Source organism: Psychrobacter sp. SC65A.3 (assembly GCF_025642195.1).
GTDB lineage: Bacteria > Pseudomonadota > Gammaproteobacteria > Pseudomonadales > Moraxellaceae > Psychrobacter > Psychrobacter cryohalolentis.
The window spans coordinates 692,056-749,726 of record NZ_CP106752.1 but is presented as its reverse complement, the minus strand read 5'-3'; the positions used below and the strand labels follow the sequence as shown (position 1 = coordinate 749,726).

The window sequence follows — 57,671 nt, the reverse complement described above, 5'->3', positions numbered from 1 at the left end:
AATTTATCTCAGTACCTATGATATCAAACGTCATATAACTCTTACGCTTTTGTTAGACGATCTGCTTTAGTGTGGGAGTCTGATACGGTATTATTCAGCTCAACCTTTGTCTTAAAACGCGTTAAACGCAGCGCATTCATCAACACTGAAATCGAGCTAAGTGCCATAGCAGCAGCGGCAATCATAGGATTCAAAAAGCCAAAAGCAGCGAGCGGAATACCAAGGCAATTATAGATAAAGGCAAAAAACAAATTTTGTTTGATATTACGCAGCGTGGCATTCGCAATTTTTTGCGCTGCGTCGATATGCATCAGCGACTCACCCATCAAGCGCGCAGAGGCACTATGTTGGGCGACATCCGTGCCTTCAAACATGGCAAAGCTGGCATCGGCAGTTGCCATCGCTGGTGCATCATTGACACCATCTCCTGCCATAGCGACTTTATGACCCGCTGTTTGCAGTAGAGCAATTTGGCTGGCCTTGTCACGTGGACTCATCTTGCCATACGCTTTTTCGATACCAAGCTGTCCGGCAACGTGATCGACGACGGATTGTTTATCACCGCTCATCAAAATAACATTAATACCCGCATCTTGTAGTGCAGTAATCGCCTGCGGCGTATCTGATTTTAAGTCATCCGCTAAAGCAAATGCGCCTAGTGCTTCATCGTTAATACTAATCGCAACAGTACTGGCAATTTGCCATACCTTTGGCATCAATTTAGGCAATACAAGATTGGCAAACTCTGCTGTGCCAACCTTTACCACACCTAAGCTTTCAATATTTGCCTGTATACCTGCGCCTTTGATAACGCTGATATCAGACACATCGAATAAGGATAAACCACGCGCTGTCGCTGCATTAACCAAAGCAGTTGCAAGCGGATGACTGGCATGTACTTCAATACTTGCGGCAATCTGTAGTACATCATCAACCGCTATTGATTTATCGACCATAACTTCATCGACAATGGTCGGCTTACCAATGGTCAAAGTACCTGTTTTATCGAGCACTACTGTATCGATATTGCCTGCCGCTTCCAGGCTTTGCGCATCTTTAAACCAAACACCGTGACGCGCAGCCACGCCCATACCTGCCATGATTGCGGCTGGTGTCGCCAAACCAAGCGCACAGGGACAAGCAATGACCAACACCGATACCGCGTGCATCAAAGCGATATCGAGCATACCGGTCAGCCACCACGTCACACCAAAGGTAACCAGTGCAATCACTACCACAACGGGCACAAAGACCGCAGTGACTCTATCAGCAAGGCGTGCCAGATTGGCTTTTGAGCCTTGGGCATCGCTTAGTGCTTGTACCATATCACCAAGCTTTGTATCACTACCCTTGGCATTGACGCGATATAACAAGCTACCGTTTTCAACCAAGGCACCCGCTAATAATCCATCGCCTACTTCTTTCTTAAGCGGTACTGACTCACCGGTTAAATGACTCTCGACACACCAGCCAGCACCATCGATGACCGTCCCATCGGTTGCAACGCGGCTACCTTGTTTGGCACGCAAGATATCACCCACTTGTACCTCTTTGAGAGCGATATTTTTAAACTCACCATTTGGCTGCTGTTGCTCAACTTCGTCTGGTGTCAGCGATAATAGTAAATCAATACTATTCAGACTGTGCTTTTTAGTGCGCTCTTCAAGGTATTTACCGGTGCGCACAAAAGCAATGACCATCACGCCTGCTTCAAAATATACCGCAGGACTGCCACTCGCACCATGACCACCAGTATGCCCACTTTGCAACAGACTATTTAAGCTACCATCACCATGGGTCAGCCACAGATACGTTGAATACGCCCAAATGGTTACCGTACCGATGACGACCAGTACGTCCATATTGGCAAGACCGCCTCTAATAGACGCCCAAGCACTTTTATAAAACGGCAATGCAAATCCAAACTGTACAATGGTCGCTAATATGAATTGCATCCAAATCGGCGGCATCCATGCCATACCCTGCCCAAAGAGCATGCCAGCCATACCAACTAAAAACGGCACCAAACAGACCCATAGTCCAATCAAACGCCATGGATACTGAGTGCTCGCATCCTCATCTTTTTGAGCAAACAAGCTATCAGCCGCCTGTAAATTGGCGACAAAACCCGTTTTGTTGACCCATTCCGTCACCTGCTCTGCCGTCGTCTGTGTCGGATCATAATCCACATTGGCGGTCTCGCCTGCGAAGTTCACGCTGACCTCATAGACTGATGGCTTTTTATTCAAAACCTTTTCAATCCGTGATGCACAGGCCTGACACGTCATACCCTCTATCGCCAGCTGCAAGTGCGCACGCTGCGGCGTAAGCGGGGTATTAGACTGAATATCAGTCTCAACATCGTAAGAATTATGGGTATTGGTAGAATTATTCATAAATAAAACTCGTTATGGCGTTTATAAATTTGTATGAGCTATAAAAATCTATCAGTGGAGGAATAAAAATCCAAATCAAACAAGCAGTACATTCTAAAGATTAATATCTTATTGTTTTTCAGAGCATTTAAATAGTAGTCATCTTAGTGTATCAACCTATATATTAAATGGTCATGATTAGCGCCAATTCAACTATTTCAGCCGACCAATTATTTCAGATTAAAAGGACATGTTGCAGAAATAAGAGAGCTGAGAACACTACTCTGATAGCCATAGTTTTTCACCATTAAAAAACCAGCCACAATAGCTGGTTTGTTTATAACAAAGCATAAAATTAAGCGTTGGTAACAGTGGCATCAAAGCCTGCGTCATCAATAGCAGCAGCAATCGTCTCTGCACTGGTTTTGCTATCATCAAAGGTGACTGTCGCTTGATTGTCTGCAAGCTCGATACTGATGTCATCTAAACCATCGATATCAGCGGTGGCGTTATGGACGCTTGCCACACAGCCACCACAAGTCATGCCATCAATTTTAATGATACGGGTTTGGTTTGCCATGAGAGGCTCCTTATTTTTATCTGTGAATAAATGGTTTGTATACTTTAATGGTATAAGACTTTATTAAAATAGCCAAGACCAGCATAAGAGCTATTGGCGTTGACCACAAGTCAGTTTGGTTATACTTTTATAAATCTAATCATGATAACGTGGATTTTGCGGGGCATCGATAGGAAATGGCTGAGTGACATAATCGACCATACTAATCGCAGCAGTAAAGGCATGGATACTGGTTTTGGTATCATCATAACGCACCAACGCCATATGACTGTTAGCATCTAACTCAATAGCGGTGACGCCCGTTATATTCTTTAAAGCGGTCATGACGCTATCTAAACCTTCTGAATCATTGATGTTTTCAATGCTTACTTGTGCCACTTTAATCGCCACTGTTTTATCCTCACATTACTTATGATATTAATGAGTATCCAAAGTCTCAAAGCCTTTGACCAAGTCATCAAGCTGTTTAAGTTGGCGTAAGAAAGGCTCTAATTGGCTCATACGTAGCGCACACGGACCATCACATTTTGCCACTTCTGGATTTGGATGCGCCTCTAAAAACAATCCTGCAATCCCTGTTGCCATGCCAGCACGTGCCAGCGTGGTGATCTGCTCACGGCGACCACCTGCACTATCACTACGGCCGCCTGGCTGCTGCAAACTATGCGTCACATCAAAGAACACTGGTATCTCCATCTGCTTCATGGTATCAAAACCCAGCATATCAACCACTAGGTTATTATAACCAAAGGCACTACCGCGCTCACAAAGAATAAGCTTATCGTTACCGCCCTCAAGACATTTATTGACGATATGACGCATCTCATGCGGGGCTAAAAACTGCGCTTTTTTGATATTAATAATCGCATCCGTCTTCGCCATCGCATGCACCAAATCTGTTTGACGGGATAAAAACGCAGGCAACTGGATAATATCAGCTACTTCAGCAACTGGTGCCGCTTGATAAGGTTCGTGGACATCCGTAATAATCGGTACTTGGAATTTTTCTTTGATTTGCCCAAGCCAATCGATACCTTTCTCTAGCCCCGGACCACGATACGAGGTCAGACTTGAGCGATTGGCCTTATCAAAGCTGGCTTTAAACACATAGCCGATACCCAAACGTTGGCAGATTTCGACATACTGTTCAGCAATCTCAAATGCCATCTCTTTAGACTCTAAAACATTCATGCCACCGAATAAGACAAATGGCTGATCATTACCGATACTGATGTTTTTATTATCAGGTGTATTAAGTTGAATATGCGACTGCGCGGTTAGTAGGTTTTCCATTGAGTAGGTATCCTCTTTATTGTTATCTCTTATTGTAACCGATAGGTCAATTAAAAAAAGGCTATAAGCGTAATTAGCGGCAAACCATTAGAAAAATCAGCATGCAAACCACTGCCAAAAAATCAGCCAAAAAAAAAGACCAATCCGAAGATCAGTCTTTTTATATCAAAAGCACTTATAACTTAACCATTATTTCGCTTCACTATAATTCTTCGCCGCTTTTACAAAGCTATTGAACAATGGATGACCACCGCGTGGCGAGCTGGTAAATTCTGGATGGAACTGTACCGCAACAAACCATGGATGATCAGCAAGTTCAACTGACTCAACTAGGTGCTGCTTAGCAGAATAACCTGATACCGTCATTCCTGCCTGCTCTAGTGGCTCGATATAGCGGTTATTCATCTCATAGCGATGACGATGACGCTCAGTTATATTGTTAGCACCGTAGATTTGTGCAAGCTTACTACCAGCGACCAGCTCAGCTTGCTGCGCACCTAAACGCATCGTACCACCAAGGTCTGAATCATCACTACGAATCTGCAATTCGCCGCGCTCATCTAACCACTCTGTAATCAAGCCAATAATAGGCTCAGCTGTTTTACGATCAAATTCAGAAGAGTTGGCATCGATATGTAGCACGTTACGCGCATATTCAATCACTGCAAGCTGCATACCTAAACAGATACCTAAATAAGGTACGTTGTTTTCGCGAGCATAGGTAATGGCTTTGATCTTACCCATCGTACCGCGCTCACCAAAGCCGCCTGGCACCAAGATGGCATCAGCATTATGCAGTTGCGCTAGTAAGCTGTCATCGTCTTCTAAACGTTCAGCATCGATATAATCAATTTTGACGTCGGCTTTGTGAGTAATACCGGCATGTAACAATGCTTCATTGATTGATTTATAGGCATCTGGTAATTCAACATATTTACCAACCATGGCTACTGTTACCGTCGACTCAGGATTCAGCTGCGCTTCGACAACCTTATCCCAATCGCTCAAATCTGCTTCTGGTAAATCAAGACCAAAACGCTCACAGATTAAATCATCAAGATCTTGCTCATGTAAGGTACGTGGAATCTGATAAATACTTTGCGCATCTTCACACATAATGACCGCACGCTCTTCAACGTTGGTAAATAGTGCAATCTTGCGGCGATTGTCTTGTGAGATATGATGATCAGAGCGGCAAATCAAGATATCAGGCTGCAAACCGATAGAACGCAGCTCTTTGACTGAATGCTGAGTTGGTTTAGTCTTAGTTTCACCTGCACTGGCGATATAAGGCACTAGTGTAAGATGCATCAGCATGGCACGATTGCGACCAAGCTCGACTTGCATTTGACGTACTGCTTCCATAAAGGGTAACGACTCGATGTCACCTACGGTACCGCCAATCTCGATGATAGCGATATCATAGCCTTCGCCACTGGCAAGAATTTTGCTCTTAATCTCATCCGTAATATGCGGAATCACCTGCACCGTACCGCCTAAATATTCTCCACGGCGCTCTTTATTTAAGACATTTTGATAGATGCGACCACTGGTGAAGTTGTTACTTTTGCTCATCTTTGAATGGCGTAAAAAACGCTCATAATAGCCCAAGTCCAAATCTGTCTCAGCGCCATCTTCGGTCACGAATACCTCACCATGTTGAAACGGGCTCATCGTGCCTGGATCAACGTTGATATACGGATCCATTTTGGTCATGGTCACGTTTACGCCACGTGCTTCTAAGACGGCAGCAAGGGAAGCTGCGGTAATACCTTTTCCTAGTGAGGACACTACCCCACCGGTCACAAATATAAACTTGGTCATAGTACTCTGTCGGTAATTGGTAAAGAAGGATTTTACTAAAAATACGCCATAAAATATAGGGCAAAAGCACAAACTATTTGAAACTCTTCATTTTTAGCACATGTCTATTATAACTCACTACAGCGTTAAAAAAGCCATAACAAAAAAACTCACCCCGAAGGATGAGTTTTTTATTCAGATTCTAATGGTTAGATTAGAATTTGTATTCTAGACCAGTACCAACTACGAATACTTCAGCATCACCACGTACATTAGTATATGAAGTAGCATTTGGTGTAACTTTATATGCATAGTTAACATTATCAGCTTTGTTCATACCAGCATAGGCATGAGCAATGATGTTGTCTTTATACATGTATTTGCCACCAACAACGATTTGATCTGAATCAGCATTATCAAAACCATTTAAATTGTCAGTTTTGTTATACTGAGTATAGATAGACGCTGGGCGAGCAAAGTTAGCTAAAGGCATCTCAGCACTTACAACCAAACCTTTCTCTTTAGAAGTACCAGCGTCGTAATCAGCTACTTGATATAACGCACCCAAAGTTACTGGAGCTGCCATGTACTTGCCTAGATCTACAGTAGCAGTACCACGGATGATATCACCGACGATGTTTTGATCTTTGTCATAAGCAACACCAGCAGTAAAGCCAGTACCTTGATCAAACAACATTGCTACGCCAAAGCCAGCATTGTCATTACCATTTACGTCATCAGAGCTATACATAGCAGATAATTGTAATGGTAGACCGTTATACTTAGGTGCAGTCCAGATGATTGAACTTGCGATACGGTTACTATCAGCCATGTTTAATGCATCAATAACTTCATTCTCATTTTGAGTAGTACCTAAGTTATCAAAGTAACCTTGGTTAACAACAACGTTATCAATACGAGCAAGCGTTGATTGGTTTTTACCAACACGGAACTCACCGAATTGTTTGTTGTTTACACCAAGGAATGTATCACGGTTAGTGAAACCATTTTTATCACCATCAATCTTTGTGCCATACTCTAACTGATAGATAACATCAGTATTAGCAGTCATAGCTTCAGAACCTTTAAAGCCTAAACGTGAAGCATGAGAGTTGATCTCTACTGTATCTTCATCATACATGTTGCCAGCAGGGCCATCAAATTCAGCATTAACATAGTCCATAGCAACGAAAGCTTTACCATAAACAGTTGGTGCTGCATTGGCTGCAGATACAGATAGGGCAGCGATTGCTGTAGCTAAAAGTAGTTTTTTCATGGGGGTATCTCCACTTTACAATTTTAGTAATGAGCGAGCTATTATTAGCCGTTGCCCAAATGGTATCGTCACAAATCCTCAAAGATATAATGTGTAACTGGCTACCGAGATTAGTCAGAAACAAGTGTGGCGAAGTTCTATTACCGTAAGATGAAAAAAACCATGACTTACATAACTGGGATTAAAAAAGTAACTGCCATGTAAACTTTGGTCTTTATCGCTCTGTTGCGTAACATCCGTTACCAAACTCATACTTCAGCTACAAGCATAACAACTTTGACATAATTTGCAACATTTTTTTGAAGCTTTAGTTGGGAAAAACTTTCAAACCCACCCTCTGTATAAGGTTTTACCTTAAAGAAAATTTTGACAAAAAACACCCCTACTCGTTTAAAACGAATAAGGGTGAGAATTACAAAGGAAATCAGAAACGCTAAAAATTTTGGCAATTAGCAGTGTGAAAACTTGACAGTTACTTACCTCTTTTATTGGCAGTCACTTACCTCGCTTAAAGGGTGCTTATTGCTAAATTCAGTCTTGTTTTAACTTTTAGCAGCCAACACTGGCTTTTAGATCTAGACGTGCTTGATGCAATAATGGCTCAGTATAACCACTTGGCTGCTCGCGACCTTTAAACACCAAATCACAAGCGGCTTTGAAAGCATAGGAGTTGTCCAAGTCAGTTGCCATTGGTTGATAATCAGCATCACCAGCATTTTGCTCATCGACGATTTTAGCCATACGTTTCATAGCGTCCATCACTTGCTGCTCGCTGACCACATCATGGTGTAACCAATTAGCAATATGCTGACTTGAGATACGCAATGTCGCACGATCTTCCATCAAGCCGACATCATTAATATCAGGTACTTTAGAGCAACCAACACCTTGGTTTACCCAACGTACGACATAGCCTAGGATACCTTGAGCATTATTATCAATCTCTTGCTGTTTTTCTTCTTCAGTCCAATTTGTATCTGTTGCCAATGGAATGGTTAAGATATCATCTACGCTAGCGCGCGCACGTGATTTCAGACTGTCTTGAACCTCAGCAACATTGACTTGATGATAGTGCATGCTGTGTAAGGTAGCGCCCGTTGGAGATGGCACCCATGCCGTATTGGCACCTGCTTGCGGATGGGCAATCTTGGTGTCCATCATCTCTTGCATTTCATCAGGTTTTGCCCACATGCCTTTACCAATCTGCGCGTGACCTTGTAAGCCTACTTCAAGACCGATATCGACGTTCCATTGCTCATAAGCAGGCAGCCACGTTTGCGACTTCATATCGCCTTTGCGAACAAATGGACCTGCATTCATACTGGTGTGCATCTCATCACCTGTGCGATCTAAGAAGCCGGTATTGATGAAAATAACACGCTCTTTTGCTTGGCGAATGGCTTCTTTTAAGTTGACCGTCATACGGCGTTCTTCATCCATAATTCCGATCTTTATCGTATAACGCTCTAAGCCCAGTAGGTCTTCTGAGGCGTTAAACAAGTCATTCGCTATCTTCACTTCATCAGGACCATGCATTTTTGGTTTAACAATATACATTGAACCTTTACGTGAGTTTGATAGCTCGGTTTTACCTTTTAAATCATTCAATGATAATAAAGGCGTAATCAAACCATCCATTAAACCTTCGAAAACTTCTTCTTGACCATTGCCTAAATCTACCAAAATCGATGGATTTTGCATGAGATGTCCGACGTTACGTAGCAATAAAAGCGAGCGACCTGGCAAGGTCAGCGTATCACCCTCTGGCGTAGTATATTCGCGATCAGGATTCTGTTTACGCGTACGGGTCTTGCCGCCTTTCTCAAAGGTTTCTTGCAAATCGCCATTCATCAAGCCAAACCAATTGCGATACGCTTCAACCTTCTCTTCTGCATCAACAGCAGCGATGGAGTCTTCACAATCTTGAATCGCAGTCAGCGCCGACTCTAATAACACGTCTTTGATATGTGCAGGATCATCTTTGCCAATGGGATGATTGCCATCAATTTGAATCTCAGCATGCAAGTTATTGTTCTTTAATAACACAGCGCTAGGACTATCAGCGTCGCCTACGAAACCTGCAAACTGTCCGGCATCTTTTAGTTGCGTGCTGCTATCGCCTTGCGCAATTTCAAGCTTACCATCAACGACTCTAAAACCTGTTACATCGCTATAGGAGCCTGATGCTAAGGCAAAGTTTTCATCTAGGAATTTTTTGGCATAAGCGACGACGGCTGCGCCACGTGTTGGATTGTAGCCACCTTTTGCTTCTTGACCATTTTCATCACTGATAACATTGGTGCCATATAAAGCATCATATAAGCTGCCCCAACGCGCATTATTGGCGTTCAACGCATAGCGAGCATTACGTACTGGCACTACCAGCTGCGGTCCTGCAATGCGGGCAATCTCATCATCGACGTTTTCTGTGCTGACACTGAACGCTTCGCCTTCTGGTAATAGGTAGCCAATTTCTTGTAAAAATGCTTTGTACGCTGGATAATCAATATTGCCATTTTTGGTAGGATGTTGCAGGTGCCATTGGTCAATCTGTCCTTGAATCTTAGCACGCGTTGCAAGCAGTGCTTTATTACGTGGCGTAAACTCTTTGATGACCTTTTCGAAACCTGACCAGTAACCGTCTGAATCAATACCGACTTTCGGCAGCACTTCATTTTCGATAAAATCGAACAGCTGCTGATCAATGGCAAGAATGCCTTTTTGAACACGATTGGCATTAGAAGACTGGCTCATACTGTTATCCTTATCTGTTTGTTAGATTTGTTGATACTGGGCTGCTAAAACATACCTCGTCCATGTACACAGCCATGCAAAAGGGCGCATAAAGCAGGGTTGTAAAGTAATAAATAAGCTACAAGCCAAATAAATTTACTGCTGCGTTACCTCGGCTGTCATTATTTGAGCGGTGTTTAACGTTGTATTATCTAGATAGGTTTTACATAAAGATAGGCTATAAACCTTAGATTTTGAGACGCGATTGATAGTTGATATACTATTGGCTACTTGCTATCAGCTGACAAGCAATAGTAAGACAAAATACGTTAAAAGCAAAATATTATCCTACTACCAAATAAGGCAATAAACAAGGAAACCTCATTTAGTAACTAAATGCTTGTGCTGTAGATAAATGATAGCCTATATACCATATGCGCCAGCAACGATTATCTTACTATCCCATCCTACTAAATTACTCACAAGTATAAACTGTAAGTAATCATTACGATATTAATTTATGCGTAATGGTTATCTATCATATCAAAGTATTTTAGAGAATTTAAATACATATCGCGCGTATATATCTACTTTTTTTCATTATTTTATTCATCCACTCATCGATAAAGTCTAAGCAAACCATGACCATAAACCAAGAAAATACATCCATACCTAAAACTACTTCTAATTTGCAGTCTGAGCCTTCAACTACAGTAGGGAGTCAATCTGTAATAGATTCTGAAGATAACGGTAGTAATGATAGCGTTGATATCATTTCTATCACCCAACTCAGCACGCCACTAAAGGTAGATTTATCGCCTATTTTTGATTTCTTGGGCGCACGAACCTCACAAGCTTGGGTCAACGCCGCTGTTAATAACTTATCGCTGATTATTCAAGACCATGCCAATTGTGAAAAAAAGGCCGCCGGTACCGCGATGAATCTCATCTTTCGCTATGAGTTCTCTTATGATTTACAGCGTAAATTGGCACAATTAATACGTGAGGAAATGCTGCACTATGAGCAAGTGCTTGGCATTATGAATGAGCGCGGGCAAGCATGGAAATATCTAAGTGCTGGACGCTATGCCAAAGGGATGCTAAAACACAAGCGTACTTATGAACCCGCTGCAATGGTAGATGTGCTGATTATTGGTGCATTTATCGAGGCACGTTCTTGTGAGCGTTTTGCGGCACTTTCTGAGGTTATCAATGATGAGCGTTTGGTAAAATACTATCGTTATTTATTAAAATCAGAAAGCCGTCATTTTGAGGATTATTTGGCACTGGCGCAGTCATTGTCTGAAGACAATATCGATGAGCGGGTGGCGTTCTTTAAAGAAGTAGAAGCAGATTTGATATCAACTCCAGATACTGAGCTGCGTTTTCATAGCGGCGACCCTATTGCTCTCTAATTTATTAAATCTATAGTGAGTTAAATATAAAAGAGTTACGCTCAGAATAGCATTATGCTGGGATAAATTTCTCTCGCTTGCTGTGCACTTCGCACTCCAGAGGCTTCGTAAAATTTATCCCAGCAGTACGGTGTTCTTTTTAAATTGAATCGACTATGTTATCAATAAAACAAAAAAAGGTGCTGCAAGCGACGTATCGTACGTCATTACTTGCAGCACCTTTTCAAGTTATCGAATTGTCTAAATGTTTTAAAAATCTTTTTCATCCGGATTTAACACACGGGTTTGAGCATTATCAATATTTGCATAGCGATTTAAATCGTTTATGCCTTCGCTTTTAGCCCCTTGATCAATAGTGGTATGTTCATTGATACCATCATCAAAAGCATTGCCCTCTTGATCGCGGCGATCTGGCTGACGGGCAGCATTATCGCCATCATTGACATGTTCTGAGCCTACCACACTCTCTTGGAACGTATCTGTTCCTTTATTGATAGTGGTATGATTTTCAATACTATCATCGGTAGACATCACGTTATGACTATTATGATGAATGTCTTCATGTGTATGGTCACCATGCTGGATATCATCGCTCGCATATCTGGTACCAATGACTGTTTCTTGAAATGTCTCGGTGCTTTTTTCCGTATTATCATGAGCTGCGCTGGTGTCGACCGTGCGCGCAGGCATATTGTCGATATGACCATCATTACTGATGATAGGCGTTTTGGTTAATGCCGGATCTTTCGTTTCCATCGTAATATCCTTATTTTTAATTTATCTTTCTTGTTATTTCTTCATCATCACCCATCTGACAATGATCATTTATATGAGAGTTAAGAGAGTTAAGAGAGTTAAGAGAGTTAAGAGAGTTAAGAGAGTCACGACGATGAAAAACTATTCATTGCCTTTTTGCGATAAATCATAGGCGTTTAGATCGCCAACATTTTTTCCACCTAGAGGCAGATTTTCTTCTTTGCGTGGGTCAGCGTATATCTCATCCGTCTCCTGCGACTCCTGCTGAGGTCCATCAATTTCGGGTTCGTGCTTACGACCTTCATAACTGTCCGATGGATTATCTGGATGCAGCTTCGCTGGATCGTTGACGGATACAGGCTCTTCATGATTTGGGTGCATGTTGTTAGTTTGAATATTGTCTGACTGACTATCATGTGACATGGCATTTCCCTCGCTTTAGTAGTATGGAGTTCAATAATTTTTTGCTAACTATTTGTCTGTACGCAAATCATCGTTGATAAAAGAAGTTTGCTCTTCTTCTGTTAATGATTCTGGTGCATCAACTGGCTTGCCATTTTCTAAATTTTTCTCAATCTGCTGGTGGCTATCTGATTCCTCAGCGGCTTTTTTGATATCTGAGCTATTATTGTTGGTGTGACTCATGGTGAAATCCTGTTTTCTTATTGAGATAATTTATATAAGGGTGAATTTTTATATCTATCTAATTATCTATATCTACCTAATTATAAGAATAAATTTGATACGCTCACCAGTGTACTGCCGTATAAATATGTGAATAAGTGTGAGCTTACCAGACAGTTTGTAACCAGAAAGTAGAATTGGTAGGCAAAAAAAATCAAGCACAGAGTAATCCCTATGCTTGGCTGTTATATTTGTTGAAAAAAGTGGATAACATTAAAAACACTAAATGAGATTAATCGACTTAATAACCGCTAATAAACAAGACAGTTATACCGGCTCGCCAACACGATTAATCACTTTTAATAAATGCTCTTGAGCAATGTGAAGCGCTTCATCCGCCGCTGGCTTGGTTCGTTGCCAGTTACCGTCACCGCTGAGTGTCCACGCTTGCTTATTGTCTTGGAGGTAACTCAACAGTCCATCTTGATAAATTTGCTTAGACAATTTTTTATCTTCAATCGGAAACGCTACCTCTACACGGTGGAACAAATTACGATCCATCCAATCGGCGCTGCCACAGTACAAGCGCTCATTACCATCATTATAGAAGTAATAGATGCGAGTATGCTCCAAAAAACGACCGATAACAGAACGTACGGTGATATTCTCAGACAGACCCTTCACTTGCGGACGCAGACAGCAAATTGAGCGCAAAATCAGTTCAATTTTGACCCCTGCTTGTGACGCATCATATAGTTTATCAATCAAACGACGTTCGGTTAAGGCGTTTACTTTAACAATAATATGAGCGCGCTTGCCCGCCTTGGCATGAGTAATCTCATCATCGATAAAGCTCATCAATTTATCATGCAAGGTAAATGGTGCATGCAATAGCTTTTTGAGATTAGCAGGTTTACCCATGCCGGTCAGCTCTTGGAATATCTTGTGGACGTCTTCTGAGATATCAGGATCCGCACTGAATAATCCATAATCGGTATAGACTTTAGCATTTGCTGCGTGATAATTACCCGTGCCTAAATGCACATAACGGCGCATTTTCCCCTCTTCGCGGCGCACGATGAGCATGAGTTTAGCGTGGGTTTTGTAGCCAACAATACCGTAGACCACTACTGCCCCTGCCTCTTGCAGATAGTTGGCAACAGCAATATTAGACGCCTCATCAAAACGGGCGCGTAACTCAATGACTGCTGTCACTTCTTTACCATTACGTGCGGCTGCGGCTAGCGCTTTGACAATTTCTGAATTGGTGCCTGAACGATAAAGCGTTTGCTTAATCGCTAATACTTTTGGATCACTGGCAGCTTGCCAAAGTAAATTAATAATCGGCGAAAACGCATGGAACGGATGATGCGCCAATACATCGCCTTTACGCATGGCAGCAAACATACTGGTTGCTTTATCAAGCTTGTCGACTTCGCGGCGAAACGGTTTTGGTATCACATGCGTAAAGGGCTGATAACGCAAGGCTGGGATATTAAAATCAAACAGCAAACGCGTTAAGTTGACAGGTCCATTGACGCGGTATAATTGGTTGTCATGCAACTCAAACTCATTAAGCAAATAATCACTAATTGGCGTTGGGCATTCAGTAGTGACTTCAAGGCGCACTTTATCACCAAATCGGCGGTTTTCAAGCTCACCTTCTAAGGCTTTGGCAATGTCATCAACATCATCTGCCAAGTCCAAATCGGCATTACGCGTCAGCCTAAATTGATGACAGCCGGTGACATTCATACCAGGGAATAGCTCACCGATATGCTCATGGATAATCGCTGATAGCATCACATGGTGCTCTTTGCCACCAGTCAATTCATCAGGCAGACGAATCACGCGCGGCAAGCTACGCGGCGCGGGTACGATTGCCAGATTGATATCGCGACCAAAGGCGTCTTTGCCCTCTAACGTCGCAATAAAGTTCAAGCTTTTATTCACCAAGCGCGGGAATGGATGCGCAGTATCAATACTAATAGGTGTCAATACCGGCGAGACTTGCTCAGTAAAATAGCGCTTCATCCATGCGGATTGCTCAGCATTCAACTCATCGCGCTTTAAATAACGAATATCCTCAAGCGCCAGTGCTGGCAAGATATCTTCATTTAAAATACGGTATTGCTCAGCGATGGCATCATGAGTCACTGCTGATATTTCATTAAGAATTTCACTGGGACGCATACCATGTACACTGGTCGACACATCACCCAGATTGAGCTTTTGCATAATACCAGCAACGCGAATTTCAAAAAACTCATCGATATTGGATGAAAAAATCATTAAAAAGAATAAACGCTCAAGCAAAGGATGGTGGGGATCTGCCGCTTGTGCTAAGACCCGCAGATGAAACTGTAGTAAAGACAAGTCACGATTGATATAGCTGCTGGGTGAATAATTACCATCTTCCGAGCGTTGCCAATCAATCTCGGTTAAAACTTGGTTGCCATACGGATTAATAAGGCTTTCATCGGTAAGAGGATTGCTGGTATTAATGGCACCGTCTACTTTATCTGTGTCACTCTCTCTATTGACATCATTATTCGCATCAATATATGTCTCAATAACATCAGCGGTCTTATCACTATTACTGTGCTTATTATCCATCTCTACCACGCTCCACTCCTATGACTGTTATCAAACTGCTATCATTTTTATATCAATCTTATCCTATCAGCATTTTTATACTATACTTTTTAATTATTATTCTATTGTTACCGTTAATTCTAGCTACATTTAGGCAGACTGTGGCAATACAGCATTTTTCATACGCTTTTTTATGATACGTTGTTTATTACGCAGGCGTTTATCGCTTTGATGACTTTCATAGTATTTTGGATTGGTTAGCATGGCAATCAATAAGGCTGACTGATCACGATTGAGATTAGCAGCTGACTTATCAAAATAATACTGCGCTGCCGCTTCAACACCATAAATACCATTGCCAAACTCTGCTACATTCAAATACGCGGTCAAAATTCGCTGCTTATCCCATAATGTCTCAATCATTATGGTGAGAACAGCCTCTTCAGCTTTACGCGTATAAGAGCGATGCGAAGTCAAAAACAGATTTTTAGCCAATTGCTGAGTGATGGTTGAGCCGCCTGCAGACATCTTGCCAGTCGCTTCATTCTTTTTCTGTGCCGCCTTAATGCCTTTCATGTCAAAGCCGTTATGCTGGCTAAACGTCGAATCTTCACTGACAATCGCCGCTTGCTTCGCAGATTTGGCAATCGCGTCATATTCAACCCAAGTTTGGCTAACATCACCGCCCATAATGCGATGGGTGAGCATAAACATGCTGTTATTAATCGGCTGCGTTTTCCAAATTAACAGCAGCCCTGCAACCAACACATGGAATGCGACGACCAACACCATCAATGCCAATAAGAGTCGTTTGATAAATTTGCCAAAACTTGTCATGCGTGTTGTCCAAGTGATTGAAAAGATAGTTAGAGGAAGTAAGGAGCGCTTAGCCTAGCAATATAGGTCAGCAATTATAAATAGCAGCTCATCTTACCTAATCTCACAATCGCTGTCATTATTTACCCCACTTCTTTATCATGTCACATGAGTACACGTAAAAAATCAGCAAAAATGAACGTTGGATTTGTAAGCTTTGCCTTTAGGATTAATATAAGAGAGTAGCTATGTACGAGAATAATAATATAAGCACATTGCGTGCTCATATGATTGAAGAAAAACCTGAGCTTGGTTCTCCTGAAAATATAACCAAATGGTGGCTACTCGGCACCTCAGGTTGTCATTTATGTGATATTGCTGAACAGCTGATAACACAGCTACAAGTGGTGCAACGCGTTACTTACGAGTCTGTCGATATTGCCGATTTCTCTGAACCGCTTATGATGGCCTTTGCGACGACTATTCCCGTCATCTTGACACCGACAAAACGCTTAGATTATCCATTTTCAATACTGGATTTACAGCGTTTATTGTGACCCTGACAGCCCCTGCTCGCTTATTCAATACAGCCGCAAACAAGCTTAATTCTTACTAATTCAAAACATTACATATCATTTTATTCAGTTTTAACTAATATATTGATAGCTAATCTTTCCCTTTTTATTATAAGCTTAAGGTCATCTGTATAATAATGCAGTGAGTGTCGACAATTTAGTGAGCAAAGGAATGCCACCATGAATCAGAGCCAAAGACCTGATAAAGCTGCTTTAGTAGAGCTATTTCGCGATTTTATTGAGCCTCAGTACGTGATCAATGATGAGGAGACTCAAAAGCCTTTTGAGTGTGATGGCTTATCGGTATATTGCGATATGCCCCTCATCACGGTGCTCCCAAAAACCGTTGAGCAAGTTTGTGAGGTAATGCGAATCTGTTATCGCTATCAAATCCCTGTGGTCGCACGCGGTGCCGGTACGGGTTTGTGTGCAGGTGCAATGCCCAACCCTGATGGCGTCTTATTGGTGTTGTCACGATTTAAACATATCCTTGATATTGATCCACTTGCCCGTAGCGCACGTTTGCAGCCAGGTGTCCGTAACCTTGCTATTAGTGAGGCGGCTAGACAATATGGCTTGTATTATGGCCCAGACCCCTCCTCACAGATTGCCTGCTCCATCGGTGGCAACGTCGCCGAAAACTCAGGCGGCGTCCATTGTCTCAAATATGGTCTGACCACTCACAATTTATTAAAAGTTGAGATGGTCACAGTCGAGGGGGATCTCATTACTATTGGTAGTGAAGGTCTTGATAGCAACGGCTTTGATTTGATGGCTTTGATTACTGGCTCTGAGGGTCTACTTGGGGTGATTACTGAAGTGACGGTCAAGCTGCTACCTAGCCCTGAAAAGGCTCAGGTCATTATGGCCGCTTTTGATAATGTTCAGACCGCAGGGGACGCGGTCGGCGGCGTGATTGCCAAAGGTATTATTCCAGCCGGACTTGAGATGATGGATAGCCCTGCCATCATAGCCGCCGAAGCGTTTGCTCATGCAGGCTATCCAATTGACGCCCAAGCTTTGCTGCTGTGTGAGTTAGATGGCAGCGAGGCGGAAGTTCAAGAACAGATTGCAGAGGTTGAGCAGCTGTTTATCGAGCTTGGCGCAACCACAACACGTGTCTCACAAAGTGAGGCGGAGCGCGCCTTATTGTGGAAAGGTCGAAAATCTGCATTCCCCGCTGTCGGACGAATATCCCCTGACTACTACTGCATGGATGGCACGATTCCGCGTAGCCAACTTGCCCATGTCCTAACCGAAATGCAAAAACTCTCAGATGAATACGGTCTGCGCGTCGCCAACGTGTTTCATGCTGGGGACGGCAATTTGCACCCGCTTATCTTATTTGATGCCAATGTCCCAGGAGAGCTTGAGCGCACTGAAGAGTTCGGCAGCCGTATTTTAGAGCTTTGCGTCAAGGTGGGCGGCTGCATAACTGGTGAGCATGGGGTTGGCGTTGAAAAAATCCGCCAAATGACGATTCAGTTTAACGATCAAGAGCTGACACAATTTCATGCAATCAAGCACGCCTTTGACCCAATCGGTACGCTAAATCCAGGTAAGGGCATTCCAGTGCTCAAGCGCTGTCAAGAGTACCGTACCCTTGACAGAACGCAACACAACCATGACTCTCAACCACAGCAAGGAGATCTGGCATGACAGACATGAGTCAAGAGCTGATTGCGCGAGTAATGCAAGCCAGCCATGACGGCACAGCCCTACAAATCATGGGCGGGGGCAGTAAGCAGTTTATGGGACGTGAGCCAATAGGCGACCCCATCAGTCTTAGCGAGCACAAAGGCATCATCAGTTATGAGCCGATCGAATTGGTGCTGACTGCTCGTGCTGGAACCTCAATTACTGAGATTAATAGCGCATTAGCCGAACACAATCAGTGCTTAGCATTTGAGCCACCGACATTTGACGGACAAGCAACCTTGGGCGGTACATTGGCTTGCCACTTATCAGGCCCAGCAAGACCTTGGAGCGGTTCAATAAGAGACCATGTCTTAGGCATTCGCCTGATTAATGGCCATGCAGAAGAACTGCGCTTCGGCGGTCAGGTGATGAAAAACGTCGCCGGTTATGATGTCTCACGGATGCAAGCAGGCGCGATGGGCACTTTGGGTATCATCACTGAAGTCAGTCTAAAAGTCATGCCTAAGCCTGCCGCCACTGTGACTATTAAGCAGGAAATGGACGCTGCAAAGGCTATTGAGACCATGAACCGTCTCTCAGGAAAATCCAAACCCTTGACAGGGGCGTGTTGGTTTGACAATCATTTGTATTTGCGCTTGGCAGGCGCGCGAAGTGCTGTAGATAGTACTGTCAACCAGTGGCAAGGCGCGATATTAGAGGATACAGATACGTTTTGGTCAATGCTTCGTGAGCAGCAATTGGATTATTTCTTAGACGCGTCCTCATTGTGGCGGTTTTCTGTAAAAAGTAGCGCGGTGCATATGCTACCAGAGGAAGATTGGCTGATTGATTGGGGAGGATCACAGCGCTGGCTTCGTGGCGACTTTACCGCGGAAAAATTAGAAGCGCTTGCTGAGGCCGCAGGTGGTCAGGTCAGCCTTTATCGCGGTGGCGACAGGAATCAGGAGGTCTTTCATACTCAGCCTGAGGCGCTCCAAAAGCTCCACCAACGCCTCAAACACGCCTTTGATCCGAATGGTGTTTTCAATCCCAATCGTTTATATAGCTGGATGTAAATTAGCTCGATGACAAGGAAGTCGTAATGCGAACTCAAATCAATATAAAATATCTGGATTACCCAGATATTCAAGAAGCCGATGATATTTTGCGCACTTGCGTTCACTGTGGATTTTGTAATGCTACGTGTCCCACGTATCAAGAGCTTGGCGATGAGCGTGACGGTCCTCGCGGTCGTATTTATTTACTAAAACAAATGCTTGAAACTGGTGATGTTAGCGAAAAATCCCAACTTCATTTAGACCGCTGTTTGACTTGTCGTAGCTGCGAAACCACTTGCCCCTCCGGGGTAAAATATGGCCGCTTGGCTGAGATCGGCCGCGATATTATGGAAGAACAGCTGTCGCGACCTGCTGATCAAAGACTTAAACGCTGGCTTATCAGAAAGGTGTTGCCCTATCCGCACCGATTTGGGTTTCTCTTAAGACTTGGACAACTGTTTCGCTCCTTTTTGCCTCGCGACTTAAAAGCCCAAGTCCCTGTTAAGCAAATCACCCGCCCGCGACCCTCACAGCAACACTCGCGTCAAATGCTGGTGCTAGAGGGCTGCGCCCAACCTTCTGCCACCCCCAATACCAACAATGCCGCCGCCCGAGTACTTGATAGGCTAGGCATCAGCTTGATTGCTGCACCAGATGCCGGATGTTGCGGCGCTGTGAGCTATCACATACCTGCTCATGAAGAAGGGCTTGCGTTCATGCGGCGCAATATCGATGCGTGGTGGCTATATATTGAGGCTGGGGCTGAAGCCATTGTTATCAGCGCTTCAGGCTGCGGCTCGATGGTCAAGGAGTACGGTGAAAAACTCAAACATGACGACGCTTATGCAGCTAAAGCCAAGCGTATCAGTGCACTGACCCGAGACCTGAGTGAGATTTTGATCAAAGAGGACCTAGAGAAGTTGGTAGTAAAACAGACGAATCGCAAGACCGCTGTCCACTGCCCATGCTCGCTACAGCACGCTCAGCAGTTAGGCGGTCATGTTGAGCAGATATTGCAACGCGCTGGGATTGAGCTCTCTAAAACCCAAAACGGACATTTATGCTGCGGCTCTGCTGGTACTTACTCGCTCCTTCAGCCTACGCTTAGCCAGCAACTACTCACCAATAAAATCAACGATCTTACCATCGATAACCCAGATCAGATTGTGACAGCCAATATCGGATGCCAATTGCATTTAGGCAGCCATGCGTCCGTCCCAGTCAAGCATTGGATCGAATTGTTAGACCCACAATAAAACCAACTATAATGAGTTAAGCGGATTGTAAAGGACAATCATAATCAGCTCTTAACTACCTTAATAAAGAATACAAGGTCTCAGCTAATTTTTGAAATAAGTTCTCTACTGCCATTTGAATGACGCCCGCAGCACCAAAAAACTACGGGCTTCTTTTGGCTTAATACTGATAAAGAAAAAAGAAATATCCTTCAATGATATTTCAAAGATGACTTCAACTACATATACCAAGGACGGTTTATTATGTACACTTTTTTGGCCTTAGCGCCTATTCTGGTAGTACTCGTTTTGCTTGTAATGTTGCGGCTCCCTGCCAAGATTTCTATGGGCGTTGCCTATTTAGTAACCGCGCTATTAGCGTTGTTCGTTTGGCAAGCCAGTGGTGCTCAAGTCGCAGCCGCGACTGTAAACGGCATCATCGTCGCACTCACGCTTTTATTTATTGTATTTGCGGCTATTTTATTGCTGAATACTTTGAAGGAAGGGGGCGCTATTGTCGCTATTCGTAAAGGCTTTATGGATATCTCGCCCGATAGACGCGTTCAAGTTATCATTGTGGCGTGGTTATTCGGCTCGCTGATAGAAGGCTCATCAGGATTTGGTACGCCATCTGCTATCGGTGCACCGTTGTTGTTGGCTTTAGGTTTCCCAGCGATGGCATCAGTTATGGCTATGTTAATTATTCAGTCGACGCCCGTATCATTTGGTGCCGTTGGTACGCCAGTATTACTTGGCGTTTGGACTGGTATCAATGATAAGCCAGATATAACGCAAGCGATTGCGCCACTCTCAACTGAAAACTATCTATTACAAATCGCGGGTAACATCGGTCTGATACATGCGCTGGTGGGTTTTCTAATTCCGTTACTTTTGAGTGGATTTTTGACTCGGTTCTTTGGTAAAAATCGCTCCTTCGTTGAAGGGCTCAAAGTATGGCCTTTTGCAATTTTTGCTGGTCTCTGCTTTACCGTTCCTTATTATTTAGTGGCTAGATACCTAGGTCCTGAGTTCCCATCATTGGTCGGCGGTTTTATCGGTCTTATGATTGTGCTTCCTGCAGCAAAGCGCGGCTTCTTGATGCCTAAAGAGATTTTTGATTTTGCGCCACGCGCTAAATGGGATAAAGACTGGCTCGGCTCGTTACCTGAAGAAAAGTTTGATGATTCCATTGCACCAAGATTTTCTTTGGTTCGGGCATTTTCTCCTTATCTCATCGTTATTGGTCTACTAATCATCACTCGAGTCATTGCACCGCTGAAGGCATTTTTGACTGGAGATTTGACCACTATACAATTTACCAATCTTTTTGGTACAACTATTTCTAGTAAAATCCAACTTGCCTATTCTCCAGGTATCATTCTAATTATTGTTGCCTTAATCTCTATCTTGTTGTTCAGAATGAACGGACAAGCCGTCAAACGTAGTTGGAGTAGTTCTGCAAAAACCATGGTAGCCGCCGCACCAGCCTTGCTGTTTTCGGTACCGATGGTACAAGTATTCATCAACTCCGGGTCAGCTGCTGAAGTCGCAAACTCGCTACCCGCTATGCCCATCTTACTGGCTGAGAGTGCTGCTGGTGCATTTCAAAATGCATGGCCACTCGTGTCTCCGTGGATTGGCGCGTTGGGTGCGTTCATTGCAGGCTCAAATACCGTCAGCAATATGATGTTCGCTTACTTTCAGTGGTCAACCGCCAGTCAAATTGGCTTAGATGTCAATCTTGCTGCACAAGTAGTAGCACTGCAAGCGGTCGGCGGCGCTGCTGGTAATATGATTGCGGTACATAACGTCGTTGCTGCTTGCGCGGTGGTTGGTCTAATGGATAAAGAAGGCTATGTTATTCGCAAAACCTTAGTCGCAATGACATACTATGTGATTCAGGCAGGATTGATCGGTATGGGTATTATTTTCGGTCAAATGTGGTGGTGGATATTGGCTGTCATTTGGCCAATCGCATTTTTTGGAATCATGGCAATAACGAGTAAAAAAACCGTTACTTAACATGAGTTAGCTGTACTAGTAAATCTGTGAATCCGCACTCAGTACTTGAACTGACGCTATTATACTAACTATGATAGCGTCAGTTTTATGTCGCGGTTAAGATAATATTATCTAATAATTAACGACAAAAAATGAATGACCACAGCATCATAATGAATAAACGGTTACCAAATAAGCAACAAGGAATACCTTATGAAAAATTTGAGCAAAATTACTGAAATTGAAGACCTACGACGTGTTGCTGAGCGTAAAGTACCTCGCATGTTTTATGATTATGTTGATTCAGGATCATGGACTGAGACCACCTATCGCAATAATGAAACTGACTTTGACCGTATCAAACTGCGTCAGCGGGTATTGGTCAATATGGAAGGACGCTCGCTTGCCACCGAAATGTTGGGCACGTCAGTAAAAATGCCAGTTGCGATTGCGCCAACAGGCTTTACTGGCATGATGTGGGCAGATGGAGAAATCCTCGCGGCACAGGCAGCAGAAAAGTTTGGTGTACCGTTTTCACTATCGACCATGAGTATTTGCTCTATAGAAGATGTAGCAGAAAATACCAGCCAGCCGTTTTGGTTTCAGCTATATATGATGCGTGATATGGACTTTATCGCCAATTTGATTCGCCGCGCTAAAGAAGCCAATTGCTCAGCGCTCATCCTGACCGCCGACTTACAAGTACTCGGTCAACGTCATAAAGACATCAAAAATGGTCTATCTGCGCCGCCAAAGCCGACGCTTGCCAATATCTTAAATCTGATGACCAAGCCAGAATGGTGCATGAATATGCTGGGTACCAAGCGTCGCACCTTTGGTAATATCGTCGGTCACGCTAAAAACGTCGAGGATATCTCATCGCTATCCGCATGGACAGCTGAGCAGTTCGATCCTGCGCTGAGCTGGGATGATGTCGCTCGTATTAAAGACATGTGGGGTGGCAAGCTGATTATCAAAGGTATTATGGAGCCAGAAGATGCTGTAATGGCCGCTCGTAGCGGTGCTGATGCGTTAGTGGTCTCCAACCATGGTGGACGCCAATTGGATGGTGCACCCTCTTCCATTTCATCTCTATCCGATATTGTACAAGCCGTGCGTGCTGAAGACAGTCAGATTGAAGTTTGGCTCGATAGCGGTATTCGTTCTGGGCAAGATGTACTCAAAGCGATGGCATTAGGAGCCAATGGCACGATGATTGGTCGCGCTTTTCTTTATGGTCTTGGGGCGTATGGCGAAGATGGTGTCCGCCGAGCGCTTGAGCTGATTTATAACGAATGTGATATCAGCATGGCGTTTTGCGGTCATACTGATATCAATGAAGTGCGCGATGATATCTTAGTCAAAGGTACCTACGAGCATCTCAAAACTGCCTTGCCATACGTAGCGCCAATGCGCTGGTAAGTGTAGACGAGATAGCTACTTAGACTGGTTGGTCGCTTTCTTTATACTATCTATACCCTTTATACTGTACTGATAATTTTTTATTGATAATTAGATGTTATGACCATTCAACAATTATTAAAGACAGCGCCTGTTACCACCTTGTTATTAGTCAGCTTTATCGGGCTGTTTATCATGCAGGTATTAACGGGTGTCGATGCCAACAATCCCTCAACTGAAGCGCTGATAAAATGGGGTGCCAATGCGTTGCCTTTTACCATGGATAATGAGCCATGGCGCTTGGTGAGCAGTGCGTTTTTGCATATTGGGCTGATGCATTTATTGTTTAATGGTTTTGCCATGTACTTTTTTGGTCAAATCGCCGAGCCGATGTTTGGCTCAGCGAAGTTTTTGGCGCTATTTTTACTGGCAGCAATCGGTGGCAACTTACTGAACAATTACGTCACATGGCAAGGTATTGTGGACGGAACAGGACAAGCTGGATTATCTGCGGGCGCATCGGGCGGTATCATGGGTATTGGCGCAGCGTTATTAATCGCCGCGCTGTTTAAGATATCAGTCAATGGTATGGTGCTGAATCTTAAAAGCCTGATATTTATTATGGGCATCAACCTAGTCTATGGTTTTGCAGTGCCGGGTATCGACAATGCTGGTCATATTGGCGGCGCGATTACGGGTCTTGTCATTGCACTGGCTTTTGCGATTGCTTACCGTCAACGCATGGCAGCGGTCATACAGAATATTGCCACTTATGAGAGTGATTATTTGCCCCATTATCAAAGTGAGCAACAAAACGAATATCACACCACTTATATTAATACGCCAGTGAATAGCGACACTGACTTTGATAATGATGCACACTTAAATAACTCTCATTTAAATCATGACAGTTTGCATAATGAGAGTCATGTAGATAATAATAGTGGTGTAAACTCAAACGTAACTGTTAACCCTACCAATCCTATTCGCCCTACTCTTAACGAAACCTTGAATGAGAAAAGCATAGCCATTAAACCTGCGCTTATTTGGCAACTGCTGCCATGGATTGTAATGTTATTTATTAGCATTGGCTTTATGTGGTGGTGGCAAGATATCCATCAGCAATTAATAGAAGTGCTCAATGCCATTGAACAAAGCACTGTTTAGCCTATATCGCTTTTATTTTTACCTGATTCTATAGTCAGTTCAAAATAAAAGCGATACGATTGTAATAACGTGCTATTGGCTATAATTTTTTCTTGCTTGCTGTTCGCAGGCGTGACAGAGGCTGCAAAAAATTTATAGCCAATAGCACTGTATCGTTTTTAAGATGAATCGACTATAACGTACAAAAATCCTTACGAGTTTTGCTATTTTTATCCTTTTGTTTCAACCACTTATGAGAGCAAATCATGTCTACATCATCATCGCTATCCCCTACTTTTAAGCGTGCTTTGCTTAGCACGTTGACGGCTACTGCCATGCTTGGCGCAGCTAGCCTATCTAATGCAGCACTCTTCAATAAAAACTTACCGAAAGATCCTGATGCTGAGCTAAGCGTTGGCGTCAACGTCATGGCAGTCAAATCTGCTTACGATTTGGAAGAAAGCACCGAGATAAAAGTATTGCCAGGGGTATTCTATGACAATAATAGAATCTACGCACGCGGTGCCCAAGCGGGTGTATACCTTATCAATGACGGCAGCAATCAGCTAGCTGCTTATGCTCAGCTTGCTGGCAATTCATTTGATCCTGATGATGCTACTGGCGCACTAAAAGGACTTGATGAGCGTAAAGCCTCTGCTGCTGCAGGACTAAGCTATACGCGTCTGACACCGGTTGGTGGCTTTCGTGCCCAATACGCTACAGATATCTTAGGCCGTAGTGGCGGTAATACTGCCCGCTTAAGCTATCTTGGTAAAATTAGCAAAAACAAGCTAACGGTCTATCCAAGCGTTGGATTTGAGTACAATGATGCCGACTACAATGAATACTACTACGGCGTGAGCGATACAGAGTCAACTAGAACGGGCGTCGCTGCTTATACTGCCAACTCAAGCTTGAATCCTTATATTAATGTTAGTGCCAACTATGATTTCAGTAAGCGCTGGGCAGGCTTTGCCAATCAAAGCTTAAGTTATCTGCCAAATGAGCAATATGACAGTCCAATGGTTGACTCGCGTACTGATGCTACGACGACGCTTGGTTTGCTTTATAAGTTCTAATTGAGATTAGAAGTTTGGTTTAAAAAAGCCGAGCATTTTGCTTGGCTTTTTTTATCGATGATTTGGCTGAATTAATTTGACTGTAAAAGCTGTCGGGTATAGCTCAAGTATTTATAAAAATATGACCATTATTATAATTTAACTAATGCAGACGTGATTGCATTGAGTTTGAATTCTTTTTTTCTTGTAGAAAAGCTAAGATGCCAATACCTTCATAAAAACAAAGCCTAATAGCAAGAGAAAAACCCAAACCCTTCGGTAGCTTCATTATCTGGTAGTAAAAAATTTCTTGATTTTTTCCTTTTCTTTCGACGTCAGAAAATTTTTTCTTTATCAAAATTCTATTTTTTTCATATTCTTGGTTTTTGTTTATCGAGTCGTCATCAAGTGATATTTGAAACTCATTATAAATTTCAATGTCTCCATTAAAGACCTTATGAAACTGGTGGTAGTATAGACCTTTACAAATAGAAGATACACTATTGTTGAGTTTAAATTCATCGAACTTGAATGCAAAAGTAGGTTTGAGTTGCCCTGTTTTCTCTTCATCAACATAGACTAGGGTTGCGTTGCTAGCTAAGCTCTTAGTTCTCTTTTTATTTCTTAATATACCCTTTACAGCTTTGCTTGTAGCAATATTTTGGCCTTTTTCATTAGCTAGAATTTGAAGAGATATGATTTGTAGAAGGTGCTCATCATCATTAGACTTACCTCCATTGTGCTCAATACATGAAGGCACAGTAATCAAAGAAAAATTATCATTTTTAGGGAAAAAACATTTAGGAGGTACATGCTCTTTTGTTAAGCTTTCTTGATTTAGCAGTATTCCACACTCGTAGCATATATTTGGTAAATGTTGATACATAGCTATCTCACCTAAACAACTGAAGGTATCTATAAATTTGCATTATTACACATCTTACTGGCTTATATAGACAAAGAACAGAGCCAACTTCTAAAACAAAAAAAGACCTTGCCACATTACATGACAAGGTCTTTTTTATTTCTAACTTCTCAATAGAACCTAAGCATTACTTTTTAAATACGCTAACATAGTGTCTGCATCTGATACTTCAAATGGGTCTATTGGACAGTTGTCGCCAAAATCAGCTTCCTTAAACACTTTTTTAACTTCTTTATTGTCGACAACCATCGAATAACGCCATGAGCGCATACCAAAGCCAACATTACTCTTATCAACAAGCATCCCCATTTTACGAGTGAACTCACCATTACCATCAGGAAGTAAGAAAACGTTTTCACGGTTTTGCTTCAGACCCCATTGGTACATGACGAACGCATCATTGACAGAAATGCAAACTATTTCATCTATGCCTAATGCCTTAAACTCATTATAAAGCGCTTCATAACGAGGGAGATGGCTGGTCGAACAAGTTGGCGTAAACGCACCTGGTAGAGAAAACACAACCACTTTTTTATTGGCAAATAACTCATCTGTGGTTAGATCATACCATTTGAACGGGTTGTCTCCTCCAATAGAGTCATCACGAACACGAGTTTTAAAAGTCATATCAGGTACATGGGTAATCATTGTTTACTCCGATTTAGGTTATTGTCTTTTTTTCCAAAATTCTGCATGTATATGATAATAGTTATAGTAGTCCATAAGCAATCTTTGAGATTACATTCACTATATAAGATGTAGATCTAGCTTTAAAAATATAAACCAAAAAAAACCTTGCCACATTCTCGTATAAGAAGTGACAAGGTCTTTTTTTCTAAACTTTCAATGGAACAAATATGATGCTGCTACTAGCAGTACAAATGGTACCTATCGTACATTAAGCAAGTCTGACACCGTAGCAGGTCATTATTTGGTCTATTGCTTACTTAGGATTTACCATATCAGCAGGAATAACCCACTCATCAAACTGCGCTTCAGTTAGCAGTTCTAGCTCAACGGCAACTTGTTTCAAGGTTTTGTTCTCTTTATAAGCAGTCTTAGCGATTTTCGCGGCATTCTCATAACCAACATGACGGTTCAATGCAGTGACTAGCATCAATGAGTTATGCAAGAAGTCATCGATTTTGTCTTTGACTGGCTGGATACCAACAGCACAGTTTTCGTTAAAGCTATTGCACGCATCGCCAAGCAGTTTGATAGATTGCAGTAGGTTAAAGGCAATCACTGGCTTATAAACGTTTAGCTCAAAGTTACCTGACGCGCCTGCCATGCTGATAGTGACATCGTTACCCATGACTTGCGCAACTACCATGGTCATCGCTTCTGACTGGGTTGGGTTCACTTTGCCCGGCATGATAGAAGAGCCTGGCTCATTTTCAGGAATCGTCAACTCGCCTAGACCACAACGAGGACCTGATGCCAACCAACGTACGTCGTTAGCGATTTTATTTAAGCTAGCGGCTAGAGTTTTTAGTGCGCCTGACGCAAATACTTCAGCATCACGAGCAGCTAGTGCTTCAAATTTATTCGGTGACGTCACAAATGGCAGACCAGACAATGTCGCCAATTGCTCAGCTGATTTTACTGCATAATCAGGATGAGCGTTTAGACCAGTACCAACCGCCGTACCACCTAATGGCAATTCATACAAGCCTTGTAGCGCATTATTAATACGTACCAATGAATGATCAAGTTGGCTAACATAACCGCTAAATTCTTGACCTAATGTCAAAGGCGTGGCGTCTTGCAAATGCGTACGACCGATTTTAACAATGCTATCGAATTCTTTTGCTTTAGCATCTAGCGTATCACGTAGCGCTTTTACTGCTGGAATCAATAAACCGTTGATTTCACGAGCAGCGGCAACACGAATCGCCGTTGGGAAGCTATCATTAGTAGATTGAGCATGATTTACATGGTCATTTGGGTGAATCGGCGTATAGCTGCCGCGCGCGTTCCCTGCGATTTCATTGGCACGATTCGCTAATACTTCATTCATATTCATGTTTGATTGAGTACCAGAACCGGTCTGCCAAACGACTAGCGGAAACTGATCGGTTAGACCACCATTGATAACTTCATCAGCAGCTTGGACGATAAGATCGCGCTTGTCTGCATCAATGCGCTCAAGGCTCGCATTGGTAATCGCAGCGGCTTTTTTGACCAGTGCCATCGCTTCAATCATCGGACGCGGCAAGGTCTCGCCACCGATTTTAAAGTTTTCGCGGCTACGCTGAGTTTGTGCACCCCAATAAGCGTCAGCTGGGACTTCTACATTGCCCATGGTATCTTTTTCGGTACGAGTTGCCTGATTCTGTGTCGACATAACTACCCTCTTTGATGGTTTGTTGTATAGCTGCTTTGAAAAAAGTGCAACACACGCTGCACATAAAGGAAAATACGCTGTAAAGTGGCGTTATGATAGCATGACTTATCACAAATTTCTCCAAGTCCGTGAGGCTAACTGATGTCTAAAAACACCAGCCAACAACAATCTGCTACTGTATTATCTGATTCGCTTTCTAAGTTATCGGCTGATGACGCTCGCTCTAAAAATGAGGTTAAAGTCGCTGATAGCTTGGCTAATCCACCCAGACGCCATTTCACTCGCCAGCGTCGTAGGCTCTTGGATAATGAGCGTAAACAATACGCACGCATGGCAAGCTTGCATTTAGTCAAGCTACAGCAACGCTTACCGCCGAATGCACGTATCGGCTTATATTATGATGGCTTTGGTGAGCTACCCACTCAGCCAATTTTGGATTGGTGTCAACGCTTAGGCTATTTGCCGTATTTACCGGTGGTCGGCTCATTTGGTCGTACTAGCAATGGCTCTGAAGATAAACGATTGCGCTTTGTGCCTATTTATCATGCAAAGTTATTAAATGTACCGACACGCATTCATAGCTTAGGCATGAAACAAAACCATCATCGCCGATTGCTATGGGCACGCGAGCTAGACGTCATTATCTGTCCATTGGTGGCGGTCGATTCGAACGGTAATCGTATGGGCATGGGTGGCGGATTTTATGATACGACGCTTAGCAAAAGCTATAAATCAGGAGCGAAAAAACCGCTAAAGATAGGTTGGTGCTATGACTTTCAAGTGGTTGAGCAATTAGAGCGTCAATCATGGGATGTGCCGTTAGATGCCATAATTACGCCAAGTGGCTTGAGGTGGTTTCGATGAAAAATGATAAGAAATCTCTAGATACTAACTCTAGTGTAGAGAATGTCGAACAACATTTGCAAGAGTTAGAAAAAGCGGATTATGAGCGGCTCTATTATAGTCAAGAGCAGACTTTTAGCGCTGACGAGTTAGCAAATACTATCAATGAACGCCGTTTGAATAAATTAATGGCGCAAAGTGATGAGTTCTTGAGTGGGTTAAATAGTGAGATTGAGGATTTTGATGAATAGTATTAAGAAAGGCATAAATCACATCATCATATAGTTAAAATACCTTAAAAACGCTACAGTACTGCTGGTATAAATTTTTTGTAGCCTCTGTCTGCGTAGGCACAGCAAGCAAGAAAAATTAATATCAGCAGTACATGATGTATGGATATTACTTTTCCCTGACTATAAAAAACCAAAAAGGCGAATGATTATGAAATCACTCGCCTTTTTTATATCGACATTAAGAGTTTATATTATTAATTAAAGTACCATCGCCGCAATCCAGCCAAAGATCAATAACGGAATGTTGTAATGGATAAAGGTTGGCACCACGCTGTCTTTGATATGATCATGCTGCCCATCAACGTTTAGACCAGAAGTGGGACCCAATGTTGAATCTGACGCTGGAGAACCGGCATCACCAAGTGCGCCTGCTGTACCGATAATCGCAACCGTAGCAAGGGGCGAGAAGCCTAACGAAATACAGAGTGGTACATAAATCGCTGCCAAAATTGGAATGGTCGAAAAGGATGAGCCAATACCCATGGTCACAATCAAACCAATGAGTAACATAATAAATGCGGCCATCGCTTTGTTACCAGCAAACAACGATGCCGCCCCATCGACCAATGGCTGTATTTGCTCAGTCGCTTTCATGACTTCCGCAAACCCTTGCGCCGTAATCATAATAAAGCCAATCATCGCCATCAGCTTGATACCATCATTAAAGACCGTATCGGCATCACGCCATTTGACGACGCCTGTCGCCATAAAGACGCCAAAACCAAACATAGATCCTAGCAATAACGAATCAGTATATAGCTGCACCACAAAAGCAGTGACAATCGCTGCAATCGCCACTAGCGTCTTCATTTTACTTTGTGTTTGTGCAGTAGCCGCGGTTTTGCTTAACTCGTCACTCTCTAACACTTCATCATGCGCAGCTTTATCAATTGATAGCTGCTGATACTGACGCGGTTTACGATAGCTGATAAATACAGCAATCAGTAAGCCCACGAACATACCCAAAGCGGGAATTGCCATGGCTTTGGTTACCGAGATATTACTGATATCGATACCCGCTTCACCAACATTTTTAAGCATGATTTGATTGAGATAAATATCGCCAAACCCATACGGGATAAACATATAAGTCGTGACAAGTCCAAAAGTGATCAGACAAGCAATCAGGCGTCTATCAATATGCATGCGGTTAAATGCCAATAATAATGGCGGCACAAGCAAGGGAATAAAGGCAATATGAATAGGGATTAAGTTTTGGCTAAAGCAGCTCATAGTGACAAGACCTGCAAACAGCATATATTTAATCATTCCACTGGTGCCGCCTGCATCAATGCGCTTAATCACTGCCCCTGCCAAAGATTGTGGCAAGCCGGAATGTGCAATTGCTACTGCAAACGCACCTAGCAGCGCATAAGACAGCGCAATTTGCGCGCCGTTTTTAATCCCTTCTTGAAAGGCGTTCAAGGTATCAGTCATACCGAGACCAGCAATGAGCCCACCTGCCAGCGCACCGATTAACAAACTGAGTACCACGTGTACCCGCGCCAAAGACAGCCCTAGCATGATGACTACCGCCAGTAGCACCGCATTGATGGTCATATTCTTGCCCCTTACCGTATATTTTTTAGCCTACTATCGACCCATTTTGGTATGCTGCCAATTTACTTATGTCGTCTCAGCCTTTTAATCCACACAGTTGCTATTTGAACGGAGCGATTAAGACGCGCGCTATTTTACCTGATTTTACGACTAAAACCCACGCGCAAAACCAAATAGCCTGAAGAGAAAAAGTAGATAAAGGAACAATATTCTCTCAACTGTTGATAACAGAGCCTTGCAATTTTATATAGCAGCACCATTTATCTAAACATGAACCACTAACTTGACTTTACAAGTCTGGTGAACGAGGAAGAATATATGAGTGAACATAAAATTGATAAAGACAATATCGACATCGATGTCGACGTGTCACCTAACGTTGCTGATGACAACAAGCAGCAAAGTGAGCTAGAAAACGAGCAACAGAACGAGCTAAAAACCTCGTCTGATAATGCAGTAGAAAACAAGTCAGCGTCTGACGCTGCTCAAGAAGATGACACTGCAAAAGACAGTAAAGAAGATGCTGTTGAAGATTATCTGCCATTATTGGCACTGCGCGATGTCGTTGTTTATCCGCATATGCAAATTGCCTTGTTTGTCGGTCGTGAGCCTTCAGTCAAAGCGGTTGAATTGGCGCAAGCTGAGTACGGCAATAAGGTTTTGGTCGTTGCTCAAAAAGACTCGCTCACCGAAGACATTGATCACGATAACTTATATCAATACGGCACAGTATGTCGTATCGTCAGCACCATGCCACATGATAGCGATGAGAATTGCATCAAAGTATTGATCGAAGGTCAATATCGCGCTCGTGTTGATTCGATAGAGAGTCATGATGATTTATTGATGGCAAGCTTTGCGCGTGCAGACCTTGATGTCAGCATGGATGAAAGCCAGCAGAAAAACACGATTCAAGCTTTAACCTCGCTGTTTGAAAGCTATGCCGATGCACGTCTACGTAATGCGCGTGAGCTAACGCGCGTTGCAAAACGTATCGATGATTTGCTTGAGTTGGTCTACTTTATCTCAACTCGTGTGTCGATGGATCTTGATATCAAACAGTCATTTTTAGAGCAAAATGATATCAAAACCCATATCAACACTTTGACTGAGTATTTGGTCAAGCAAAGTGCTGAGCAAAACATTGAACAAGATATCCAAGAAGCTGTCCGTCAGCAAATGGAAGACAATCAGCGCGAATACTTCTTAAACGAGAAGATGAAAGCCATTAAAAACGAGCTGTCAGATATGAATGACGGTGCGTTCGATGGTGAAGATGACGTGGCTGAGCTTGAACAACGTCTTGATGAAGCTGACTTGCCAGAAGATGTACGCAAAAAAGCCGAGCAAGAGATGAAAAAGCTCAAAATGATGCCACCGGCTTCGAGTGAATCTTCAGTAGTGCGCAACTATATTGAATGGATTTTGGACACGCCGTGGAATGCGACGACTAAAGTTTCTATCAATTTAGATAAAGCTAAAACTGTTCTAGACGAAGACCATTATGGCTTACAAGATGTCAAAGATCGCATCTTAGAGTATCTCGCTGTACAGTCTCGAGTGAAAAAACTGCGCGGTCCGATTCTTTGCTTAGTTGGTCCTCCAGGTGTTGGTAAAACTTCATTGGGCGAATCAATTGCACGCGCAACCGGTCGTAAGTTTGTGCGTATGGCGCTTGGCGGCGTACGTGATGAAGCGGAGATTCGTGGTCATCGCCGTACGTATATCGGCGCGATGCCAGGTAAAATCGTGCAGTCATTGGCAAAGGTAGAAGTCAAAAACCCGCTTTTCTTATTGGATGAAATCGATAAGATGGCGCATGACTTCCGCGGTGATCCAGCATCAGCGTTGCTTGAAGTGCTAGACCCATCACAGAATGATACTTTCAATGACCATTATTTAGATATGGACTTAGATTTATCACAAGTGATGTTTATCTGTACCGCTAACAGTATGGATATTCCAGCTGCGCTACTTGACCGTATGGAGGTTATTCGCTTACCGGGTTATACCGAAGCAGAAAAAGTGAATATCGCGCAGAAGTATCTAGTGCCAAAAGCCATTAAAAATAACGGTCTCAAAGAAGGCGAGATTGAGATTGTTGAAGCGGCATTACATAGTATCGTTCGTAGCTATACACGTGAAGCAGGTGTACGTAACCTTGAGCGTGAAGTGAATAAAATCTGCCGTAAAGTGGTTCGCGGTTCGGTTGAAACGCATGGCGCCCGCGCTCCGAAAAAAGCAGAACGTGAGCTGGTCGTGGTCGATGACAAAAACATCGATGACTATCTAGGTGTCCATCAGTATGACTATGGTCTAGCAGAAGAAGAGCCTGAGATTGGTCGTATTACTGGGCTTGCTTGGACACAAGTCGGTGGCGAGCTACTCACTATCGAAGCGGTTGCGATGCAAGGCAAAGGTGAGCTTATCTTTACCGGTTCACTAGGCGATGTGATGAAAGAATCTATCCGTGCAGCGATGAGTGTGGTACGTGCTCGTGGCGATAGCTTAGGGATTGATTACGAGACCTTTAAAACGACTGACGTCCACGTACATATGCCAGAAGGCGCCACTCCAAAAGATGGTCCATCTGCTGGTGGTGCGCTAACGACAGCTTTAGTATCTGCCTTAACTGGTATTGCTATTCGTCCAGATATTGCCATGACAGGTGAGATTACCCTACGCGGTAAAATCCTACGTATCGGTGGTCTTAAAGAGAAGCTGCTCGCAGCGCATCGTGGTGGTATCAAGCATGTGTTGATTCCAGATACTAACGAGCGTGACTTAGCCGATATCCCTGATAACGTCAAAGAAGGCTTAACCATTCAGCCAGTCGCGACGATTGATGAGATATTAAAAGTAGCGTTGGTCAGTATGCCAGTACCAATTAAACCTGCCAAAGTAACGGTTGATAAGACCAAAGGTAAAGCGCTACACAATTAATAAGTTAACGTAAGAAAAAGACCGTAATATTAGTTACGGTCTTTTTTTTGTTCAGGATTTTTAAATTTGCTATTTATTTTCTCTTGGATTAAATCCCTTCAAATATGATAGGAAGATATCTTGCGTAAGTTACCTTCTTTTAAAAATCATATGATACTTACATTTATTAACCGATTGTTGCGCTTTTGGTGAATAACTCCTTCAAGCGCCTAGCTATACTGATACAGTAAATCATTGATGATATCAAAAACAAAAATTTAAAACGGAGATAATAATGAATAAGACAATACTTGCAAGTGCTCTATTATGTGGTTCTGCTTTAGCAATGACGGGTTGCCAAACGGTAGAAGGTCAGATGCAAACAGGCAATCCTCTAAACCAACCTGTTTTAAAATCGACCATTAATGCTGTTAGTGGTGATAAAAATGAAGTCGGGCAAATGTTTTTACGTCCCGTTGATGGCGGTGTACAAGTATATGGTAAGCTGATGAACTTGCAGCCGGGTCAGACCGTGTCGCTACATATTCATGAAACAGGAAGCTGTGGCAATATGGGTAAAGCAGCAGGTGGGCATTTTAATCCAGATAACAAACCACACTCTAACCCAGATGACATGAATGGCCATGCAGGCGACTTACCTAATCTAACGGCTAATGCAGATGGTGTCGCAACTATCAATTATGTGAATAAGAAAATTTCTGCCGCTGATGCTGGTAAATACAGCGTCAATCGCCTAGCCTTTATCGTGCATAGCGGCGTTGATGATTACACCAGTCAGCCAGCTGGTAATGCCGGTGATCGCGTCGCTTGCGGTATCATCGAAAAAAGATAATCCATAGTCCATAATCACAGCTTCGATTTTAAATCATAAAAAAACCTCTTAGATTGTCTAAGAGGTTTTTTTATAGCCTGAAACTACTGACGGATTAAAGGTAAAAGAAATTTACTCCTCTACCCACTCGCCTTTACGCCAGTAAACGCCCCAACGTGTGGCTTTGCCATTTTTCTCAGAGCCGATATACTGCTCTTTTTTCTTGCGCGACCAACGTAAAATCGTCGGATTACCATCTGGATCTTCATCTGGTCCTGCAAACAAATACTGGAACTTGTCTTCCATTTTATCTTTAATCTCTCGCAGCTCAGCAAGCTTTGGCGGACGTGTCTCCCGTACTTTAGGGAACTTAGAGGCTGCTAAGAACATGCCCGCTGCGCCTTCACGTAAGATAAAGTAATCTTCATGCTTAACAGATTTTAACTCTGGTAGATGGATAGGATCCATGCGCGGCGGTGCTGCTTCGCCTGTTTTCAGCACTTTACGCGTGTTATCACATTGCTGGCAAGCAAAGTAAGGACCAAAACGTCCCGTCTTTAGCTCCATTTGTCCATCGCACTTATTACAGTCAATGGTTGGAGAGTCAGAGCCAGGCACTTCGAACTTACCTTCTTCTAAGACATAACCATCACAATCAGGATTGTTACCACACACATGCAGCTTCAGACCGCCATCAACGATATAACCATTCATTGCCGTACCGCATTTCGGGCAGCGTTTCTTCTCCATCAAATCTCTGACTTCGGCCGCTTCGTCATCACCTTCGGCATCATCAAGATTGGCAAAAGCTTCGACTGGCATTAAGTTCTTAGTGCCTTTACAGCGCTCTTTTGGTGGTAAGTTATAACCAGTACAACCTAAGAATACACCCGTCGAACCGGTACGTAGCTGCATTGGACGAGCACAAAGATCGCAATGGACATCTGGTACATCGGTTGGATCATTCGGGCGCATGCCGTCTTTTTCTTTAGCACGATCAAGCGTTGTCTTGAAGTCGCCATAGAAATTATCGAGCACATCTTTCCAATCGGTATCGCCTTCTGCAACATGATCAAGCTTGTCCTCTAGCGCAGCAGTAAAAGTATAATCCATCAAATCAGGAAAACTTGCGGTCAGTCTGTCGGTGACGATATCACCCATTTTTTCAGCAAACAGGCGCTTGTTTTCGAGCTTTACATAACCGCGATCTTGAATAGTAGAGATGATAGAAGCATAGGTCGATGGACGACCGATGCCTTTTTTCTCAAGCTCTTTGACCAAGCTTGCCTCAGTAAAACGCGGTGGCGGCTTGGTAAAATGTTGACTCGGATCAAGCTTATCTACTATTAATTTATCGCCTTTTTTCACATCTGGTAATAAGTTATCGTCGGTCTTGGCAGGTGGCATCACTTTAGTATAGCCATCAAATACCAAGGTACGACCGCGTGCTTTTAACTCAACGTCGTCAGCAGCAACGAATAAATTCACTGATAGATATTTTGCTGGTAGCATCTGACAGGCCACAAACTGACGCCAGATTAGCTCATACAAACGTATTGCATCACGTTCAACGGCCTTAAGCTGCGTTGACTTCATATTGACGTTAGACGGACGTATGGCTTCATGCGCTTCTTGTGCGCCTTGTTTATTACCATAGAAATTCGGCTTTTCTGGCACGTATTTCGCACCATAGCTGTCTTCGATATAGCCACGTACCGCAGCAAGCGCATCACCTGATAAAAAGGTCGAATCGGTACGCATATAAGTAATGTGACCCGCTTCATATAAACGTTGCGCTAAAATCATGGTTTTCTTAACTGAGAATCCCAGACGCGTGCTGGCGGCTTGTTGCAAAGTCGAGGTAATAAAAGGCGCACTTGGTTTCGACTGCGTTGGCTTCTCTTCACGTTCTTTGACGATAAAGTCATTTGCTTTTAGGACATCTAATACTTTATCGGTCTGCTCTTTATTGACGAGCTTTAGCGTTTTGCCGCCTTGCTTAGTGGCTTCTAAACGAATACCAATTTGCTCAGCGTCTGCAGCTTTTTTGGCTTTGCTCTCAGCAATATGGGTATCGGCATGAATCTGCCAATACTCTTCTGGAATAAAGGCGCGGATTTCATGCTCACGCTCAACAACCAAGCGCATGGCAACTGACTGCACGCGACCCGCCGATAGACCACGAGCAACCTTTTGCCACAAAAGTGGCGATACCATAAAACCAACGACACGATCTAAAAAACGCCGCGCTTGCTGTGCATTAACTCGGTCAATATCAAGTTTAGACGGTTGCTTAAAGGCATTTTGAATGGCAGATTTGGTAATCTCGTTAAAAACCACACGCTCATACTTACTGTCAGCGCCGCCGATGACTTCTTTAAGATGCCAAGCAATCGCCTCTCCCTCTCTATCCATATCCGTTGCCAGATAGATTTTGTCAGCATCTTTGGCTAAAGCTTTCAGCTCTTTGATGACCTTGGTCTTATTTGGCAAGACTTCATAGACTGCCGCCCAATCATGCTCAGGGTCGACACCCATACGCCGTACCAATGCTTGCTGGGTTTTTTCTTCTTTGCTTAGACTGTCATCTTTTTTGGTCGTTGCTGGTTTCTTTGCGCTTTTACTTGCACCGACTGGCAAATCTCGGACATGACCGATACTTGAGCGCACGATAAAATCATCACCCAAGTATTTATTGATGGTTTTTGCCTTGGCGGGTGATTCAACAATTACCAAAGATTTGCCCTTTGGACTGGCTTTCGGGCTGCCTTTAGGTTTATCAGCAGCGGGCGCTGCACTTTTTTTAGCTGCGGGTTTTGTCATAGGTGACGACACCATAATAAGTAAATTAAAATAAGAATTGTCTAGCAGCATGCCATTTATAGGTTTGGTTATAAGGGCGTGGCAAATTATTGTAGTAATGGCTGCTAGTAAAATCGGTTATAAAACAAATGATAACCATAACGAAAGGTTTCAGTTATAAAGACGTTACACTGCTAAGGCTTAAACTGTCAACTGAAAATGACTAAGCGTCTGCCAAAAGCACTTGCATATCGTTCTTTTATGGAGACGAAAAAACAATTTGCTACCTTGTGGCGATTTTTATAGGATCTTTTGCATCTGCAGCGCCCACTCTTCAAGCTTTTCTTTGAGCGCTAATAAATCGCTCTCAATCAATTTTTGCTGATAAGTAGGATTGGTCGCAGGGCGTACATAAGCGATATCTTCCCAATAAATTACGATACTATTTGCCTTAGTCAATAGCCCCTTTACATAGGGCTCAATACTGACTGGCAAATCAAGTGGCATCTTGTCCAAACTGACATTGGGCTTCTTAATTGCCGTATGGGTATTGCTTTGATTCGCACGAATAGCCGTTGGCACGATAAGCTTATTATCATCTGTAGTCGTATCGACAAAACTACTATCTGGTCGCCATTGCCCATCAATCACTTGATAGCGGGTAAACGGCAGATTGGTATTTTCTAATATTAAGCAATACTGCCCCATCATCCCGCGACCATACTCATTGTCTTTACCCTTCATCCAGTCAGGACAAGTGACCAGCTTTGGATTGAGCTGCAAGCGGCGCGCGGTCATACGAAGCTTATCTAAACGCTGATCGATACCGCTCGGCTTGAGCGCCATCATACTCCCTAATACGAATAGTACAATGAGAATAGCAATCCACATACCCATGACAATCTGACCTTTTAGCTAATAAGTTCGCTCATAACAGCGATTATTTTATACGTGACTGACCTTGATAACTGTATTTATAATGCGTGTCATCTCTCAAAAATTAAGAAGAATAGAGCGCAAGTATACAAATTACCGCTTGCTAGATTATCTATCGTTATGAGACAAGCAAGCAGCTAATCTACAATATCGCTGATATTTATATTGGCATATCAAATACTTAGTACAGAAAGCTACTCGTTCGATAACAAGATACAAAAAGTCGAGCCTATAAAAAGGTGCTATGATAAACCATAATTTTAAACGCGCGCAGGTTTATTATGAATAATCTTATTAAGCGAAACTCATCGAGTGCCAATTTTACTCAAAAATCGCGCACTCCAATCATGAGTAGGTCCAGCGTTGCCCTAACACTAATCGGTGTTGCCTTATTTACTTTATCAGGCTGTGCCACCACTCAAAAAAGCCTGACGCCGCAGCAATGTCAAAGCAGCAACTGGCAAGAAGTGGGCTATGCCGACGGTATCAATGGGCGCTCAGGGGATTATTTTGGTCATTATGCTAATAGCTGTGCTAGTGCTGGCGCTCCCATGCCAAACCGTATTCAATGGGAGCAGGGTCGCCAGCTGGGGCTAAAAAAATACTGTACTGAGCTAAATGCTTATAAGCGTGGACGTGAAGGTTATGACTGGCAGCCTGTCTGCCCGCTTGAAGGCATTGAAAAGCTCGAAGAAGCTTACGCGCAAGGTCGTTATTACCATATCCGCCAACGTGACCTTGATTACTTGCGTTCGCCTTATCCGTTTGGTTATGGTCCTGGACGCTATGGCGGCTATGGCTATCGCCCGTTTGGCTACGGCTGGTAAGCATTTATCAAGAATAAAAGCTAAATAATACATTAATAAAATAAAGGAAACCTCACAAGATTACCTTGTGAGGCCGGAGAGAAAGTTTATTATTTTAATGGTTCTTATTATTATTCTACTGATTTTTCTGTTAATAAGCTTGCTGATATTTTCAGCAATCTTATGGCTTTAACGTTTATTCATTAACAAAGGCTATTTTGCTTAGTCCCGCTTCACTCGCCGCTGCCAACACTTGAGCGACGGTATCATATTTACTGTCTTTATCAGCACGTAGCTGTACGGAAGGATCTTTGCCAGCGGCACTTTGCTGCTGCAAGCGTACTTCTAGCTCTTCCATACTAATAGGATCGCTGTCCCAAAATATTCCTGCATCTTTATCAATACTGATTTGGATCGCTTCGGGCGGGATTTCATTTAACATCGCACTGGTCTTTGGCAAATCTAATGGCACTGCCGGATTCAATACGCTCGCCGTCAACAAAAAGATAATCATCAATACCAGCATGATATCGATCAGCGGAATGAGGTTCATCTCATTCATGCTTTGACTACTATCATCACCCAATTGAAATGCCATAATATTCTCAATACGTTTTGTATAATCATCAAAGCTACGACTTTCTAGCTTATCTGTCGCTTCGCTTTCTTTTAATGTAAAACCCTATCAATAAATAGAGTTACGGCTGTGATGGCGCTGATTTATGATAATGTTCTGTTTGTTGAGGGGCTTGCGTCTCTGTATGATTGCCTTTTACTAACTGAGCTTGAGTCACGGCATGTTCATTATTTATTGATGATTGTTGTGTGACTGCTAGCTCAGCAGATTGCGCCAGTAAATCATGGGCGCGATCATTTGCATGGTACATGATGCTACGATTAATACGTACAGCAAGGTTATAGAACACTACCGCTGGAATCGCTACGGCTATTCCTAAACCGGTCATGATAAGTGCCTCACCGACCGGTCCCGCTACCTGCCCAAGTCCTGCTTGTCCGCTCATACCAATATTACGTAGGGCATGGAAAATACCCCATACTGTCCCAAACAGACCAATAAACGGTGCAATCGCTGCTGTCGTACCAAGGATAGGCAAACCACGCTCGCTAGCAAAACGGTAGCGACCAATGTGCTTTAGCAAGGTTTGCTCAGTAATCAAACGCCGCGTCGCTGCATCTGCCACGCTTAGATCTGAGCGCTTTGCCTGCATCTGCTGGCTCAAATCATCAGCAACAGTCGTCACCAATTTTCGGCTTTGTAGCACCCGAATGATGCCCGTGACCCAAGAGATGATAGATAAAGCGAGCAGTAAAAAGAACAAGGTTCTAGTCACCATGTCGCTATATTGCCAGTAAGTTGTAAAGTCCATGTCAGACTCCCTAGTAATTTGTGCAATCACATAAACCTGCAGCGACTATCGCATTTATGCTTATCGTGAAAAGAGTAGAATGTATGTTTTTATAGATGGATAATCATTAAGGTACTGCGTAGCTCACAGGCAAGGTCACATTACCAACCACTGGTACGCCAGCATTATTCGTAAAGGGTTTGAACTTGCCTGAGCGCACTTGCCGCGTCGCTTCTTTATCCAATGCCGCATTCCCCGAAGATTGAGCGATACGCACATTATCGATCCCGCCCTGCTTGTTTACCCTCAGTATCAACACAACGTTGAGCGTATCACCCGAATTTGCTCGTCGTGCAACGCGCTCAGGGAAACTGAAGTTTGGCGCTGATACCCAATTTGCCGAGCTGGCGGTAAAATTGACAGGCTCATTACTTTCAGCAGCTGCTTTAGCGGCCTCTTCTGCTTGCTTAGCCGCTCTTGCTGCTTTTTGGGCCGCGTCATTTGCTGCTTCGGCACTCGCTTTAGCATTTGCTACTCTTTGCGCTTCCTGAGCCTGCGCCTGTTGCCTCTGTGCTTCTTGCGCTGCTTTTTCCGCTTGTGCTGCTACAAGTCGACGTTGCTCAGCTTGCTGATTGTTAACCTTTTGGTTATTAGCAAGCTGCTCAGATATGGCTTTATCAATGGCGGGATGCGGCTCTTCTTGCTTAGTCTGTTTTTGTGACGGCTTTTCTTGAGCAATCGACGTTGTCTTTTCTTTTTTGACTAGCGGTGTAATATCAGGTTTGCGTTCTTGTACCACTGGTTGTTTTGGCGTCTCTGTGACCGGCTTTGGTTTTATTATAGTCTGCGGTTTTGGCGCTGGCGTGCTTTTATCTATCACAACCTTAGTCACTTCTTTTTCAACAGATTTCAAAAATTTTTCCGGCTCTTTAGGTAACGCAGCAGGTAATGATACCAGCTCTATTTCAATAGGCGGCGTCTGTTTGGGCAGCGCGACTTTGGGTGCAGACGGTTTCATTGCCACCAATGCCACTGCTGTAAGCACGTGAAGCCCTACTACAACTAGTATAGCTATCAAGATTGATTTAAGTGGGGGCGTCTCTAAATCCGTTGAACTCATAATACTCTAGCATTTAACCGTCATAGAATGGTGGTGATAATAATGCAAACGATAATTATTATCAATAGTAAATTTCTAATATTTCAGGCGTTATTGTGAATTTTTTAAGTTCGATCTAGGTCAGTATGCGAGTTTATTATAACCTGAATACACTCAGGTAATAAAAATCATTATCATCTTTATTGATAATACGTCTCAATTACTTTATGATGGCGGCTGAATTATTTATCCAATTTATAATAAAACACCGAATCATTTAACCTGCCGTTAAATGAAGATTTTTATCGAGCAGGTTGTATAAAACTGCCAAAACCCGTCCTATACCGAGTTATCTATGTCTACTACCTCATTCTCTAGCCACCGTGCTACTTCTGTTTTTAAACGTCCCTTAATAGCTGCTCTCATGACTGCACTGCTTACTAGTATTACCGTAACTGGCTGTAGCGCTCCTGAATCTAATGACTCAGAACCCGCAGATAGCAACACCGAAAATAAAACCGCTGATAAAGCCAAAAATGTCGCCACTAACGAAGCGGTTTCTGTGACCACTATTAGCGTTGATACCATCAAGGGATCTGTTAATTTGGCAATCAACCCATCGCCGCTAGTGGTTTATGACATGACCTTGATGCAGGATTTGGCAGCGCTCGATGTCGCTGTTGATGGCATGCCAAGCGGTCTAAAATTGAATAATCTGCATTCAAAAACTCAACCAGATCCGAAAGAAGTCGGCACGGTATTTGAGCCAGATCTTGAAGCATTGAACGCAATGCAACCACAAGCTATCTTGGTCGGCTCGCGTATGGCAGAGAAATATAATGCGCTCTCAAGCATCGCCCCAACGCTCGATATGAGTATTGATACTGCCAATATCTATGAGTCTAGCAAACAGCGCTTGCATGATTTGGGTGCGTTATTTGGCAAAAGCGATCAAGCCTTGAAGCTGCAACAGGATATCGACGGGCTTATTGATGAGACGAAAACAGCGACCAAAGATAAAGGCAATGGCTTGGTCATCATGGTTAATGGTAATAAGTTGTCTGCTTACGGTGATAAGTCACGTTTTGGCTTTATCCATACCGTACTTGGCGTACCTATGATAGATAATCAGATAAAAGACGCCGATCATGGTCAGCCGGTTTCCTTTGAATACTTGCAAAAAACCAACCCTGACTGGTTGTTTGTGATTGACCGTAGCGCGGCTATCGGTGAAGAAAGCGTTGGTGCAAAAGCTGTCTTGGACAATCCATTAGTCGCGCAAACGACGGCTTGGAAAAAATCTCAAGTGGTCTATCTAAGCCCAGATTCATACCTAGCATTTGGCGGTTATTATCAGTGGATGCAAGATTTGACCGCGATTAAAACGGCATTTAGCCAAGCAAAGTAAACATTTTTATTCGTTGAAAAACAGACGTAAGTGCCCATTCTTGCGTCTACCCTTTACGCCAGCCATAAGTTAGCAGCCGTTATGCCCCTATTTTCTAATCACGCTACTAATATTGATAACGCTAATAGTGATACATCTATATCTTCTGTACCCTCAAGATGGCAGCAGAAGGTAAATGGTCAGTTAAACTCTAAACCACGACACGCAAAAATAGCACCTTGGTTAATAAATACCGCAAGCTTTGTCATCATGGGAATGTTGATATTGCTAAGTTTATCTATTGGGGTTGCTGATTTTTCATGGTCAGGTGTTTTTCATAGCCTCGCCAATCATAGTGCCAACTCAGACAGCTCACTGATGCTGGTCAGCCGCTTACCGCGGACGATTGCTATTATTTTGACCGGTATTGCCATGGCAGTGGCTGGGATGATTATTCAAGTGGTACTCAAGAATCGCTTTGTAGAGCCGTCTATGGTCGGCGCAACTCAAAGCGCTGCCCTTGGCTTATTGGTGGTGAGTCTGTTCTTTCCAGCCAGCGCGCTAATTATAAAGATGAGTGTGGCAACCATTGCGGCGGTATTTGGCATGATGCTCTTTATGCTGCTGATTCATCGTATTCCGCCGACAGATTTCTTGATGATTCCGTTGATTGGTATTGTCTTTGGCGGGATTATTGATGCTATTACTACCTTTATTGCCTATCAAACGGAAACGTTACAGATGCTCAGCGTTTGGCAATTTGGTGACTTCTCAAGCGTGTTGTCAGGACGGTATGAGCTGTTATGGTTGACCGGCGGGCTGTGTATTATTGCTTATATTATCGCCGATAAGCTGACCATTATTGGTTTGGGCGATAATATTGCTTTAAATTTGGGTATCAGTAAGCGTCATGTGACGTGGATTGGCGTTGGTATGGTCGCCATGATGAGTGCCGTGGTCGTGGTGACGGTTGGCATGATTCCTTTTATTGGTTTGGTCGTGCCAAATATCGTCAGTCGCATTATGGGTGATAAGCTCAGGCGCAGCTTGCCAGCGGTCGCGTTATTGGGTGCTTCAGCGATATTACTTTGCGATATTATCGGACGCTCGATTCGCTATCCGTTCGAGATTCCGGTAGCAACTGTCTTTGGCGTGGTCGGAACGGTGGTGTTTTTATGGCTATTATTACGTGCGCCTGCTGAGTCCTAAATGAGTTAGATTATCTAAGTTTTCATTGTTTTACTTGCCATTCTCTTTTATAAGATTAGCGTATGTTTTTACCTTCTGCCTCGTCTGGTCAAACGACTGATGCTACTATTGATAGTGCTAAGAGTGCTACCGCCAACCTGAACCTATTAGCAAAATTCTGGGCAAGGCTATGGTTAGCTATCAGTCAACATCCTAAATCTGTTGCGGCTCTTGTTTTATTAATCTCCGCCATTTTATTTTTAACCGTCAATGTCCATGGGCATTGGGATTTTGCCCTGCCACTACGGGGCAAAAAACTATTGGCGCTGATGGTGGTCGGCTACGCAATTGGCGTCTCTACTCTGCTTTTTCAGACTTTAACCCATAACCCTATCCTCACGCCCTCATTATTGGGCTTTGATTCGCTTTATGTATTATTACAAAGCGTATTGGTATTTTTCTTAGGCGCAATTAGCTTTACTAGTCTTAATCCAGTTGCCAAATTTTCGCTTGAGATTGTATTGATGTTTGGCGCGTCGTTATTGCTGTTTAAATTACTCTTCTCCAAAAGCAGTCAGGACTTAACGCGGCTGATATTGGTAGGGGTTATTTTTGGAGTCTTGTTTCGCAGCTTATCAGCCCTGATTGCGCGACTGATTAATCCAGATGATTTTGTGGTGGTGCAATCGGCAAGTTACGCGCAGTTTAATACGGTCAATCCGCAGCTATTAGTCATCAGTCTATTTATTTGTGTCGTAAGTGCGCTATTTATTTGGCGCTGGCGGTATCAATGTGATGTGCTGATGTTGGGTAAAGCGCAGGCAACTAATCTCGGTATTAACTATCAACGTTTGGCATTTGGGCTATTAACCGTCATCGCGGTATTGGTCGCTACAGCTACGGCGTTGATCGGTCCAGTGACCTTTTTTGGCTTATTGGTCTGCGCTCTAACCAATCGACTGGCGCGCCATATGTATCATAGCGAACGGCTCATTTTAGTGAGTTTAGTAGCGATGATTTGCTTGGTACTCGGTCAAACGCTCTTTGAACAAGTGCTCGGTATGGCAGGCGTATTATCAGTCGTTATTGAGCTGGCAGGCGGCTTGGTATTTCTAGCATTGATATTTATGAGCCAGCGGCGCTCGAACTAAAAACTCTAATCACTTATTAAACATTCAGCTAAAAAAGAAGCATTATGATAAAAATAACGGGTGTATCGCATCATATTGGCAAGCAGCAGATTTTACACGATATCAACTTATTGTTGCCACCGTCACAAGTCATCGCTTTAATTGGTCCCAATGGTGCCGGTAAATCGACGTTATTTTCGGTGATGGCGCGGTTGCAATCATTGCAAAGCGGACAGGTTAGCTTTGCTGTAGATAATGAGGAACGTGATATTGTTCAATGCGATGCGCGTACCCTTGCGACGACGGTAGCCATGCTCAGTCAAGACAATCAAGTGCAAGGGCGGCTGCGGGTGCATGAATTACTGATGTTTGGGCGCTATCCGTATCATCAAGGTCGTCCAACGGCAAGCGATCAGGAAAAAGTGGCTGAGATTATCGAACGCTTTGAGCTAGAGCCATTAGCGGAGCGTTTTTTATCTGCCTTATCGGGTGGACAGCGGCAACGGGTGCTGATTGCGATGATTGTTTGCCAAGATACACCGTATTTATTGCTTGATGAGCCGCTAAATAATCTCGATATGTATCATTCGGGGCGCTTGATGCGTGAATTACGCCAGTTGAGTCATACTCAGCAAAAAACCGTCGTCATTGTCCTCCATGACATCAATCAGGCCGCACAGTTTGCCGATACTGTGGTGACTATGAAGGACGGTCAAGTACAAGCTATTGGACGTCCTGTCGATGTCATTACCCAAGAGACCATGAAAGATCTCTATAACGTTGATGTCACTGTAATCAATCACCAAGGTCGTCCGGTAATCGTGGATGCGGCTTAAAATCGTACTTGTAAGTGGCTTTGTCACTTTTAGCCCGGTTTTATCTCAGCTTTCGCAAAGATTTTAAGCGTTGCTGTCGACCTTTCCACCACAGATATACCCCAGTACCAGACAAGACAGCAACGGCTACTCCAATCAATGCCAAGAAGATTTGATATGCTAAATGACCGACACCATGACTGATATGTCCCATATGTAAAGTAGATAGCCATTGATCAGCTTTATGACCAAATGAGGCGTTTTGATAAGCAAAATTTACTTTCTCAACGCTACCATCTCTTGCATTGACTGTAATTGAAGACGCGCCATTTTTCTTGCCGATGTCTTGATTGGTTTTAAAGCGCATCTGCCACTGCTTATCTTCCTCAACCCAGCGAACGCCTAATAATTGCTGCACGGTTAAGCCGTTTTTTTGCGCGGCAATAGTTGCTTTCTTGCTTAAGTAATCGATACTATTGGCTTTATTAACAATATTAGCGGTGATCATTTCAGTGCTAACTGGCGCGCTAGATTTATCTGCTTTATTCAATTTATCTTCTTTGCCTTTGTTACCTGCTTTACTGTCAAGACCGAGCACCGCTTGCATTACCGGCTTATAAACCTGCTGCAAATTAAACCCCACACTTGACCATGCAATCACAAACAGCATCAGCCACAACCATAAACCAAACGCATGATGCGCATCATAATTAAGCTTAAAGGCATTGGTTTTGGTGCGGATTTTCCACGCAGGCAGCCAGCGTTTTAATAAAGACGCCCGTTTTTTAGCAGAATATTGGGGCGGCACATGATTCTTTTTAACCGCTCTTGGAAAGGTTAAATAAAATCCAATAAAACAATTAATCGTCCAAACAAGCGCAATAATACCCAGTACCAGCTTGCCGATATCACCAAGCAACAACTCACGATGCAGCCAGAACACCTTCCACATGGTATTGCGCCATGCCCACTCGTCTTTATCACGTGCCCCAATGATATCCGCAGTATAGGGATTGATATAAACCTCTTGAAATAAAGGCGCAGGTTCTACCTTTACATCGCCTTTATATTTATCAACCGCAAAAACGACGGCGCGGTTAGGCTCGATTGCTACTGGCATGGTCGAAAAACTGTATTCTGGATAATGGCTAATCACCTTGTCCTGCAAGGTGGCGATAGACAATGGCGGTGTCTGCGCTTTCTCAACAACCGCCAAACGCTGATTAAATACCGCGTCCAGCTCATCGTGAAATGCCAATAGCGCGCCCGTTATACCAGCCATAAGTAAAAAAGCGGCCATCACAAGTCCAGTATAACGGTGAATCCATAGGCAAGTTTGGCGTGGGTTAAATGAAATCATTGATTATTATTCTTTGTTAATTTTAGCGTTAGAATTGCGCTAAATGCTGATGTGTTAAAGACGCATAAAACGGTTTAAAAAAGACATATGGTTTAAAAAAGAGGTTTCAACATAAAAAAGCCAGCTCTTATACAAAGCAGCTGGCTTTTTTAACACTCATTTTTTACGCATGATCAGTATAAATTTAGAACTGATAGGTTAAAGATGCTTTGATATTGCGACCGGGTTCAAAGTCGGTACGCAAACCATCTGCTTGTTCTGCAAGCGAACGTGACGCATGGCTGGCATAGGTTTCATCAAAGATATTATAAACCCCAACAGTCGCTTTTAAACCCTCGACTTGTTTTGGCATATAGCTCATAAAAATATCATGCACATCATAGTTAGACTTTTCAGGCTGGGCAGATTCAGTTTTGGGCGTGATGGCAGCCACATAGGTACTGCGCCAGCCCAGCTCGGTGGTGTCTGTTGGTACGTAGGCCAAGTTCACCATATATTTATCGCCAGAGTCGGCACTGCCACCCGTTACTGATGGGATGCTATAGCCCGTTTTATCACCTTTGCTACGTGCATGGGCATAGCTTAGACCCATGCTAAAATTATCCATTTTATAGTCAGCAGCGAGCTCAACACCCTTAATTTTATAATCTTCATCTTTATTGACCGCGCCTTGGCAAGCGCCACCAAGTTGTCCAGTGGTACAGTCTAAGCCAACGCGAGTACCACCAGAACGGACAAATTCAATAAAGTTTTCGATATCAGTTTCAAAATATTTTCCGCTAAGTTGCAGTGCATCGCCCGCTACCGTTAGGTCACGCAATGTTTTAACGATACCAATCTCAGCATTTGACCCTTCTTCTGCTTTTAAGTCACTATTGACGTAGGTTTTGTCGCCATCTGAGTTAAAGATCGCTTGGCTCAAATCAGGACCGTTAAATAATTGCGTATAACTGGCAAATACTTGCGTTAACGGTGCAATCTCATAGCTTGCTGCAAGCGCACCAACGACATTGTCATAAGTTTTGCCACCAGCAACAAATTCAGGCGACTCATAACGGTCGTAGCGTACGCCCGGCGTTAAGGTTAATTTGCCATTTTTCCACTGATCTTCTAGATAAATAGAGGTATTCTTGGCTTCATCGGTGCCTTTTTTAACAAAGTCACGCTCTAGCTCAGATTCTTTTTTATAGTGCTCAACACCGGCGATTAGTTTATGGCTGCCGACATTGGTATCAATAACACTGGTATTTTGAATTTTTGCGCCGGTGGTTTTTACGCCCGCTTCCCAGTTATAACCTGGCTTTGTCGTATAGTCGGTATCTCGTGAAATCTGCGTTTCGGTTTGATAAACATTGGTATCGACATTGACCAAGTTACTGGCAGGATTGTAGCTATAGTCTAAACCATAGGTATCACGCTTAACCTTTTGCGGCAGAATTTCATTCCAGCTGCCAACGCCTGGGCTTGCTGGGAAATCTGGGCGTAATGGGAACATGCCTTCGTTTTCGGTACGGCTAAAGCTAGCCCCTACGTGATGGTCATTGGCAATATACGCACCTGCCTTTAATAAAATATTCTCGCCTTTGCTATCTTCCGTTTGGATCTTACGACCTTCGCCATCTTCACCCGCATTGGCATTACGCTGACCATAATAAGCCAGTAAGTCTATATTATCCGTTGGCGCAGCAAACACAGTCGCTGAGGTGAGCAATTCATCATTATTACTAGCATAACCTGCATGCAATTTGGCACCGATTTTTTGCCCCGGTTTTAGCAAATCAGCGGCATCAACGGTTTTAAAAGCAACTGCGCCACCTAGCGCATCGTTACCTAGTGTCACTGAGTTATTACCGACCGATACTTCCGCTTGTTTTAGCAAATCAGGGTCAATGGTCACATCGCCCATATGATAAAACAGCGTGCCTTCTTGGCGAGCGCCATCAATAGTGACTTTTAGATTGGTATCATCCAGTCCACGTACGCGAATGCGTTGATTAACTGCTGACGTACCACCTACCGTAACACCGGGTACGACATTTAAAAAATCACTTAAGTGGCTTGCCTGCGCAGCTGGGGTATAGCCTTCAACATCAACATCGCCCTCTTGCACGCTTTCACGTACTGAGCTGTTTGCCGTCACTGTGATGGTCTGTAAGGTAGTGCTCGGCATATCTGCTGAGGTCCCAGCACTCGCCGCTTGTGCCCCTAATACTGCTGCTATGCCCATAGACAATACGGTCAATCGACTAGAAAATCTTGCTAATTTTACTTCGCGCATAACATACTCACTTTATCTAGTATAAGAATTTTAAAACTCGTTTAGGAAACCAATAATCAGTAATTTTTGCCCAAAATCACTTTCTAAAAAGCTTGATGCTTTAATAATTATTAAGTTTCATATAAGAATGACATTATTAATGTTAATGATAATGATTAGCGTTTAAATATTGACAGGCATAATAACGAAGTATTAACAATTTGGCAATATTTAAACTGAAAAATTTTCTTTTAATATCTTTGTAGGCTTGTATCGGCACCTGCACATCTGATGAATACCTTTAGTGTATTGCCGTCTACATAAGTTCCCCATATATGCGGAGGCGATTATCAGCGACTGAGTGATTATTTATAAACGCTGAATATCAAAAAAAAGTATTGCAATATACTGCCAATTACATATACCCTAAGATAGTTGACTATTTAGTCAGGTTTGTACATACGACTATCGGTCAGACTGAGAAAGACTGGTTATTTGCTTGCATGTATTTGCATAAGGATCATGCGACTCTGTGTTTGATACTGTGTAAACAGCTAGCTGCGATAAGGGCTTATAGAGACCCTCATATGTCTCCTATTTATCAACGTAACGCTGTCTCTAAATATCTTTACAGAGCTTGGACTAAAAGTCACTTTAGGAGAAAGCCAAAATGAGTGAGCATACTCAAGGAAATCCCGATTTATTGTACGGACTGCACGACCGTCCTGCGCCTGCAAAAGCATTTTTAGGTGCGGTACAGCATGTACTCGCCGCTTTCGTTGGTGTTATTACGCCCTCATTGATTATTGGCGGTGCTTTGGGTCTAGGTGAGCATATTCCCTACCTGATCAGTATGGCGCTAATGGTATCTGGGGTTTCAACCTTTATTCAAACCCGTAAATTTGGTCCTGTCGGTTCAGGGCTGATGGCTCTGCAAGGCACCAGCTTTGGTTTTTTAGCGGCAGTGTTAGCAGCAGGTTTTGTAGTAAAAAACCGAGGTGGTAGTCCTGAGGAGATTCTCTCTGTTATCTTTGGCGTGACGTTCTTAGGCGCCTTTGTCGAGATATTCTTGAGTCAGTTTATTACTAAACTTAAATCCTTGATGAGCCCTATCGTCACCGGCTGTGTCATTGTCACTATTGGTTTGTCCCTAACCAAAGTTGGTCTAACCGATCTAGCAGGCGGTGTTGGTGCAGAGAATTTTGGTAGCATGGAGAATTTGCTACTGGGTGGCGGGGTCTTAATCAGTGTCGTGCTTATTAGTATCGTACCTAACAAAGTTATTCGCTCAAGCGCTATTTTTATTGGTCTGATGTTAGGCTTGCTGGTAGCAGCATTTATGGGTCGTATTGACTTCTCATTAGTCTCACAAGCCCCGCTACTGACTGTACCTGTGCCTTTCAAGTTTGGCTTTAGTTTTGATTGGCAAGCGTTTATACCGATTGCTTTTATGTATATTATTACCAGTATCGAGACTGCTGGTGATTTGACCGCGACGTCGATGATCTCAGGTGAGCCTATCAAAGGTCCACTATATGAGAAACGTATCAAAGGTGGGGTACTAGCTGACGGTGTCAACTCTGCCATTGCTGGTATCTTTAACAGCTTCCCAGTCACTACTTTTAGCCAGAATAATGGCGTTATTCAGATGACGGGTATCGCTAGTCGCTATGTAGGCTTCTATGTCGGCGGTATCTTATTTTTTATGGGTTTATTCCCTATCCTAGGTGCTATCTTCACTCAGCTGCCAAAACCAGTAGTTGGTGGTGTGACATTGTTGATGTTTGCAACCGTAGCGACTGCTGGTATTCGCATACTTTCGACCGTAAACTTTACCCATCGTAATATCTTAATCATAGCCACCTCTCTAGGTTTGGCGATGGGTGTTGCCTTTGTGCCTGATGTATTTGCACAAATGCCGCAGATGTTCCGTAATATCTTTGGTTCAGCAGTGACCGTATCGGGTATTATCGCGATTACGCTTGATATGATTTTACCAAAAAGCTTTGGTGCGGAGTTTGATACGGCTGACCAGCATGCTGAGGATGACGTGAAGTCTGCTCGTGAAGCCGCTTAAGAATCAAGGGTTAGATGATTTTCTAAGACAATGTAAAAGACTTTGCTGAGTGACAAAAGAAAAGGATTGCCTTAATGATAAAGCGCTAATTAGCAGCGATATCGTTAAAGCAATCCTTTATGCGTCAAGCCATTCATTAATAGCAGTTATTCCAATCTACCCCTACTCGAGTCCGCAACCTCGTAGTATAAAAGGTATTAAGAAGTCAGCAGCGCGGGCCTCGTCTGTCTCATCATACGCGCTCTTTTGCATTAAGCCGACGATTTCTGTTTCAAACTCTGCATAGCGCTGCGTGGTTGCCCAAATCAAAATCAATAGCTGTAAAGGGTCAGCAATGGCAATTTTGCCTTGCTCATGCCATATCTTCATGACTTGTGTCTTATCCAGTGCCCAATCTTTCATCGCCGTCGACATAAAATCATGTAAATGCGGGGCACCGCCGATGACCTCTAACGCAAATAGCTTATGGCGATTTGGGTTTGCAAATGCTTGATGCAATTTGGTGCGGACGAATTTTTCGATAACGGTTCTTGGATCGCTGTCTACTGTCATCGTCACCAAGCCATCATTCCACTCTTGAATGATGGCACGCAAAACTACTTTGTACAGATTGGTCTTACTCTTAAAATAGTAATGCACATTGGCTTTTGGCAGCCCTGCTCGATCAGCGATACCTTGCATGGTGGCACCGCGATAGCTTTTCAGCACAAACTCTTCTTCAGCGGCAGTCAAAATCACCGCTTGGTTTTGGGCACGAATATCATGCTGATTGCGATGAACCACGCTCTCAGAGGCGGATGAAGCTTTTGCTTTAGAAATTTGAGTCATAGGTTGCACCATTAGACATTTATATCAGTAAGTACCATATTCTAGCGTGACTTTAAGATAAACTGTGAATAAACACACTGATTATTAGCATATCTAGTAAAAAATAAAAATATTTTGCATAAAGTAGTTGACCATTTAGTCAGGTTTAAGCAGAATGGATATATATTAACCAATTATGACTCAATCGATACTACTTTCACCTGAGTTTTTCCCTGAGTTAAGTAATCAACAGACTAATATCAGCACACGATACTGTCTGTACCTTATAAATTCATATCACTCAAATGATAAATGTGTATCCGTCAACACTTTGTGTCAACAGATAAGGATATCACTGTGAGCTTATCACTAGCGCAACTGAACGCCCTCTCGCAAGCCGATGCGACCTCAGAATTTCTAACGTGCTGTACTAGTAGCCAATGGGCGCAAACCTTGGCAGACGCACGTCCGTTTGCAGATATAAAAGCACTATTGAGTGCAAGCGATGACGCATGGCAACAAGCTAAAGCGGATGAAGCTAACTTGCTAGAAGCCTTTGATGGTCACCCACAGATTGGCAATGTCGACTCATTAAAAGAGAAGTATCGCAATACGCAAGACAGTGCTGCTCATGAGCAATCAGGCGCCAATGACGCTGAAGATGCGGTACTTGAAGCGTTAGCACAAGGCAATCAAGACTATCTCGATAAATTCGGCTTTATCTTTATTGTCTTTGCAACTGGTAAAAGCGCGCAGCAAATGCTTGATCTATTGCAAGCACGCCTGCCAAATGATCGCGAGACTGAATTGCTCAATGCGGCTACTGAACAAAATAAAATCACGCGTTTGCGTTTACAAAAACTGTTAGGCGACGCTTAAATCTTGCTTTGTCTCTCTCATACATAAAAGGAATTATTATGTCAGGTACTCTTTCATCACATATTTTAGACACCCATCTTGGCAAGCCTGCCGCTGATATCGCAGTGACGTTACATCGTATTAGTGCCAGTGGCGAGCCGTCATTATTGGCAAACGGTGTCACCAACGCTGATGGTCGCGTGACGCCAGATAGCTGGGCATTTAACCCAGAAATTGATATTGCCGAGTATCATTTAGATATCGGTCGCTATACGCTGACCTTTGATACCCAAGCATATTTTGATACGCAAAACCTCACAGTATTTTATCCGCAAGTGGTCATCGATTTTATGATACAAGATAACGGTCACTACCATGTGCCGCTACTGCTTAGCGCACACGGCTACGGCACTTATCGCGGATCATGATTTTATAGCTTTATGACTCGAAACCTTATAAAAACAAGGCTAAACGAGTGCTGGAAACTTTAAACACCTGACAATGAGGTCAGTGATTTAAGACCAAATGAATAATCCTGGTATCGCTACGTTGTATCACAATCTTTTATAATAACGAAGGTGAGCAAAAGTCGTTACGAGTTACCAAGATATAATAATATAAAAGGACATTGACAACATGGGTGCATATCTTCTCGATTGGCTAAGCTTATTTTTCCGCTGGTTTCACGTTATCGCTGGTGTAGCATGGATTGGCGCATCATTTTATTTCGTATGGCTAGATATGAGTCTTCAGAAGCCACCAGAATGGAAAGCAAAAAAAGGCATTTCAGGCGATCTTTGGGCAGTACATGGTGGTGGTTTCTATGAAATTGCCAAATACAAGCTCGAACCTGAAGAGATGCCAAAAACGCTGCATTGGTTTAAGTGGGAAGCTTACACCACATGGCTGACTGGTATGGCGATGCTCATTATTGTCTACTACATCAATGCCACAGCTTATTTGATTGATCCGAGCAAAGTTGATTTTGGTAGCAGTGTTGGTGCTATATCGACCAGTCTACTGTTCTTATTCGGTAGTTATTTTATTTATGAAGTCATTGTACGCAGCAATGTCGGCAAAAATAAACTGGCTTTTAGTGTCACTATCTTTGTACTCATGATTATCGCCACTTGGGGCTCATACCAGCTGTTTAGTGATCGTGCATCCTTTATCCATGTCGGTGCCATTTTAGGTACTATCATGGCAGGTAATGTCTTCTTCGGTATTATGCCGGCTCAGCGCGCACTCGTAGATTGTGTACGCCGCGGCGTAAAACCAGGTCCAGAAGTAGCAGATTTGGCATTGATGGCCAGAAATCGCTCATTGATGAATAACTACTTTACCTTGCCGCTTATCTTTATCATGATTAGTAATCACTATCCAATGATGTATTCACATGCGCATGGTTGGTTAATATTGGTATTCATTGGTGTCATCACGGCAACAGCTCGTCATTACTTCAACGAAAAACACTTGGGTCGCCATAGACCAAAATTCTTAGTGATTCCTGCGATAGCAACCGTGCTATTGATTATCTGGATGCGTCCAGCACCTATCGAGCCATTACCAGTTTCTCCAATCAAGACGCCTGCTGTCACTGAAGTAGCACCGACAGATACACCGCCTGCTGCTGTCACTCAAGATACGAATACGGTAGCACCTGCTACTGCTACAGAGGCTGATTCCAATGCGGTTGCTGGCGGAACTGCCGCTACCGAAGTAGTACCTGTTGCTGCTTCAGCTGACGACGCTATCATGAAAGTAGTAGAAGCAAAATGTAGCGTTTGCCATGCGGCACAACCAACACAAGCTGGATTTAATGCGCCGCCAGCGGGTATTATTATCCAAACCCCTGCAGACATAAAAACTCATCAAGCTAAGATTGTGACTGCCGTACAAAGTGGCTATATGCCACTGGGTAATATCACTCAGCTAAGCGATGAAGAGCGCCAACAACTGGTCGCTTATGCTTCAGGGTTATAAATGAGCATTCTAGACAAAGAAGAGTAAACGCTGATCAAACAATTATCTTGACCAATGACCTAGACATCCTTAAAGTGTTAACAATAAACATTAATAAGTGTTAACAATGTTTATTTCGATTGATTCCAATCTAAAGGGAGAAAAGGATGTCCACTGCGAATGAGCAAGGAAGTCAGCTCAGCACTCAATCCAATAGCGCGCTCTATGATTGCAATACCTTTAATCCAGAACGCAAAAAATCAAGATTATATAATGAAGATCTTGCCCCACTACAGCCTGAACAGCGTACTTGGGGTTGGTTTGCGATATTCAATGTTTGGTCCAATGATATTCAGAGCTTATTCGGTTATACCTTAGCGGCCTCCTTATTTTTGAGTTATGGACTGAATGGGTGGTGGGTCATGGCAGCGATTATCTGCTCAGGATTCATCGTCATGCTGATGGTCAACTTAACTGGTAAACCTAGTGTCAAATATGGCATCCCTTTTCCAGTCTTAATACGTGCCAGCATGGGTATCAATGGCGCTAACTTACCTGCCATCTTACGCGCTATTATCGGTATCTTTTGGTACGGGGTGCAGACCTACTTTGCCTCAACTGCAGTTGCCATTTTGTTGACTATTGTCATAGGTAGCCCAGATACGACATTTTTAGGCTTGAATAGTACCGCTTGGATTGCCTTTGTCATCGTTTGGGTAT

Annotated in this window: 47 protein-coding genes (1 of these 47 running past the window's edge); 23 read left to right on the top strand and 24 right to left on the bottom strand. The window is 43.2% G+C overall.

Translation table 11 applies throughout. The features are described 5' to 3' along the window. Positions 1-41: 41 nt before the first annotated feature. The 7 genes from OEG80_RS03220 to OEG80_RS03190 form a co-directional block, all read right to left on the bottom strand. Positions 42-2,396 (bottom strand): heavy metal translocating P-type ATPase, encoded by a 2,355-nt coding sequence (locus tag OEG80_RS03220; protein ID WP_263241722.1) that lies wholly within the window; start codon positions 2,394-2,396, stop codon positions 42-44. Positions 2,397-2,730: 334 nt separating this feature from the next. Beyond that, the gene (locus OEG80_RS03215; protein ID WP_020444055.1) at positions 2,731-2,955 is read right to left on the bottom strand and encodes a heavy-metal-associated domain-containing protein; all 225 of its coding nucleotides are present in this window, start codon (positions 2,953-2,955) and stop codon (positions 2,731-2,733) included. Positions 2,956-3,090: 135 nt separating this feature from the next. Then, complete coding sequence (locus tag OEG80_RS03210) at positions 3,091-3,345, bottom strand: hypothetical protein (RefSeq protein ID WP_011514193.1); 255 nt, start codon at positions 3,343-3,345, stop codon at positions 3,091-3,093. A gap of 27 nt (positions 3,346-3,372) precedes the next feature. Further along, a complete protein-coding gene (gene kdsA / locus OEG80_RS03205) occupies positions 3,373-4,248 on the bottom strand; it encodes a 3-deoxy-8-phosphooctulonate synthase (protein WP_149409215.1) in 876 nt (291 codons plus the stop codon). Between the two features lie 189 nt (positions 4,249-4,437). Next, positions 4,438-6,072: a CTP synthase gene (locus tag OEG80_RS03200; protein WP_133105061.1), complete on the bottom strand. Its 1,635-nt coding sequence runs from the start codon at positions 6,070-6,072 to the stop codon at positions 4,438-4,440. Positions 6,073-6,265: 193 nt separating this feature from the next. Continuing rightward, complete coding sequence (locus OEG80_RS03195; protein WP_020444057.1) at positions 6,266-7,327, bottom strand: porin; 1,062 nt, start codon at positions 7,325-7,327, stop codon at positions 6,266-6,268. Between the two features lie 549 nt (positions 7,328-7,876). Further along, positions 7,877-10,081, bottom strand: coding sequence for a malate synthase G (locus tag OEG80_RS03190; protein ID WP_263241719.1), 2,205 nt, complete (start codon positions 10,079-10,081; stop codon positions 7,877-7,879). Positions 10,082-10,701: 620 nt separating this feature from the next. Here OEG80_RS03190 and OEG80_RS03185 point away from each other — a divergent pair. Beyond that, complete coding sequence (locus OEG80_RS03185; protein ID WP_263241717.1) at positions 10,702-11,475, top strand: tRNA-(ms[2]io[6]A)-hydroxylase; 774 nt, start codon at positions 10,702-10,704, stop codon at positions 11,473-11,475. A gap of 249 nt (positions 11,476-11,724) precedes the next feature. Here OEG80_RS03185 and OEG80_RS03180 read toward each other — a convergent pair whose 3' ends face one another. The 5 genes from OEG80_RS03180 to mtgA form a co-directional block, all read right to left on the bottom strand. Beyond that, positions 11,725-12,231, bottom strand: a complete 507-nt coding sequence (locus OEG80_RS03180) for a hypothetical protein (RefSeq protein WP_263241715.1) — start codon at positions 12,229-12,231, stop codon at positions 11,725-11,727. Between the two features lie 141 nt (positions 12,232-12,372). Further along, complete coding sequence (locus OEG80_RS03175) at positions 12,373-12,654, bottom strand: hypothetical protein (RefSeq protein WP_263241713.1); 282 nt, start codon at positions 12,652-12,654, stop codon at positions 12,373-12,375. Positions 12,655-12,702: 48 nt separating this feature from the next. Continuing rightward, the gene (locus tag OEG80_RS03170; protein WP_020444063.1) at positions 12,703-12,876 is read right to left on the bottom strand and encodes a hypothetical protein; all 174 of its coding nucleotides are present in this window, start codon (positions 12,874-12,876) and stop codon (positions 12,703-12,705) included. A 306-nt stretch (positions 12,877-13,182) separates the two neighbouring features. Continuing rightward, positions 13,183-15,471: a polyphosphate kinase 1 gene (gene ppk1, locus OEG80_RS03165; RefSeq protein ID WP_263242462.1), complete on the bottom strand. Its 2,289-nt coding sequence runs from the start codon at positions 15,469-15,471 to the stop codon at positions 13,183-13,185. A 129-nt stretch (positions 15,472-15,600) separates the two neighbouring features. Continuing rightward, positions 15,601-16,287 (bottom strand): monofunctional biosynthetic peptidoglycan transglycosylase, encoded by a 687-nt coding sequence (mtgA, locus tag OEG80_RS03160; protein ID WP_011514203.1) that lies wholly within the window; start codon positions 16,285-16,287, stop codon positions 15,601-15,603. A gap of 227 nt (positions 16,288-16,514) precedes the next feature. Here mtgA and OEG80_RS03155 point away from each other — a divergent pair, with 227 nt between their 5' ends. From OEG80_RS03155 to OEG80_RS03120, 8 genes are all read left to right on the top strand, one after another. Next, positions 16,515-16,823: a glutaredoxin family protein gene (locus OEG80_RS03155; RefSeq protein ID WP_020444065.1), complete on the top strand. Its 309-nt coding sequence runs from the start codon at positions 16,515-16,517 to the stop codon at positions 16,821-16,823. A 198-nt stretch (positions 16,824-17,021) separates the two neighbouring features. Next, on the top strand, positions 17,022-18,500 hold the full coding sequence (locus OEG80_RS03150; protein WP_011514205.1) for an FAD-linked oxidase C-terminal domain-containing protein: 1,479 nt from the start codon (positions 17,022-17,024) through the stop codon (positions 18,498-18,500). After that, on the top strand, positions 18,497-19,555 hold the full coding sequence (glcE, locus tag OEG80_RS03145; RefSeq protein WP_263241709.1) for a glycolate oxidase subunit GlcE: 1,059 nt from the start codon (positions 18,497-18,499) through the stop codon (positions 19,553-19,555). Before OEG80_RS03150 ends, glcE begins: the two co-directional genes overlap by 4 nt. Before the next feature lie 26 nt (positions 19,556-19,581). Continuing rightward, positions 19,582-20,793 carry a glycolate oxidase subunit GlcF gene (gene glcF / locus OEG80_RS03140; RefSeq protein ID WP_263241707.1) on the top strand — a complete coding sequence of 404 codons (1,212 nt, stop codon included), beginning with the start codon at positions 19,582-19,584 and terminating at the stop codon, positions 20,791-20,793. A 243-nt stretch (positions 20,794-21,036) separates the two neighbouring features. Continuing rightward, positions 21,037-22,794, top strand: coding sequence for an L-lactate permease (locus tag OEG80_RS03135; protein ID WP_263241705.1), 1,758 nt, complete (start codon positions 21,037-21,039; stop codon positions 22,792-22,794). A 192-nt stretch (positions 22,795-22,986) separates the two neighbouring features. Next, the gene (locus OEG80_RS03130) at positions 22,987-24,195 is read left to right on the top strand and encodes an alpha-hydroxy acid oxidase (protein WP_327107849.1); all 1,209 of its coding nucleotides are present in this window, start codon (positions 22,987-22,989) and stop codon (positions 24,193-24,195) included. Between the two features lie 99 nt (positions 24,196-24,294). After that, positions 24,295-25,341, top strand: a complete 1,047-nt coding sequence (locus OEG80_RS03125; RefSeq protein ID WP_263241703.1) for a rhomboid family intramembrane serine protease — start codon at positions 24,295-24,297, stop codon at positions 25,339-25,341. A 245-nt stretch (positions 25,342-25,586) separates the two neighbouring features. After that, on the top strand, positions 25,587-26,399 hold the full coding sequence (locus OEG80_RS03120; RefSeq protein WP_263241701.1) for a MipA/OmpV family protein: 813 nt from the start codon (positions 25,587-25,589) through the stop codon (positions 26,397-26,399). A gap of 142 nt (positions 26,400-26,541) precedes the next feature. On the opposite strand, the gene OEG80_RS03115 is transcribed toward OEG80_RS03120, so the two are convergent. From OEG80_RS03115 to fumC, 3 genes are all read right to left on the bottom strand, one after another. Next, on the bottom strand, positions 26,542-27,264 hold the full coding sequence (locus OEG80_RS03115) for a hypothetical protein (protein WP_263241700.1): 723 nt from the start codon (positions 27,262-27,264) through the stop codon (positions 26,542-26,544). A 159-nt stretch (positions 27,265-27,423) separates the two neighbouring features. Beyond that, the gene (locus OEG80_RS03110) at positions 27,424-27,951 is read right to left on the bottom strand and encodes a peroxiredoxin (protein WP_263241699.1); all 528 of its coding nucleotides are present in this window, start codon (positions 27,949-27,951) and stop codon (positions 27,424-27,426) included. 295 nt (positions 27,952-28,246) lie between these two features. Further along, positions 28,247-29,650, bottom strand: coding sequence for a class II fumarate hydratase (fumC, locus tag OEG80_RS03105; protein WP_263241697.1), 1,404 nt, complete (start codon positions 29,648-29,650; stop codon positions 28,247-28,249). A 141-nt stretch (positions 29,651-29,791) separates the two neighbouring features. Between fumC and OEG80_RS03100 the strand changes: the two genes are divergently transcribed. Together OEG80_RS03100 and OEG80_RS03095 are read left to right on the top strand one after the other, a co-directional pair. After that, the gene (locus tag OEG80_RS03100) at positions 29,792-30,514 is read left to right on the top strand and encodes a 5-formyltetrahydrofolate cyclo-ligase (RefSeq protein ID WP_263241695.1); all 723 of its coding nucleotides are present in this window, start codon (positions 29,792-29,794) and stop codon (positions 30,512-30,514) included. Further along, positions 30,511-30,744 carry a hypothetical protein gene (locus tag OEG80_RS03095; protein ID WP_263241693.1) on the top strand — a complete coding sequence of 78 codons (234 nt, stop codon included), beginning with the start codon at positions 30,511-30,513 and terminating at the stop codon, positions 30,742-30,744. Before OEG80_RS03100 ends, OEG80_RS03095 begins: the two co-directional genes overlap by 4 nt. Before the next feature lie 240 nt (positions 30,745-30,984). On the opposite strand, the gene OEG80_RS03090 is transcribed toward OEG80_RS03095, so the two are convergent. Beyond that, on the bottom strand, positions 30,985-32,346 hold the full coding sequence (locus tag OEG80_RS03090) for a Na+/H+ antiporter family protein (RefSeq protein WP_263241692.1): 1,362 nt from the start codon (positions 32,344-32,346) through the stop codon (positions 30,985-30,987). Positions 32,347-32,664: 318 nt separating this feature from the next. On the opposite strand from OEG80_RS03090, the gene lon reads away from it, so the two are divergent. Beyond that, positions 32,665-35,289, top strand: coding sequence for an endopeptidase La (gene lon / locus OEG80_RS03085; protein WP_263241691.1), 2,625 nt, complete (start codon positions 32,665-32,667; stop codon positions 35,287-35,289). Between the two features lie 274 nt (positions 35,290-35,563). After that, positions 35,564-36,121 carry a superoxide dismutase family protein gene (locus OEG80_RS03080; protein ID WP_133105082.1) on the top strand — a complete coding sequence of 186 codons (558 nt, stop codon included), beginning with the start codon at positions 35,564-35,566 and terminating at the stop codon, positions 36,119-36,121. Between the two features lie 111 nt (positions 36,122-36,232). On the opposite strand, the gene topA is transcribed toward OEG80_RS03080, so the two are convergent. Continuing rightward, a complete protein-coding gene (gene topA, locus OEG80_RS03075) occupies positions 36,233-38,923 on the bottom strand; it encodes a type I DNA topoisomerase (RefSeq protein WP_020444080.1) in 2,691 nt (896 codons plus the stop codon). Between the two features lie 279 nt (positions 38,924-39,202). Continuing rightward, positions 39,203-39,799: a hypothetical protein gene (locus OEG80_RS03070; protein ID WP_263241688.1), complete on the bottom strand. Its 597-nt coding sequence runs from the start codon at positions 39,797-39,799 to the stop codon at positions 39,203-39,205. A gap of 320 nt (positions 39,800-40,119) precedes the next feature. On the opposite strand from OEG80_RS03070, the gene OEG80_RS03065 reads away from it, so the two are divergent. Continuing rightward, positions 40,120-40,665: a DUF2799 domain-containing protein gene (locus OEG80_RS03065; RefSeq protein ID WP_020444082.1), complete on the top strand. Its 546-nt coding sequence runs from the start codon at positions 40,120-40,122 to the stop codon at positions 40,663-40,665. 175 nt (positions 40,666-40,840) lie between these two features. On the opposite strand, the gene OEG80_RS03060 is transcribed toward OEG80_RS03065, so the two are convergent. From OEG80_RS03060 to OEG80_RS03050, 3 genes are all read right to left on the bottom strand, one after another. Continuing rightward, entirely contained in the window at positions 40,841-41,242 is a 402-nt protein-coding gene (locus tag OEG80_RS03060) for an ExbD/TolR family protein (protein ID WP_011514224.1), read from the bottom strand. Between the two features lie 100 nt (positions 41,243-41,342). Beyond that, a complete protein-coding gene (locus OEG80_RS03055; protein ID WP_020444083.1) occupies positions 41,343-42,032 on the bottom strand; it encodes a MotA/TolQ/ExbB proton channel family protein in 690 nt (229 codons plus the stop codon). A gap of 106 nt (positions 42,033-42,138) precedes the next feature. Then, positions 42,139-43,056: an energy transducer TonB gene (locus OEG80_RS03050; protein ID WP_263241687.1), complete on the bottom strand. Its 918-nt coding sequence runs from the start codon at positions 43,054-43,056 to the stop codon at positions 42,139-42,141. 409 nt (positions 43,057-43,465) lie between these two features. Here OEG80_RS03050 and OEG80_RS03045 point away from each other — a divergent pair, with 409 nt between their 5' ends. The 4 genes from OEG80_RS03045 to OEG80_RS03030 all read left to right on the top strand — a co-directional run bounded on the left by OEG80_RS03045 (position 43,466) and on the right by OEG80_RS03030 (position 47,651). Beyond that, the gene (locus OEG80_RS03045; protein ID WP_263241686.1) at positions 43,466-44,518 is read left to right on the top strand and encodes a siderophore ABC transporter substrate-binding protein; all 1,053 of its coding nucleotides are present in this window, start codon (positions 43,466-43,468) and stop codon (positions 44,516-44,518) included. 81 nt (positions 44,519-44,599) lie between these two features. Then, entirely contained in the window at positions 44,600-45,706 is a 1,107-nt protein-coding gene (locus OEG80_RS03040; protein ID WP_263241684.1) for an ABC transporter permease, read from the top strand. A 62-nt stretch (positions 45,707-45,768) separates the two neighbouring features. Next, positions 45,769-46,836 carry an iron chelate uptake ABC transporter family permease subunit gene (locus OEG80_RS03035; protein ID WP_263241682.1) on the top strand — a complete coding sequence of 356 codons (1,068 nt, stop codon included), beginning with the start codon at positions 45,769-45,771 and terminating at the stop codon, positions 46,834-46,836. Between the two features lie 44 nt (positions 46,837-46,880). Further along, entirely contained in the window at positions 46,881-47,651 is a 771-nt protein-coding gene (locus OEG80_RS03030) for an iron ABC transporter ATP-binding protein (protein WP_263241681.1), read from the top strand. 40 nt (positions 47,652-47,691) lie between these two features. On the opposite strand, the gene OEG80_RS03025 is transcribed toward OEG80_RS03030, so the two are convergent. Next, positions 47,692-48,990 carry a PepSY-associated TM helix domain-containing protein gene (locus tag OEG80_RS03025; RefSeq protein ID WP_263241680.1) on the bottom strand — a complete coding sequence of 433 codons (1,299 nt, stop codon included), beginning with the start codon at positions 48,988-48,990 and terminating at the stop codon, positions 47,692-47,694. Between the two features lie 184 nt (positions 48,991-49,174). Next, entirely contained in the window at positions 49,175-51,268 is a 2,094-nt protein-coding gene (locus OEG80_RS03020) for a TonB-dependent receptor domain-containing protein (protein ID WP_263241679.1), read from the bottom strand. Positions 51,269-51,917: 649 nt separating this feature from the next. Between OEG80_RS03020 and OEG80_RS03015 the strand changes: the two genes are divergently transcribed. Then, a complete protein-coding gene (locus OEG80_RS03015; protein WP_149409241.1) occupies positions 51,918-53,324 on the top strand; it encodes a uracil-xanthine permease family protein in 1,407 nt (468 codons plus the stop codon). Between the two features lie 162 nt (positions 53,325-53,486). Here the strand turns inward: OEG80_RS03015 and OEG80_RS03010 are convergent, their stop codons facing one another. Next, positions 53,487-54,152, bottom strand: coding sequence for a TetR/AcrR family transcriptional regulator (locus OEG80_RS03010; RefSeq protein WP_011514234.1), 666 nt, complete (start codon positions 54,150-54,152; stop codon positions 53,487-53,489). A gap of 336 nt (positions 54,153-54,488) precedes the next feature. Between OEG80_RS03010 and uraD the strand changes: the two genes are divergently transcribed. The 4 genes from uraD to OEG80_RS02990 form a co-directional block, all read left to right on the top strand. Continuing rightward, positions 54,489-55,010, top strand: coding sequence for a 2-oxo-4-hydroxy-4-carboxy-5-ureidoimidazoline decarboxylase (gene uraD, locus OEG80_RS03005; RefSeq protein ID WP_020444093.1), 522 nt, complete (start codon positions 54,489-54,491; stop codon positions 55,008-55,010). A gap of 38 nt (positions 55,011-55,048) precedes the next feature. Beyond that, on the top strand, positions 55,049-55,417 hold the full coding sequence (uraH, locus tag OEG80_RS03000) for a hydroxyisourate hydrolase (RefSeq protein ID WP_011514236.1): 369 nt from the start codon (positions 55,049-55,051) through the stop codon (positions 55,415-55,417). Positions 55,418-55,625: 208 nt separating this feature from the next. Then, positions 55,626-56,972, top strand: a complete 1,347-nt coding sequence (locus tag OEG80_RS02995) for a urate hydroxylase PuuD (RefSeq protein ID WP_263241676.1) — start codon at positions 55,626-55,628, stop codon at positions 56,970-56,972. A 146-nt stretch (positions 56,973-57,118) separates the two neighbouring features. Next, positions 57,119-57,671, top strand: partial view of an NCS1 family nucleobase:cation symporter-1 gene (locus OEG80_RS02990; RefSeq protein ID WP_263241675.1) — the beginning only. It continues 959 nt past the right edge of the window; the window shows 553 of its 1,512 coding nt (coding positions 1-553); its start codon is at positions 57,119-57,121; its stop codon lies off the right edge, out of view.

Coding starts and splice junctions, on each gene's coding strand:
- OEG80_RS03070 (WP_263241688.1), bottom strand. CDS start 39,799: ATGGGTATGTGGATTGCTATTCTCATTGTACTATTCGTATTAGGGAGT.
- OEG80_RS03155 (WP_020444065.1), top strand. CDS start 16,515: ATGTACGAGAATAATAATATAAGCACATTGCGTGCTCATATGATTGAA.
- OEG80_RS03195 (WP_020444057.1), bottom strand. CDS start 7,327: ATGAAAAAACTACTTTTAGCTACAGCAATCGCTGCCCTATCTGTATCT.
- topA (WP_020444080.1), bottom strand. CDS start 38,923: ATGACAAAACCCGCAGCTAAAAAAAGTGCAGCGCCCGCTGCTGATAAA.
- OEG80_RS03015 (WP_149409241.1), top strand. CDS start 51,918: ATGAGTGAGCATACTCAAGGAAATCCCGATTTATTGTACGGACTGCAC.
- OEG80_RS03125 (WP_263241703.1), top strand. CDS start 24,295: ATGACCATTCAACAATTATTAAAGACAGCGCCTGTTACCACCTTGTTA.
- OEG80_RS03030 (WP_263241681.1), top strand. CDS start 46,881: ATGATAAAAATAACGGGTGTATCGCATCATATTGGCAAGCAGCAGATT.
- OEG80_RS03100 (WP_263241695.1), top strand. CDS start 29,792: ATGTCTAAAAACACCAGCCAACAACAATCTGCTACTGTATTATCTGAT.
- OEG80_RS03025 (WP_263241680.1), bottom strand. CDS start 48,990: ATGATTTCATTTAACCCACGCCAAACTTGCCTATGGATTCACCGTTAT.
- OEG80_RS03150 (WP_011514205.1), top strand. CDS start 17,022: ATGAATCAGAGCCAAAGACCTGATAAAGCTGCTTTAGTAGAGCTATTT.
- fumC (WP_263241697.1), bottom strand. CDS start 29,650: ATGTCGACACAGAATCAGGCAACTCGTACCGAAAAAGATACCATGGGC.
- OEG80_RS03060 (WP_011514224.1), bottom strand. CDS start 41,242: ATGGCATTTCAATTGGGTGATGATAGTAGTCAAAGCATGAATGAGATG.
- OEG80_RS03175 (WP_263241713.1), bottom strand. CDS start 12,654: ATGTCACATGATAGTCAGTCAGACAATATTCAAACTAACAACATGCAC.
- OEG80_RS03135 (WP_263241705.1), top strand. CDS start 21,037: ATGTACACTTTTTTGGCCTTAGCGCCTATTCTGGTAGTACTCGTTTTG.
- kdsA (WP_149409215.1), bottom strand. CDS start 4,248: ATGGAAAACCTACTAACCGCGCAGTCGCATATTCAACTTAATACACCT.
- OEG80_RS03020 (WP_263241679.1), bottom strand. CDS start 51,268: ATGCGCGAAGTAAAATTAGCAAGATTTTCTAGTCGATTGACCGTATTG.
- OEG80_RS03220 (WP_263241722.1), bottom strand. CDS start 2,396: ATGAATAATTCTACCAATACCCATAATTCTTACGATGTTGAGACTGAT.
- OEG80_RS03170 (WP_020444063.1), bottom strand. CDS start 12,876: ATGAGTCACACCAACAATAATAGCTCAGATATCAAAAAAGCCGCTGAG.
- OEG80_RS03080 (WP_133105082.1), top strand. CDS start 35,564: ATGAATAAGACAATACTTGCAAGTGCTCTATTATGTGGTTCTGCTTTA.
- glcE (WP_263241709.1), top strand. CDS start 18,497: ATGACAGACATGAGTCAAGAGCTGATTGCGCGAGTAATGCAAGCCAGC.
- glcF (WP_263241707.1), top strand. CDS start 19,582: ATGCGAACTCAAATCAATATAAAATATCTGGATTACCCAGATATTCAA.
- OEG80_RS03130 (WP_327107849.1), top strand. CDS start 22,987: ATGAAAAATTTGAGCAAAATTACTGAAATTGAAGACCTACGACGTGTT.
- OEG80_RS03215 (WP_020444055.1), bottom strand. CDS start 2,955: ATGGCAAACCAAACCCGTATCATTAAAATTGATGGCATGACTTGTGGT.
- OEG80_RS03010 (WP_011514234.1), bottom strand. CDS start 54,152: ATGACTCAAATTTCTAAAGCAAAAGCTTCATCCGCCTCTGAGAGCGTG.
- mtgA (WP_011514203.1), bottom strand. CDS start 16,287: ATGACAAGTTTTGGCAAATTTATCAAACGACTCTTATTGGCATTGATG.
- OEG80_RS03065 (WP_020444082.1), top strand. CDS start 40,120: ATGAATAATCTTATTAAGCGAAACTCATCGAGTGCCAATTTTACTCAA.
- OEG80_RS02995 (WP_263241676.1), top strand. CDS start 55,626: ATGGGTGCATATCTTCTCGATTGGCTAAGCTTATTTTTCCGCTGGTTT.
- OEG80_RS03090 (WP_263241692.1), bottom strand. CDS start 32,346: ATGACCATCAATGCGGTGCTACTGGCGGTAGTCATCATGCTAGGGCTG.
- lon (WP_263241691.1), top strand. CDS start 32,665: ATGAGTGAACATAAAATTGATAAAGACAATATCGACATCGATGTCGAC.
- OEG80_RS03040 (WP_263241684.1), top strand. CDS start 44,600: ATGCCCCTATTTTCTAATCACGCTACTAATATTGATAACGCTAATAGT.
- OEG80_RS03200 (WP_133105061.1), bottom strand. CDS start 6,072: ATGACCAAGTTTATATTTGTGACCGGTGGGGTAGTGTCCTCACTAGGA.
- OEG80_RS03185 (WP_263241717.1), top strand. CDS start 10,702: ATGACCATAAACCAAGAAAATACATCCATACCTAAAACTACTTCTAAT.
- OEG80_RS03190 (WP_263241719.1), bottom strand. CDS start 10,081: ATGAGCCAGTCTTCTAATGCCAATCGTGTTCAAAAAGGCATTCTTGCC.
- ppk1 (WP_263242462.1), bottom strand. CDS start 15,471: ATGGATAATAAGCACAGTAATAGTGATAAGACCGCTGATGTTATTGAG.
- OEG80_RS03035 (WP_263241682.1), top strand. CDS start 45,769: ATGTTTTTACCTTCTGCCTCGTCTGGTCAAACGACTGATGCTACTATT.
- OEG80_RS03110 (WP_263241699.1), bottom strand. CDS start 27,951: ATGATTACCCATGTACCTGATATGACTTTTAAAACTCGTGTTCGTGAT.
- OEG80_RS03180 (WP_263241715.1), bottom strand. CDS start 12,231: ATGGAAACGAAAGATCCGGCATTAACCAAAACGCCTATCATCAGTAAT.
- OEG80_RS03115 (WP_263241700.1), bottom strand. CDS start 27,264: ATGTATCAACATTTACCAAATATATGCTACGAGTGTGGAATACTGCTA.
- OEG80_RS03055 (WP_020444083.1), bottom strand. CDS start 42,032: ATGGACTTTACAACTTACTGGCAATATAGCGACATGGTGACTAGAACC.
- OEG80_RS03120 (WP_263241701.1), top strand. CDS start 25,587: ATGTCTACATCATCATCGCTATCCCCTACTTTTAAGCGTGCTTTGCTT.
- OEG80_RS03095 (WP_263241693.1), top strand. CDS start 30,511: ATGAAAAATGATAAGAAATCTCTAGATACTAACTCTAGTGTAGAGAAT.
- uraH (WP_011514236.1), top strand. CDS start 55,049: ATGTCAGGTACTCTTTCATCACATATTTTAGACACCCATCTTGGCAAG.
- OEG80_RS03045 (WP_263241686.1), top strand. CDS start 43,466: ATGTCTACTACCTCATTCTCTAGCCACCGTGCTACTTCTGTTTTTAAA.